At 60.7% G+C, this 57,671-nt stretch carries 50 protein-coding genes (1 of these 50 running past the window's edge); 19 read left to right on the forward strand and 31 right to left on the reverse strand.

What is annotated here, in order from left to right:
- From waaC to G3N97_RS03380, 9 genes are all read right to left on the reverse strand, one after another.
- Nucleotides 1–702, reverse strand: a 702-nt coding sequence (gene waaC, locus G3N97_RS03340) for a lipopolysaccharide heptosyltransferase I (RefSeq protein WP_205991900.1), incomplete at its 3' end; no start/stop codon positions are given.
- Nucleotides 703–887: 185 nt separating this feature from the next.
- Nucleotides 888–1,841, reverse strand: coding sequence for a hypothetical protein (locus G3N97_RS03345; RefSeq protein ID WP_205991901.1), 954 nt, complete (start codon nt 1,839–1,841; stop codon nt 888–890).
- A gap of 121 nt (nt 1,842–1,962) precedes the next feature.
- Nucleotides 1,963–2,826, reverse strand: a complete 864-nt coding sequence (locus G3N97_RS03350) for a tetratricopeptide repeat protein (protein ID WP_205991902.1) — start codon at nt 2,824–2,826, stop codon at nt 1,963–1,965.
- Nucleotides 2,823–3,305: a hypothetical protein gene (locus tag G3N97_RS03355; RefSeq protein WP_205991903.1), complete on the reverse strand. Its 483-nt coding sequence runs from the start codon at nt 3,303–3,305 to the stop codon at nt 2,823–2,825. Before G3N97_RS03355 ends, G3N97_RS03350 begins: the two co-directional genes overlap by 4 nt.
- A 126-nt stretch (nt 3,306–3,431) precedes the next feature.
- Nucleotides 3,432–3,698, reverse strand: a complete 267-nt coding sequence (locus G3N97_RS03360) for a PAAR domain-containing protein (RefSeq protein WP_205991904.1) — start codon at nt 3,696–3,698, stop codon at nt 3,432–3,434.
- A 15-nt stretch (nt 3,699–3,713) separates the two neighbouring features.
- Entirely contained in the window at nt 3,714–5,531 is a 1,818-nt protein-coding gene (locus G3N97_RS03365) for a DUF2235 domain-containing protein (RefSeq protein ID WP_205991905.1), read from the reverse strand.
- Nucleotides 5,528–6,337 carry a DUF3304 domain-containing protein gene (locus G3N97_RS03370; RefSeq protein ID WP_205991906.1) on the reverse strand — a complete coding sequence of 270 codons (810 nt, stop codon included), beginning with the start codon at nt 6,335–6,337 and terminating at the stop codon, nt 5,528–5,530. Before G3N97_RS03370 ends, G3N97_RS03365 begins: the two co-directional genes overlap by 4 nt.
- Nucleotides 6,338–6,352: 15 nt before the next feature.
- A complete protein-coding gene (locus G3N97_RS03375) occupies nt 6,353–7,147 on the reverse strand; it encodes a DUF4123 domain-containing protein (protein WP_205991907.1) in 795 nt (264 codons plus the stop codon).
- 14 nt (nt 7,148–7,161) lie between these two features.
- Nucleotides 7,162–9,723, reverse strand: coding sequence for a type VI secretion system Vgr family protein (locus tag G3N97_RS03380; protein ID WP_205991908.1), 2,562 nt, complete (start codon nt 9,721–9,723; stop codon nt 7,162–7,164).
- Between the two features lie 179 nt (nt 9,724–9,902).
- On the opposite strand from G3N97_RS03380, the gene G3N97_RS03385 reads away from it, so the two are divergent.
- The gene (locus G3N97_RS03385; RefSeq protein ID WP_205991909.1) at nt 9,903–10,271 is read left to right on the forward strand and encodes a lysozyme inhibitor LprI family protein; all 369 of its coding nucleotides are present in this window, start codon (nt 9,903–9,905) and stop codon (nt 10,269–10,271) included.
- A 96-nt stretch (nt 10,272–10,367) separates the two neighbouring features.
- On the opposite strand, the gene G3N97_RS03390 is transcribed toward G3N97_RS03385, so the two are convergent.
- On the reverse strand, nt 10,368–11,762 hold the full coding sequence (locus G3N97_RS03390) for a phosphomannomutase/phosphoglucomutase (protein ID WP_205991910.1): 1,395 nt from the start codon (nt 11,760–11,762) through the stop codon (nt 10,368–10,370).
- 263 nt (nt 11,763–12,025) lie between these two features.
- On the opposite strand from G3N97_RS03390, the gene G3N97_RS03395 reads away from it, so the two are divergent.
- The 3 genes from G3N97_RS03395 (at nt 12,026) to G3N97_RS03405 (ending at nt 15,870) form a co-directional block, all read left to right on the forward strand.
- Nucleotides 12,026–13,285, forward strand: a complete 1,260-nt coding sequence (locus tag G3N97_RS03395; protein WP_074984629.1) for an oligosaccharide flippase family protein — start codon at nt 12,026–12,028, stop codon at nt 13,283–13,285.
- A 17-nt stretch (nt 13,286–13,302) separates the two neighbouring features.
- On the forward strand, nt 13,303–14,127 hold the full coding sequence (locus G3N97_RS03400; RefSeq protein ID WP_176082082.1) for a glycosyltransferase: 825 nt from the start codon (nt 13,303–13,305) through the stop codon (nt 14,125–14,127).
- A gap of 279 nt (nt 14,128–14,406) precedes the next feature.
- Entirely contained in the window at nt 14,407–15,870 is a 1,464-nt protein-coding gene (locus G3N97_RS03405) for a flippase (RefSeq protein WP_205991911.1), read from the forward strand.
- Nucleotides 15,871–16,035: 165 nt separating this feature from the next.
- On the opposite strand, the gene G3N97_RS03410 is transcribed toward G3N97_RS03405, so the two are convergent.
- The 5 genes from G3N97_RS03410 to G3N97_RS03435 all read right to left on the reverse strand — a co-directional run bounded on the left by G3N97_RS03410 (nt 16,036) and on the right by G3N97_RS03435 (nt 21,589).
- Complete coding sequence (locus G3N97_RS03410; RefSeq protein WP_176082080.1) at nt 16,036–16,827, reverse strand: glycosyltransferase family 25 protein; 792 nt, start codon at nt 16,825–16,827, stop codon at nt 16,036–16,038.
- Nucleotides 16,828–17,622: 795 nt separating this feature from the next.
- Nucleotides 17,623–18,162 (reverse strand): hypothetical protein, encoded by a 540-nt coding sequence (locus tag G3N97_RS03420; protein WP_205991913.1) that lies wholly within the window; start codon nt 18,160–18,162, stop codon nt 17,623–17,625.
- Between the two features lie 236 nt (nt 18,163–18,398).
- Nucleotides 18,399–19,118, reverse strand: a complete 720-nt coding sequence (locus tag G3N97_RS03425) for a hypothetical protein (RefSeq protein ID WP_205991914.1) — start codon at nt 19,116–19,118, stop codon at nt 18,399–18,401.
- Between the two features lie 137 nt (nt 19,119–19,255).
- Complete coding sequence (locus tag G3N97_RS03430; RefSeq protein WP_205991915.1) at nt 19,256–20,866, reverse strand: tetratricopeptide repeat protein; 1,611 nt, start codon at nt 20,864–20,866, stop codon at nt 19,256–19,258.
- Between the two features lie 363 nt (nt 20,867–21,229).
- A complete protein-coding gene (locus G3N97_RS03435; RefSeq protein ID WP_205991956.1) occupies nt 21,230–21,589 on the reverse strand; it encodes a helix-turn-helix transcriptional regulator in 360 nt (119 codons plus the stop codon).
- A 293-nt stretch (nt 21,590–21,882) separates the two neighbouring features.
- Between G3N97_RS03435 and G3N97_RS03440 the strand changes: the two genes are divergently transcribed.
- Together G3N97_RS03440 and G3N97_RS03445 are read left to right on the forward strand one after the other, a co-directional pair.
- Nucleotides 21,883–22,308: a hypothetical protein gene (locus tag G3N97_RS03440; protein WP_205991916.1), complete on the forward strand. Its 426-nt coding sequence runs from the start codon at nt 21,883–21,885 to the stop codon at nt 22,306–22,308.
- Nucleotides 22,309–22,337: 29 nt separating this feature from the next.
- Nucleotides 22,338–22,784 (forward strand): hypothetical protein, encoded by a 447-nt coding sequence (locus G3N97_RS03445; RefSeq protein WP_205991917.1) that lies wholly within the window; start codon nt 22,338–22,340, stop codon nt 22,782–22,784.
- A 52-nt stretch (nt 22,785–22,836) separates the two neighbouring features.
- Here the strand turns inward: G3N97_RS03445 and traI are convergent, their stop codons facing one another.
- Both traI and G3N97_RS03455 read right to left on the reverse strand, forming a co-directional pair.
- On the reverse strand, nt 22,837–24,705 hold the full coding sequence (gene traI, locus G3N97_RS03450) for a TraI/MobA(P) family conjugative relaxase (protein WP_205991918.1): 1,869 nt from the start codon (nt 24,703–24,705) through the stop codon (nt 22,837–22,839).
- Nucleotides 24,674–25,036, reverse strand: a complete 363-nt coding sequence (locus G3N97_RS03455; RefSeq protein ID WP_205991919.1) for a hypothetical protein — start codon at nt 25,034–25,036, stop codon at nt 24,674–24,676. The genes traI and G3N97_RS03455 overlap by 32 nt, the downstream gene beginning before the upstream one ends.
- An 803-nt stretch (nt 25,037–25,839) precedes the next feature.
- On the opposite strand from G3N97_RS03455, the gene G3N97_RS03460 reads away from it, so the two are divergent.
- Both G3N97_RS03460 and G3N97_RS03465 read left to right on the forward strand, forming a co-directional pair.
- A complete protein-coding gene (locus G3N97_RS03460; protein WP_205991920.1) occupies nt 25,840–26,637 on the forward strand; it encodes a cobalamin biosynthesis protein CobQ in 798 nt (265 codons plus the stop codon).
- Nucleotides 26,627–27,388: a hypothetical protein gene (locus G3N97_RS03465; RefSeq protein WP_205991921.1), complete on the forward strand. Its 762-nt coding sequence runs from the start codon at nt 26,627–26,629 to the stop codon at nt 27,386–27,388. Before G3N97_RS03460 ends, G3N97_RS03465 begins: the two co-directional genes overlap by 11 nt.
- Nucleotides 27,389–27,556: 168 nt before the next feature.
- Here the strand turns inward: G3N97_RS03465 and G3N97_RS03470 are convergent, their stop codons facing one another.
- Both G3N97_RS03470 and G3N97_RS03475 read right to left on the reverse strand, forming a co-directional pair.
- The gene (locus tag G3N97_RS03470; protein WP_346778011.1) at nt 27,557–28,300 is read right to left on the reverse strand and encodes an LrgB family protein; all 744 of its coding nucleotides are present in this window, start codon (nt 28,298–28,300) and stop codon (nt 27,557–27,559) included.
- On the reverse strand, nt 28,297–28,668 hold the full coding sequence (locus G3N97_RS03475; protein ID WP_205991922.1) for a CidA/LrgA family protein: 372 nt from the start codon (nt 28,666–28,668) through the stop codon (nt 28,297–28,299). The genes G3N97_RS03470 and G3N97_RS03475 overlap by 4 nt, the downstream gene beginning before the upstream one ends.
- Nucleotides 28,669–29,045: 377 nt before the next feature.
- Between G3N97_RS03475 and G3N97_RS03480 the strand changes: the two genes are divergently transcribed.
- The 3 genes from G3N97_RS03480 to cysC all read left to right on the forward strand — a co-directional run bounded on the left by G3N97_RS03480 (nt 29,046) and on the right by cysC (nt 31,968).
- Nucleotides 29,046–30,170 (forward strand): glycosyltransferase family 4 protein, encoded by a 1,125-nt coding sequence (locus G3N97_RS03480; protein ID WP_241030359.1) that lies wholly within the window; start codon nt 29,046–29,048, stop codon nt 30,168–30,170.
- Nucleotides 30,171–30,198: 28 nt separating this feature from the next.
- On the forward strand, nt 30,199–31,230 hold the full coding sequence (galE, locus tag G3N97_RS03485; RefSeq protein ID WP_205991924.1) for a UDP-glucose 4-epimerase GalE: 1,032 nt from the start codon (nt 30,199–30,201) through the stop codon (nt 31,228–31,230).
- A 162-nt stretch (nt 31,231–31,392) separates the two neighbouring features.
- Nucleotides 31,393–31,968: an adenylyl-sulfate kinase gene (cysC, locus tag G3N97_RS03490; RefSeq protein ID WP_346778012.1), complete on the forward strand. Its 576-nt coding sequence runs from the start codon at nt 31,393–31,395 to the stop codon at nt 31,966–31,968.
- A gap of 93 nt (nt 31,969–32,061) precedes the next feature.
- Here the strand turns inward: cysC and G3N97_RS03495 are convergent, their stop codons facing one another.
- From G3N97_RS03495 to G3N97_RS03505, 3 genes are read right to left on the reverse strand one after another with little or no spacing between them, the layout of a single operon-like run.
- Nucleotides 32,062–33,945: a nucleoside-diphosphate sugar epimerase/dehydratase gene (locus G3N97_RS03495; protein ID WP_205991925.1), complete on the reverse strand. Its 1,884-nt coding sequence runs from the start codon at nt 33,943–33,945 to the stop codon at nt 32,062–32,064.
- A gap of 12 nt (nt 33,946–33,957) precedes the next feature.
- Nucleotides 33,958–34,980: a glycosyltransferase family 4 protein gene (locus G3N97_RS03500; protein ID WP_205991926.1), complete on the reverse strand. Its 1,023-nt coding sequence runs from the start codon at nt 34,978–34,980 to the stop codon at nt 33,958–33,960.
- A gap of 4 nt (nt 34,981–34,984) precedes the next feature.
- Nucleotides 34,985–35,944, reverse strand: a complete 960-nt coding sequence (locus G3N97_RS03505; protein WP_205991927.1) for an NAD-dependent epimerase/dehydratase family protein — start codon at nt 35,942–35,944, stop codon at nt 34,985–34,987.
- A 547-nt stretch (nt 35,945–36,491) separates the two neighbouring features.
- Here G3N97_RS03505 and G3N97_RS03510 point away from each other — a divergent pair.
- Genes G3N97_RS03510 through G3N97_RS03545 form a run of 8 tightly spaced genes read left to right on the forward strand, consistent with a single transcriptional unit; the run spans nt 36,492 to nt 46,558 of the window.
- Complete coding sequence (locus tag G3N97_RS03510; protein ID WP_205991928.1) at nt 36,492–37,469, forward strand: glycosyltransferase; 978 nt, start codon at nt 36,492–36,494, stop codon at nt 37,467–37,469.
- Nucleotides 37,470–37,473: 4 nt separating this feature from the next.
- Complete coding sequence (locus tag G3N97_RS03515; protein WP_205991929.1) at nt 37,474–39,648, forward strand: glycosyltransferase family 2 protein; 2,175 nt, start codon at nt 37,474–37,476, stop codon at nt 39,646–39,648.
- 4 nt (nt 39,649–39,652) lie between these two features.
- The gene (locus G3N97_RS03520; RefSeq protein ID WP_205991930.1) at nt 39,653–41,974 is read left to right on the forward strand and encodes a glycosyltransferase family 4 protein; all 2,322 of its coding nucleotides are present in this window, start codon (nt 39,653–39,655) and stop codon (nt 41,972–41,974) included.
- The gene (locus G3N97_RS03525; protein WP_205991931.1) at nt 41,971–43,038 is read left to right on the forward strand and encodes a glycosyltransferase; all 1,068 of its coding nucleotides are present in this window, start codon (nt 41,971–41,973) and stop codon (nt 43,036–43,038) included. The genes G3N97_RS03520 and G3N97_RS03525 overlap by 4 nt, the downstream gene beginning before the upstream one ends.
- The gene (locus G3N97_RS03530; RefSeq protein ID WP_205991932.1) at nt 43,035–44,018 is read left to right on the forward strand and encodes a glycosyltransferase family 4 protein; all 984 of its coding nucleotides are present in this window, start codon (nt 43,035–43,037) and stop codon (nt 44,016–44,018) included. Before G3N97_RS03525 ends, G3N97_RS03530 begins: the two co-directional genes overlap by 4 nt.
- Before the next feature lies 1 nt (nt 44,019).
- Complete coding sequence (locus G3N97_RS03535) at nt 44,020–45,078, forward strand: glycosyltransferase (RefSeq protein WP_205991959.1); 1,059 nt, start codon at nt 44,020–44,022, stop codon at nt 45,076–45,078.
- An 11-nt stretch (nt 45,079–45,089) separates the two neighbouring features.
- On the forward strand, nt 45,090–45,683 hold the full coding sequence (locus G3N97_RS03540) for a histidine phosphatase family protein (RefSeq protein ID WP_205991933.1): 594 nt from the start codon (nt 45,090–45,092) through the stop codon (nt 45,681–45,683).
- Entirely contained in the window at nt 45,680–46,558 is an 879-nt protein-coding gene (locus G3N97_RS03545; RefSeq protein WP_205991934.1) for a hypothetical protein, read from the forward strand. Before G3N97_RS03540 ends, G3N97_RS03545 begins: the two co-directional genes overlap by 4 nt.
- Nucleotides 46,559–46,591: 33 nt before the next feature.
- Here the strand turns inward: G3N97_RS03545 and G3N97_RS03550 are convergent, their stop codons facing one another.
- From G3N97_RS03550 to G3N97_RS03590, 9 genes are all read right to left on the reverse strand, one after another.
- Complete coding sequence (locus G3N97_RS03550) at nt 46,592–47,455, reverse strand: hypothetical protein (protein ID WP_205991935.1); 864 nt, start codon at nt 47,453–47,455, stop codon at nt 46,592–46,594.
- Between the two features lie 40 nt (nt 47,456–47,495).
- The gene (locus tag G3N97_RS03555) at nt 47,496–47,885 is read right to left on the reverse strand and encodes a GtrA family protein (RefSeq protein WP_205991936.1); all 390 of its coding nucleotides are present in this window, start codon (nt 47,883–47,885) and stop codon (nt 47,496–47,498) included.
- Nucleotides 47,886–48,833: a glycosyltransferase family 2 protein gene (locus G3N97_RS03560; RefSeq protein ID WP_205991937.1), complete on the reverse strand. Its 948-nt coding sequence runs from the start codon at nt 48,831–48,833 to the stop codon at nt 47,886–47,888. It abuts the gene before it with no gap.
- Between the two features lie 87 nt (nt 48,834–48,920).
- Complete coding sequence (locus G3N97_RS03565) at nt 48,921–51,176, reverse strand: hypothetical protein (RefSeq protein ID WP_205991938.1); 2,256 nt, start codon at nt 51,174–51,176, stop codon at nt 48,921–48,923.
- A 258-nt stretch (nt 51,177–51,434) separates the two neighbouring features.
- Nucleotides 51,435–52,646, reverse strand: a complete 1,212-nt coding sequence (locus tag G3N97_RS03570) for a chondroitin 4-O-sulfotransferase (RefSeq protein ID WP_205991939.1) — start codon at nt 52,644–52,646, stop codon at nt 51,435–51,437.
- 269 nt (nt 52,647–52,915) lie between these two features.
- Entirely contained in the window at nt 52,916–54,043 is a 1,128-nt protein-coding gene (locus G3N97_RS03575) for a glycosyltransferase (protein WP_205991940.1), read from the reverse strand.
- On the reverse strand, nt 54,040–55,263 hold the full coding sequence (locus G3N97_RS03580; protein WP_241030356.1) for a glycosyltransferase: 1,224 nt from the start codon (nt 55,261–55,263) through the stop codon (nt 54,040–54,042). The genes G3N97_RS03575 and G3N97_RS03580 overlap by 4 nt, the downstream gene beginning before the upstream one ends.
- A 37-nt stretch (nt 55,264–55,300) precedes the next feature.
- The gene (gene wecB, locus G3N97_RS03585; RefSeq protein WP_205991942.1) at nt 55,301–56,422 is read right to left on the reverse strand and encodes a UDP-N-acetylglucosamine 2-epimerase (non-hydrolyzing); all 1,122 of its coding nucleotides are present in this window, start codon (nt 56,420–56,422) and stop codon (nt 55,301–55,303) included.
- Nucleotides 56,419–57,671, reverse strand: partial view of a polysaccharide deacetylase gene (locus G3N97_RS03590; RefSeq protein ID WP_205991943.1) — the 3' portion only. 325 nt of this gene lie beyond the right edge of the window; 1,253 of the gene's 1,578 nt are visible here — the last part of the coding sequence; its start codon lies beyond the right edge, outside the window — the gene reads right to left on this strand; its stop codon occupies nt 56,419–56,421. The genes wecB and G3N97_RS03590 overlap by 4 nt, the downstream gene beginning before the upstream one ends.

The raw sequence follows: 57,671 nt of genomic DNA on the forward strand, positions 1-57,671 counted from the left end.
CTCGGCGTCGCTGCCCCAGGGCAGCACGAGCGACGCGCCGCGGCGCACCAGCGCCTGACCGAGCTCGATCCAGTGGGCGTCGGGCCACTGCTTGTCGGCGCGCGAAGTTGCGTGCACGAACACCACGTAGGGCACCGGCAGATTCAGGCCGACGCCCGCGAGCGCCTGCGCGGCGCGGTAGGTATCGAGGCCGAAGTCGATCTCGTCGGTGGGCTGCGGCGCGGGCAGATCGAGCGCCGCCGCGACCAGTTGACGCGTGCGCTCAACGACGTGCGTGCGCGGTTCGATGCGGATCGAGCGGTCGTAGAAGAAGCGCACCGGCCATTCGTAGCCCGCGCCGTCCGTGCGGTTACCGAGCCCGACGAGCGGCCCGCGCGCCCAGCTCGCGACCCACGCGGTCTTGATGAGGCCCTGACAGTCGATCACGAGGTCGTACTTCTCGGCGGCGAGCGCGCGGCGGAACGCGCCGATCTCGCGCCAGTTGGCGCCCGACAGCAGGCGCTTGCGCCAGCGCCGCAGCGAAAACGGGATCGGCCGGCGCACGCCCTGCACGAGCTCGACGAGCGACCGGAAGCTTTCTTCGACGAGCCAGTCGATCTGCGCGTCGGGATACCGCCGCCGGATATCGGCGATGGCGGGCATGTTGTGGACGACGTCGCCAAGCGACGACACGCGCACGATGAGGATCTTTTGCACGCTCAAGGCAGGAAGGGCGGACTGGTTGAAAGGTCCGCAATTTTAGCGCGCCCGCGGGGTTGGGCGAGAGCTGGCGTGAATTGAGGGGGGAAAGTGCGTGTTTTCCGGGGCGCGCCGTGGGGTGGCGGGTTGTGGTGCCAGATCCGGTGGTGAGTGAGGCGCGGTGCTGTTTGGTCGCGCCTCGTGGGTGCTTAAGGTGCGATTTCGGACGTTTTCAGCCACGCATCGAGCGGTGGCTTGCCGGCGCGGGAAAAGCGGATCCGGGTCCAGTCGGTGCCTTCGGTTTCCAGCACGGCGACGAGGTCGCCCCGAATCAGATATCCGTGGCGGATGCTGCCCACGGATGGCCGTTCATACAGCCACGCCTGATCGACGCGAACGGTCCATGACGGCGCATTCTGATGCTGCGAGGAATCTGCCGCGGCGCTTCTGGGCGGTAACGGCGGCACTGTGGCGGCATGCACCCCGGGTTGCGCTTCGATTTGTGCGTAATACCGCGCGTTTGCGGCGTTGGGCGGGTCGCACGCTTTCAGGTTGTCGAGACCAAGCGCGGTGCGCAGGAACGGACTGATGTCTTGGCTGTGAGCGTTCGAGTATTGCGTCCAGACGTCGCGAGCTGTGGGCTTTGCAACCGACGTCATGGACTGCGAATCGGGACCGGCCGAATCCAATACGCTCTGCCAGATTTCCTGCTTCACATCCCAATGGCCGCCGCAGATCGCGCCGGTGTCGTTGCGTGTCACGCAACCCGTTTGCGTGTCGAGGATTGGGCAGAATTGACGGCTTTCTATTCGCGGCTTCTGGCTGTCGGCTTCAACGGTTCCGTTTCTGATTACATCGAGAACGAGGTATCGGCCTCCGGGTGACACCGCACTGTCCCGCGGCCTGGAAAAGATAACGCCGCCGTCTTGCGTGAGTGCCTCGTCGGATAGCAAAGGAATCGCATGACCGTCGGCTTGCTGGAAAGTCAGGCGCGTCCAACCTGAACCGAACTTTTTGGCAAGCGGCGAGGACACCGGCGCGGAAAAAATCAGGCGCGAATGATTTGAGAAATCAATGACCTGATTTTCGGCAGACGTTGCACTGAGCGAAAGACCGGTGGTCGCAACGAGCGCGATGCTGGAGACAAGTTTCTGAATTTTCATCCACAAGGTGAAGTGAATTCATGATTGCAGCGGACACGACAGCTTCTTTCAGCCGCTAGAACCTCTGCGCCCTCATGTGTCGGTGCAATTTTTCACATACGCCCTGCTCTACCGCTACCGATTAGTGCGAGCGCTCCAGGGCGCGAGTCGGGACCCGATCAGACTTTCCCAGCTTTTTCATCTGCGAGACATATTCGCTGTATTGAAGCTTCGCTGGCTCTTGTTGGTCAGTATTCCAAAGTGCGTCAGCAAGATTGAGCTTGGCGACGACTCGATCCGGATACTCCGAAACGATTTTTGCAAGAAGCGGTATCGCATCGTCTGGTCTCTTGGCCTGCACCAGAAAAAAACCTAGATCATTAGCCATTTGCACATCGATTTCCCCGACGAACCCTGCAATTTCCAGCGAATCATAAGATGTAATTCCGGCAAGATAAGCAGTCAGCTTCGCCTTGTCACTCTCCGCGCTTTTCAATTCTGCAAGTTTCTTATCGATGTCTTTCTTGACGTTTTCATTCGACTCATACGTGTAGGACATGTCGCTGCCTATTTTCGGGCAGTTCAAGATACGTGCGACTTCCATAGAACCAACGAAGTCGCCGGACGTCATATCCGGCTTTTCCCCCGAAATCTGGCGGACCATACACCAATCCTGCGCGCCAGCGTTCCACCCGAATATCTGTATGAAAACCTGGCCGCCTTGGCTCTGGCACGAACCGTCAACCGCGATCTGCGCAGTACCCGCGAGTCGATACATGCCCATCGCGCTGCATTCGTCGAACGGCTGCACACGATAGTTCAAGCGCTTGTGGGTGGCTGCACTCTCAAAAGTGATAGCGAGTCCTTTCCCTGCGGCTGAATACTCGAATGTGCCAATGTTCTCCACAACAATAGCTGTAGTCGAAGGACACGCATTCAATGCAAACAGAAAGCCTGCAATGCTCACCGCGATGCGCGGCCATCCGGGCAATGAGATTCGGCTCATTGCGCCTTCGATTCCTTCTCCTCGTCGCCCGGCCCCGGCTTCCGGTTCTTGAGGCAGAGCACACGCTGCTTGTCCGCCAGATCTGGATCGTCAGCAGATGCATCGCTCCTTTGCAGATCGACAACAGCACCGAACGCCATAATGGCGAAGTCGCCTGTCCGTGTGGTGAATTTATCGTCATACCGCCAGCCTGCCGGAGCATGGACGATCACGGCGACCGGCTTGAGAACGAGAACGCTCACACCGTGAGAATCCTTTCCCTTGAAGAACTCCTTCAGGATCTCTTCTGAAGGATAGTTCAGTTCAGCTTCGTCCCACTGTCCACCATCGCCCTTGAGATAGGCCACAAGCTGGCCACCATCTTTCCCGATCCGGAACAAAGGCTGCACGTCGCAGCGTCCCTGCAAATCGGCGCTGTAAAGGCCAATCCAATGGTCGTCGCTTTGAGCTGCACCGGCAGATGGCATAACGTTGAGCATGACGCTTCCGACAAAACATCCGCGCAGTGTGAAAGCTGCACAACGACGAAGAAAGCTTGAGGTCATATTTCCGTTCTCATATTTCAGTGCAAAGCAGCAAGAGATCCAGCTGTATGTCGTCCAGTTTCAATCTGGTGACAACGACGTAATCAGGCGGGCTCCGCATTCGGTCGGGTCGTTGTGGTGTGCAACCGGCTTCCCGTGATGACTACGCTGACTGTTTTCCGGGATGATTCTGAATTTTCCGTTGCATTTTGGACACCACGTCAAATCATCCTGCAAGGCAACGGGGACACCCATTGCCGTTATCTCATCGCATGCCGTGATCACTTCGCCGCCGTGCGAGGTCTTGTCGTGGAGACGAATCACACCACGACCGTGTTCGTCTTTCATTGGCGGATCTCCAGGTTATGCGTCAGCAATATTCGCCTCTTTGTTCGGAGCGGATTCAAGCATTGCAAGTCTGACGCCGTCCCCTGCGTAACGCGTCCGGTACCGCAAATAGCCACCGTCTTCCCACGGTGCATTGCGCGATAAAACATGGCCGGCCACCGATGTACCAAACGGTTTGAAGCCTGCATATGAGTCGTGGCAATAGGAGCTGAAAAAATTCAACTCGTTGTCACCGAGTTTGCGCTCAATCACCCGGTCAAAGACCTCGCGGCGCTCTTTCGGCATATTCGTCGCGGGCTTGGAGAGCGACTCGCCCGCAGGTTTAGCTCCACCTAAGAGTCGACTGGTGAGCGACTGCCTTCTAGTGCTGGCTTCGCTCAGTGCATTGCTCGCTTGAGCCGAGGCACTATCGCTTCCAGCTATGTCCTTCAGGAATACTTGATGCGCGCCGAGCAGGTCTTGCTTGTCGTCTCTTACAGCGCTTTGCACGAACTGCAGCGTTCCGTATACGTCCCGGTAAACGTATCGCCACGCGAGTATATCGATCAGACAATCGGTAATTGCGCGCACTCCGGTGCCGTTGGCCTGTATGAAGGCGCTGTAGTCCGCTCGAAGCTTTTCACCGACGACGAATGAGTCCCAGCCGTCGCGAGTCCTTGCGATTTCAGTATCGACCGGTACTTGAGCGGCTTGGGCCGCCTGATACATCATGCTGAGCGGTAAGCGAGCCAGTTTGTTCTCATCGTCGCCTCCGTTCTTGCCCTGCTCTCCCGGCAGATACCCACCACCAAGATCGGAGTGCATCCCCGGGAAGCGGAACTGACGGCAACGCGGGGGCATTTTATCGCCGGGTATTTGCACATCCTCTAGAGGGAACGACTCACGTTGCTCATGCATTGCAACGTAGTGCTCAGTATGTCTGACTCGCGATGAGATCCGCAGATTCTCTGTTTCACCCCAAGCTTCATGGCCATTGGTCCACCGGCTTGCAGCGGGTCCAAGACCAACCGCAGCAACGGTATCAAAAATACCAAGAAAGCGGATGTGCGTCTTGACCCCGGCAAGTGCGTCGCCCTCGAAGCACTCATCCAGCCAGTTACAGAACACGCGCGCCTGCGCCGAGCCGCGGCTGAAGCCAAATACGTCGATGAAGACCTCGACCAGCTTAGGATGTTGCGTCTCGCCGATCGTTTGTGCGAGCTTTGCGAACTGCTGCTTCAGAAAGGTCGTCCGGTTGGAGTAGCCATTGCGGGTGAGCAGTCCCCCCTCGTCCTTCATGCCCACTTTATCCAGTGCCCTCTGATCGGCCGGAGACAGGGAATTGAAACTTCCGCCTTCTGTATCAGATTGCATTGCTAGCCAGCCGTTGCTGCAAAGTGCCTTGACAGTTTGCTGTCCGATCAAAGGCACGCCACCATTGTTAATCGACTGGTGCATCGCGTTGAGAACATGCAAGAGTCCATAAACAATACGGGCATCCCCCCCCGCCCCGAAGCCCATACCCAATGAGCTTTCCCCTTCCTCACCGATTGCGGCAAACGGTGTGCCCACACCGGGAATGTAGGCTGGATAGTAACCGTTCAGGTCATCCGCCGGATACGCCCTGAACAGACGTGCGACGTTGCTGTCCTTTTTGAGTGCGAGTTGCGTTCCACTGCCCTTCCCCGACTCCTCCCAGTCCTGGTTATTGCCCGTGCCATCGAAGAACACCCCAACCTGGATTGCAAATTCGCACTTTTCCGGACGGCATCTCACGGTAGGCGCCGTCACTGTTACGCCTTCGGTATTGCCCGGATGTGCCGCGGCCTGTAACAGACTGATGTTGTTGCTCATTGGCCAGACGTTCCTGCGTCACGTTGAGGCACACTCTGTCTGGTAGCTGAGGATGCGCATTCCGGCAAACTCGGCGCCTCCTGGCAGCGTCGCGTAAAACGCGCGGCACGCATACTCTGGGCCGCGCTCCTTTTGCATTCTTCGTAAGCATATCCGGTCGTTACCGTTGCACATTGCGGCAGATAACGGCGCGCGTCTACGCGTTCGTCGTCGAGGATTTTTTCATTCGCCAGCTTTGTGCAGTTCGCCGGATCGGACGCGCTGGCACACTGCTGCTTGATGATCTGATCATCTAGCAACTGCTCATTCCAGTCACGCCGGTCAGCTCGCGACGGATACATATCCCATGGCTTCTTCCTTGGAATCGGATCGTGCGGACCAGCGTAACCGGCAGCACGGGGCCCAAGTTCGGAGACCACCACCCGCACCGTTCCGTTTGCAAGAAAGTGCACCCAAAGGTTGCCGCCGTCTTCCGAATAGGGATCGACCGCAACATCGGCTTGATGAGTGCTGCCCTTATCGTGCTGCCAGTCCCTGACGTCCCACACCACATGCACCGTGAGCCCGGGATGCCACTTGACTGGTAGAGGCGGTGCCGGCATACCTGCATTGCCGTTGCCGGCTTGCTGCCCAGCCGCGCCGTTGACCCAGAAGTCGGTGACGCTCAGGTTGTCCGCCAGGTGGTCAATTCCGCCCATGGAATAGCCAAACGTCTCTTCCTTGGCAAATGACTGGCTGGCTGCTAACGCAGTAAGCAACACAACGCCGAGCGCGGCAAACCATGTGCGGTATATCCGAAAGTCCATAGCTCTGCATCCAGTTCAGTTTTTCGAAGCCACGAGCCAATTCATAAGCTCGCTCCACTGCCCCAACGCTCGTGACTGCTTGACTTGCGCCAGAAGTCGCGAGTCCGTCAATACCGCTCCATCGGTTTCGATTGCAGCCGTTGTGATATGCCGCTGCACATCGAGCGGTTCGATACCGTGCATAAGAACAAAAACGGCGGCGGCCTCGACATGGGGATATTGCTCGGCAGATAACGAGGGATAAGCCGGGTCGCCTCTTCCTGCGCTCAATTCGTCGGCGAGCGCGGCGGCGAGTTGCTGCTCCAGTAACCGGACGCTCTGCTTCCCGGACAGCACGATCACCGGGTGGCGTCGCGAGTCCGCGGGAATGCCCGTTCCAAACTCCCTGCTTTCTCCAAAGCGGTCCATATAGCGCCAATGCCTGACCGGACCCTTTAGCTGCTGCGCCTGATCGGGCGACAACACGCGCGCCAAAGTGTCGAGCGCCCGCGTGTCTGCATAGCGGAGGTAGTAACGGTCGCCCTCCTCCATCTCGATGCTGCGTTGCGATTCCAGGTGCATGGCCAGACTCGCGAGACTCACGTCAGTCAAGAGACGGCTGACACCATATCTCCATGGCATTTCATTCATCTCGTCGCCGCTGAAGCAAGACGCGAATGCCTCAGCCTCCAGAAGCCACGGTCCAAACCGACTGGCATTCGACGACGGTAGGTCCGCATATAGCGGGACCGCATTTGCAGTACGCACAAGCGCATCAAACTGGGGAGCCTCTTGCCAGATAGCGGCATCAAGCAACATGAATTCGTTCATCGAGCGTGTTCCGCTTATTGAGGCACGATTGCGCTGCCTGAGCGCGCGGCCAACAGGAAGCAGCGCTCGCAAAAGTTATCGGGAAGCCCAGGGAATACGGCCGGCACACTCCGCGGGCCTACGGTCTGGTGATCCGCTGCATGCATGATGCTCGCGCCGGGCGTAAAGCCCTTAATGCCTTCCTCGCTGATAACCAGTTGACTGGTGCCGGCTGTCAGCCGGATGCCTTGCTTCGCGGTCAAGGTGATCCAGTCAGTCGTGCTCATGAGCGCGAGCACCTTCTTTGCAACGAGATCGATCGCGTCGCTTTGCGCCTGAATCTCGATTTTTCCCTGACCAGCGAACAGCTTCATCCCGGCGTTTCGCACGAACAGACTCAGCTTCTGTCCAATACTCGCAACAAGCGATTTGCCCGTGGCGATCTGCATGCTCTCGCCGCTGACGAAATTGAGCTGCTGCTCGGCAGCAATATGTGTGGATTGTTGCGTCGAAAGCGCGATACCCGACGGGCTCGCCATCAGCATCACCGGATCGGTGAATGCGTTCGCGCTCCCCGTGCCCCCGCCAGCGGTGTTGCCTCCACTACCGCTCGCACCCTGTGTCTTCGATTGCGTGGCGCTCACGAATGTCCGCAGCGATTGGGTGCCATCCTGCAACGATTCGGCCTGGTGCGTTTCGCTCGCTTGCGAGAGCGTGTCGATCGTCTGTTGCGCACTCGTCAGTTGCGCATGGGCTTCGGTGACGTCCAGTTGCTGACTCGTGGCGGTCTTTGCGTGGGTACTCACATACAGGCCCTCGCCCGCATTGATCGCGCCGAACGCATCCGATTTCAGATCGAAACCGCTGCCCAGATACGCGCCGCGCGAATTTGCACTTTGCGCGACCAGATAACCCAGATGCAGTTGCGAATTCGCGCTCGTGCTGTAAAGCTGCATGCGATTCTGGCCGGTGGCATCGTCCATCACCATCTGGTTGTAGCCGCTGCCACCATACTCCTTCGACTTGTAGCCGGAGAGAATGCCGTTCGAATGCCAGTTCGGCGTAGTCGCGCCGTTATAGACGCGCGCTGTGACGATCGGCCGATCGCAATCGCGGTCAAGCCAGTTCACGATCACTTCTTCGCCCACACGTGGCACATGCACGCCGCCGTAACTGCTGCCCGAATCGGACATCGCCACGCGTATCCAGCACGACGCGTTTTCATCGCCCGCATTCAGGCGATCCCAGTGAAAGCGCACCTTGATGCGATTAAGCGAATCGGTATATACCTCTTCGTTGGACGGGCCGACGACGAGCGCCGTCTGCATGCTCATTTCCGGCTTGTGATGTTCAAGCGGACTGCGATACGGCACCGCCTTGCGCTGCGCCTCGATTTTCACGAGCAGAAAGCCTTCGCTGCCGTCCGAGGCTTTCACCACCAGCGCGTCGCTGTCGCCCTGATTCGCGCTCTTGATCGCGGCCAGTTCGCCTTGCAGACTGTGCGGAAACGATTGCGTCTGCGTGGTCGTTGCGGGCAGATTGTTTTCGATAAACCAGCGCGCGTCGATCACCGCAAACTGGCGATCCTGCTGGCTGTCCGCGTCGTGCACCGGATGGCCGTCGAGTTCGAACCAGCGCCCGGCGTCGAGATTGCGCACGGCGCCCGCGCCTTCGAAGCGTTTCGCGCGCGACTCCCACTCCTGCATGCGGATTTCGCTGAGCGTGTCGCCGCGCGACTGCTCGCCGTACGTGTACGCGCCCGTGTATTCGTAGACTTCGGCCTGCTGCGGCAGATTGCCCTGCGTGGCCAGCGTCGGCACCGACGTGCCTTTGGGATTCACCGACGTGGACGGCGATTTGTAGTCGAATGTGCGCGTGGCCAGCGTCACACTTTGCAGCGTGCGCGTACCGCTCCATTGCACCAGCGCATTGGTTTCACTATTCACGCCAGATCGGTAAAAATTAACCGATTGCGGATTTAAAGCGGGCAATGCGCCGATATTGTCGGTAATTACGACCGTGTGCGATTTTCCATCAGCAGCCTGTTCGAAATAGCTGAACAGGCCTTCGGATTCCATAATCCGCTGGCAGAAATTCCAGTCGCTCTCGTATTGCACGCAAAACGAGCGCGAAGGCAATGCATTTTGAATAACAAAGCGGAATGCGCCCTGCGCTTGCGGATGCGCATTGAAGACGTCGGTGAGAATGGCGTCGGCGGTTTTGTCCTGCCAGATGCGCGCATCCGAGCGGAACTTGAGGAAGTGCTGCCACGAGGCGAATTCCAGCTGATAGCTCGTCAAACTGCCGTCCGCGCCCAGCCGGCGGGCAGTGTGGACGTAGCCGTGATACGGCAGATAGGTCTGGTCGGCCTGCTGCAGCCATAGCGTGACGGGCTGCGCGATCAGCGTTTTAAGCTCGACGTTCTCGTTCGTGGAAACGACATCAAGCGTGAAGCCGTAATCGCGGCCGATACGCGCATGACCTACCGCACGCTGCGGCAGCAACACATTATCGCCGAGCGGCGTATCGAGTTTGATCAGCCGGTCAGTTTGTACGAGGCCCCCGGTAATGGCCGCAATCAGATCCTGCGCCCCCACTTTCTATTCCTTTATCATCGAGCCATGATTTGCGGCGATATTCTACAGACCTTACTGGCCGATTGAAATTTGAACATCGACGTAACGACCCATCACGCATATCAAATCACAGTGAATAAACAAGTGAACAAAGTGGCGAGTGACGCTTACATCTCAAACGGAAAGCCCATAAACGCGCAATGAATCTAAAGCAATTCGCATTAGTGTCGTCGTATGCAATATCGCTAAACGCATTTGCACTCGACTGCAACAACCCACCGGGAGGCATCGGCCCAGAGGCCGCGCAATCGAATCTGCAATGCGCTGAACAGGAGCGCGCTGCCGCCGATCATGCGCTCAACGACGCATACAAAAAACTGCTCGCGAACCTCAAAAACGATCCGGAGCTGCAGCGCTTGTCGAAAACCCAGATTGTGGCCGCACAGCGTGCGTGGGTCGTGTTCAGAGACGCAGAGTGCGAGTTTGAGCGGTTCGGCACCGCAATGGGTGCCGGTCAACCGCACGCAGTGCCTGACGGAACTGACAACGGCTCGCGTCAAGGTGCTTGAAGAATATTTCGACGAGGCGCAATCGCAATAGCCGCACGCGCCCCGAACATCCATCCGTTGCGGCGTAACCCACCGCAACGGACCTCAACCCAAAACTCAGAACGGCAACTTCGCATCCGGCTTCTCAGCCAGAATCACGCGCTTGAAATCCGCCTGAATACGCGCGAGCGCGGCATCGTTGTCGGCTTCGAAACGCATCACGACGACCGGCGTCGTATTCGACGAACGCGCGAGCCCGAACCCATCCGGATACTCCACACGCAGACCGTCGATCTTGATCACCTCATCGGCGCCCGTGAACGTCGCGTTCTCCTGCAGCTTAGCGATCAGCGCGAAATTCTCGCCTTCCTCGAGCTTCAGTTGCAGTTCCGGCGTGGCGTGCGAGTTCGGCAGATCGTTGAGCAGCTTGCTCGGATCGGCCACGCGTGCAAGGATTTCAAGCAGACGCGCGCCCGTATACAAACCGTCGTCGAAACCATACCAGCGGTCCTTGAAGAACACGTGGCCGCTCATTTCGCCCGCCAGCGGCGCACCGGTTTCACGCAGCTTCGCCTTCACGAGCGAGTGGCCCGTCTTCCACATCAGCGGCTCGCCGCCCTTTTCCTTCACCCACTTCGCCAGGTTGCGCGTGCACTTGACGTCGTAAATGATCTGCTTGCCCGGATTGCGCGACAGCACTTCCTCGGCGAACAGCATGAGCTGACGATCCGGATAGATGATCTCGCCGTCCTTCGTGACCACGCCCAGCCGGTCGCCGTCGCCGTCGAACGCGAAGCCCACTTCGGCGTCGGTTTCCTTGAGCGCGCGGATCACGTCCTGGAGGTTTTCCGGGTGCGCCGGATCCGGATGGTGATTCGGGAAGGTGCCGTCGACTTCGGTGAACAGTTCGACCAGTTCGCAGCCGAGCGCCTTGAACAGACGCGGCGCGAGACCGCCCGCCACGCCGTTGCCGGTATCGACGACGATCTTCAGCGGACGCGCCAGCTTGATGTCGCCGACGATGCGGTCGATATATTCATCGCGAATATCGTAGTCGGCATAGGTGCCCGCGCCGCTTTCGAAACGCTGGTCGACGATGCGCTGATAGAGCGCCTGGATCTGGTCGCCGTAAATGGCCTTGCCGCGCAGGACCATCTTGAAGCCGTTGTAGTCGGGCGGATTGTGGCTACCCGTCACGACGATGCACGAGTCGATGCTGCGTTCGCCCGTGGCGAGCTTGAGCGGCACGCTCGCCGCGAAATAGCCGACCGGCGTGGGCACCATGCCCACGTTGACGACGTCGACGCCCGCCGAGCGCAGGCCGTCGGCGAGCGCGGCGGACAGGTCGGGGCCCGAGAGGCGGCCGTCGCGCGCGATCACCACCGCGTCGCCGCCCTGCGCACGCACCTCGCTGCCGAAGGCCTGGCCGATGGCGCGTGCCGTGTCGGTATCGAGCGTCTTGCCGATCACGCCGCGAATGTCATAGGCCTTGAAAATCGATTGAGAAATCATGATGAGGCTCACCGTGCGATGGAAAGTCGGGGGGATTATTCGTAACACGTTTCGGCGGGCTGCCGCGACCCCGCGTTACGAAAAGTCGGAACCGTTACAAACTATAATTGCCGTTTTTCGGCGTCCGCCGAAGGTTATGCACCCATTTTAATGCCTCGCCGTTTCCTCCTGACGACAAAATCCGCGCCGGGTCTGGCGCCTCGCGCCAGCAAGCGCCATGCCCATGCGTGCCCGATGCGTCCGCGTCGTCAGGACGGTCCGGCATGCTGAGCCTCAAGCGCCCCGCCAACCCCGACGTCACGCGCGCGTTCACGAACATCGTGTGGCTCGGCCTCGAACGCGTCACGCAGATCGCCGTCGCCATCGCCATCAGCGGCGTGCTGGCGCGCTATTTCGGTCCCGACGTGTTTGGCAAATGGCAGTACGCCAACACGCTGCTGCTCGTGCTCTCGCCCATCACCTGGGTGTGCGGCGCCGAAATTCTCGTGCCGACAATCGTCAACAAACCGCGCGAGGCCGTCGGCACGGTGCTCGGCAGCGCGTTCGCGCTGCGCATCGGCGTGTCGGCGGCGGCGCTCGTCGTCACGTGGATCGGCATCGGGCTCGGCGCGACCGATCCGATGGTCGGCGCGATGCTCGCCGGGCTCGCCGTCACCATGCTGTTTCGCGAGCCGTTCGTCGGCGTGATCAACGCGTGGCTGCAAAGCATGACGTACAGCAAGCCACAGCTTATCGCGAGTATGAGCACGGCGATCGTCAAGGCGCTGCTCGTGTTTCTGCTCGCGCGCGCGGCGTTCGCGCCCGCCACCTTCGGCTGGCTGTGGGCGCTCGAATCGGCGGCGATCGGCGCGGCGCTGGTGCTCTATTTCCGCAAGCGTCACGGCGGCAAGCTCGGCTGGCACGTCGACCGCGCGCTCTTCAAGCATTTCGCGACGGCCGGCACGGTGTTCTGGCTCGGCCTGATCTGCATGTATCTCTTTCTGAAGCTCGACCGGCTGATGCTCGAACGCACCATTTCGTTCGCCGATCTCGGCCGCTATTCGGCCGCGCAGCAGCTCAACGAAAACTGGATCACGCTCGCGCTGATGCTCTCGCAGACCATCGCGCCCGCCTTCGTCTATCGCGTGCAGCAGGCCGCGCAGTTGCGCCGCAACCTCGTGCGTCTGTTCGCGATGACGGGCGTCATCATGATCGCGGGCGCGCTGGTGCTCGACGCGCTCGCGGGCTTCATCATCCATCGCGTGTTCGGCCCGGACTACGCGGGCGCCGTGAATATTTTCCGCTGGGCCGTGTGGCTCTCGGTGCCCGCGGGCATCGAGGCGATCGGCAATCTCGTGGTGCTCAAATATCAGGCGAAGTTCGTCCTGCTCGCCAAGTGGCTGCTCGCGCTCGCGGTGGCGTTCGCCGTGAATCTCGTGGCGATTCCGCGCCTCGGCGCGTACGGCGCGCTCGTCGGGCTGGCGTGCGGCTACCTCGCGGCGGCCTGCGTGAACTTCTATTACATCCGCTTCAAACTGACCTGAACCTCGCTGCCCGCCTCATGACGCCATCCCCCGCCGCCGCGCGCGCTCGAACCGGCGCTCTCGCCGATGTCGCCCTGCTCATGCCCGCCTACAACGGTCAGGCCGACGTCGAGCGCACGCTCGCCTCGTTCGCGGAAGACGCGCCGATCTACGCGCTCGTCATCGACGACGGCAGCACGCCGCCCATCGTCGCGCCGAGCGTGCCCGGCATGGAAATCGAAGTATTGCGCATGCCAAAAAACGGCGGCATCGAACGCGCCTTGCAGGCCGGTATCGAGGCGCTGGCCGCGCGCGATTTCCGCTACGCGGCGCGCATCGACGCGGGCGATCTGGCCGTGCCGCACCGCCTCGCGAAGCAGCGCGCGCGCATGGAAGCCGAGCCTGAACTCGCCGCGCTCGGCACGTGGACGCAGGTCGTCAATCGCGCGGGCGAGCCGCTCTTCATGCTGCGCCCACCCGCCGACGCGCGCGCGCTGCGCCGCACGCGCATGCTGCGCTCGCCGCTCGTGCATCCTTCGGTGATGCTGCGCGTCGACGCGGTGCTCGCCGTCGGCAACTATCGCGTGCAGTATCCGGCTGCCGAAGACCTCGATCTGTTCCTGCGTCTGATGGAGCGTTACGACTGCGCGAATCTGCCCGAACTCGGGCTCTATTACGAGCTCAACGAAGGCGGCATCAGCGCGACCAAACGGCGTCGGCAGATCGTCTCGACCCTGCGTTTGCAGGCGCGTTATCTGAACGTGCTGAACTGGCGCGACTGGGCCGGGCTCGCCAAGAACACGCTGCATCTCGTCACGCCTTACAAGCTGCTTCACCGGCTGAAAACGCGGCTCGGCGGATAACGCACAGTCCGGGTTCCCGCGGTCCCTGAAAGCGCCGGTCCGGCCCCACATGCGGTCCCACATCCGCTCCGCGTGCAACCGTGCGCCGACGCACAAACTGCCATCCGTCTCCCGGCGCAGAATAGGCCGTTCGCATTCGGACGCAGCCGGATGACGCTTCGCGCGTCGATGCAGAGGCGCAGTCATAGCGCCGCGCAGGTCCGCGCGCGTCACGAGTCCGTCACGGCGCGCTGCGGCGCGGCCAAAGTGGCGCATCGAATGCACGCACCGGACCACACCATGACCGCCAAACCCAGTCTGAAACGCAGTGCCCTGTTCAACCTGATCGGCAGCCTCCTGCCAATGATCATTGCGTTAGTGACCACCCCGATCTATCTGCACTACATCGGGACGGCGCGATACGGCGTGCTGGCCATCGTCTGGATGATTCAGGGCTATTTCGGCTTTCTCGACATGGGGCTGTCGACCGCGACGGCCAATCGCATCGCCAAGCTCGCGGACGCCACGCATCAGGAGCGCGAATCCGTGCTGTGGACGGCGCTGATCCTCAATGTCGGGCTCGGCGTGGCGAGCGGCGCGGTGCTGTTCGTGGCGATGCATCTGCTGCTGCCGTACTTCAATCTCGGCACGGCGCTGCGCGCCGAGTTGCAGCCCGCACTACCCTTCGTGGCGTGTCTGATGCCGCTCGCGAACCTGAACGGCGTGCTCAGCGGCTCGCTGTCCGCGCGCGAGCGCTTCGGCATCCTCACGCTGGTGCAGATTCCCGTCACGCTGATGTATCAGCTCACGCCGCTGATCGTCGCGTACGTGATGGGCCCGCGCCTGAACTACATCGTGTACGGCTCGCTGTGCTCGGGCATCGGCACGCTCTGCATCTACGCGATCGTGGTGTGGCGCGTCTTTCCGCTGCGCTTTTGCGCGGGTCCGCGCCGCGCGCTGATTCCCAAACTGTTTTCGTTCGGCGCGTGGATGAGCGTGCAGAACCTGACCTCCGCGCTCCACGAAACCGCCGATCGCATCATGATCGGCCACATCCTCGGGCCGCAGGCCGTCGCGTACTACCAGGTGCCGTTCAACCTCGCCGTGCGCGTGCGATTCCTGCCCAACGTGATCGCGCGCACGCTGTTTCCGCGTCTGTCGTCGCTCGAAATCAAGAACGCCACGGCGCTTTCCGCGACCACGCTGCGCGGCTTCCTGGCCGCACTCACGCCGATGATCGTGTTCGGCATGTTCCTCATGCATCCGTTTCTTTCGCTGTGGGTCGGACAGGATTTCGCCGCGCGCTCGGATTCCGTCGGCGAAACGATTCTCGTGGGCGCCTGGTTCAACTGCCTCGCGCTGATCGCGGGCTGCCATCTGCAGGCGACGGGCCGCCCCGGCATCGTCGCGCGCCTCCTGATCTACGAACTCGTGCCGTTCTTCGCGTTTCTCTGGTGGGCGATGCAGACCTTCGGCGTGCTCGGCGCGGCGCTCGCGTGGAGCGCGCGCTGCGTGATCGACGGCTTCCTGCTATATCACGCGGCGCGCCTCGAAATCCGCCCGCTGCGCATGCTCGCCGCGCCGACGCTGATCATCGGCATCGCCTATGTCGGCACGCTGGTCCTCGCGCCGCTGAGCCTGCCGTCGATCACGATGTGGATCGCGACGACCGGCGTCGCGCTCGCGTGGAGCGCTCGCGCGCAACCGGCGCTGTTCGCGCGCGTGCTCGGCGTGTTCGCGTCGATGCGAAGCCGCTGGGCGTGATGACGCCTCGGAAGTGAGATTGCGCGGCGCGAACGGCGAGTCGGCCGACCAGGAAAACGTCCTGCAACAGAACGCAAAGCAGAACGCGAAGCACAACGCAAAACGGCGGCAGGCCGGGCACATTAAAGCCCGGCGCCTGCCGCCGCACAAACCGCTATTCCGCCACTACTCGTTCGGCAAACTTCCGGCGTCGATCGCCCGAAGCTGATTAGCGATTTTCCGCTTCGCGCGCAGCGTGAGGTCGATCTCGCGCCAGATCTGCCGCGCGAGGCCCGGACGCTTCGGACGCGTCACCATCGTCGTGCGCTCGCTCTGGATGCTTGAAGCGCTCAAATCGGTCGGATGCTTAACGATGCTGGAAAAATAAAAATCGCCGACCTGAACGTGATTGCGGACGTGCGAAAAATCGTCGATCACGAAGATGTCGCGCTCCATCAGGCTCAGGACTTCCTTCGCGAACGACGCCGAAATCACATAGCCGACAGTGCGATAAAGATGGCCGAGATCGCCGTCGTGAACCCGGAACACCGGCGGAATCTCGCAGCAGATCGTCCCGCCCACGCGCTCGAAACTGCGCAGCAGGCCGTCCATGCCGCCCAGATGCAGATAGCCGTCGAACTGGCCCATCTTTTCCATGATCTGGCGAATGCTCACGCACGCGTCGGCGTCGAGAATCACGTCGTCTTCGAGAATCAGCGCGTGCGATTCGCCCGTGCGCAAGAGCGCTTCGTAGGCTTTTTTATGGCTCAGCGCGCAGCCCAGTTCCGAAGGCGTGATGAGCCGGTTGCGAAAGCTCAGGTAATGCTGGATCGCCGAAAAATAATCCTTAGCATTCAGTTCCGGACCATACACCGCGTCGATCACGCTCACCGTGAAGCGCTCGTTTTCGAGCATCGACGCGAGTTTCCGGTTGCTCTCAGACTGACTTCCTTTTAATGAAATGACAAAAACCTGCATGGGCGGCTCCTGGCTGCAAAACCATTCCGGACAGAAATTCGCGGACACGGAATTTTTGCAGTTTGCAGGAAGAACTCCAATCAAAAGGGCGTCGTGGATGCGGGGTTAACCTCATAACGCGCCGCACAAGACGCCCCCCAATCCGGCGGGCGCCACTGTCAGCCTGCCTGCTGGCTCAGCTTTTTCCCGCCAGACGTTCGTATGCAAAGATGCGCTGCGCAATCGCGCTCACCCGGAGATTCTGGCCTGCCAGACGACAGACAGGCGTGCGTAAGCAGCGCCTGGATGCGCCTGGCAAGACGAGACCTCGTCCGAGGCTGATGCGCATCGGGGTGATCTGCCAAGGACGCCGGACTGCCACTTAATACGCTGATCAGACCATCAGGAATCCATATCCGGTATCAGCAGGGTGCGCCCGGCACAGCCCTGCTGGCGGCAAAGGGAGTCAGGACCGGGTAGCGTGTGCCTGCTCGGCTCGATCTGGCGCGCGGTAGTGCGCCGGGTCGGAGAGCCAGTCGATTACATCGGCTGAGCGCCAGAGGGTACAGCGCGCCCCGAAGCGCACCGCAGAGGGAAATCGCCCTGCACGCTCCAATTCGAGGATGGTCTGCCGCGACAGGCGAACGTGCGGGCGAAGATCAACGAAACGTAGCAGGTATCCGGGAACGAGTGGCGCGACCGGCCACGGGATGGTCATTTGGCGGGCCATGAACTGCCTCCGAAGAGCTGGCGACCTCTTGTGAGCGGACGGGGACGCGGCGAGCGCGGCAAGAGGCGGGACAATCCGCACAACGCTCACGCGTGCCCGAATTGCGGAGGCAACAGACAGCGTGCGACCAGATTGGGATCGACCAGCCCCAGCCGAAGCCGCAAACGCGCGCGCACGCGAGCATGAATCAGCGGCACCAGGCCAAGCAGGATCCAGACGAGTCGCTCCAGAAGACGCCGCGCTGAAAGGATGAAGCGGCTCAGCATCGACGCCCACGCATTCATGCGCCCTGCTCTGTGCAGCTCTGCGACTCGGATGCGCTCGCCGTGCATTTGCGCGCAGTATCCATAGAAAATCACGAGCCAGACGATCATGTCAGCGAAGGCGTCAAATGCGATCACGCGCTGGCGCAGCAGCCCACCAAGCATGACCATGAGCACGAACCCAACGAACACCGCAATGGCGACGGCCGTCGCCCACCGCCTCGGGCGCGTTAGGCACTGCAGCGCCTGCCGAAAGCCATCGCAGCACAGGTAGACGACCTGTGCCGGCAAGGTGCCCGCGTCGCTCGCGCAACAGCGAAGTCGCAGGGCAGCAGGTGTAAAAGCGCCGATATCCATGGTCATACGAAGTTAAGCTTATCCCCGTCGAAGATCAAGACGGATCCTCGCTGAACGCACAGTTGATATCCGGGCGCTGAGGCCAGCACGAAGTGGATTTCGGGGCCAGATAAAAACCAATGGCCCACTCCGGTTCGAGGACAGGGAACGCAGAGGCTCTGGCGGCGTTTTCAACGGGACCGGCGACCACATCAAGACAGCAAAGCGGGATTGCGACCCTCGCACCGCTCCGTCCAGACAGTTCAGCCTGCGGGTATAGCGAGTCGATCCCGCAATGCCAGACTGTATTCCAGTAGCGCAATCGTACGGTCCATTTCCTCCACGATCTCGTAGTCAAAGAACGTCAAGACATAGAACGCCGGGATCACGAAGATGATCGTGTGAAGCCAGCTGTTGTTCACGGACCAGACCTTGATGGCAATAATTGCGAAAGCCGCCAGGGCCGGAAAGAGGCCGATTTTCTCAAGCGGGCCAGCGATCAGCGCATGCCGGGTTTCAAACGCCCGCCGGCGATGCCGATAGTGGATCAGCACATATTCCGTGGCGTTGCGCTCGCATTCCAGCAGCTGCTGCACGGCTGGCAAATCGAGTGCGATGGCCTCGCTCATGGACGCGAGCACCGTGGCAAACGGCTCTTTGCGACGCCGGTTCAGAAATGGGACCGCACCGCCAATGACAAGCAGGTTCGCTGCCATGACGAGAACGCCTGCAATGCCAGCGACCGCGAGCGCCACCCTGCCAAGCGTTTCACTGCGAAACAGCAGGCTCAAGCCAGCGAGGACTGCAAGCGTGACGGCACTGAACACGGCATGGTCGCGCACCGTTCGCGCCATCTTTTCCAGACGAACCTGAAGTGCAGTTTTCTCCGGCTCCTTGCGCTTGCGGGTAGTGATCTGTCCGACGATCTTTTCGACCTGGGCGATTTTTTCCTGCCCAATCGACAGATTTACAGGCTGATCCATGCAGAGGTCCAGTTTGTAATCTTCATACAGACCCTATCGGCTCTGCTGGCGGGCACTTTATATCGATCGATGAGATACACCTTTTCAGATCCGGCAATACTTCTCCCCCTGACACCGAGAATCATTTTTTCCGGGGCCTATGCGACGTCCAGACAAAGCGTGACCGTCCGGTCGTCCCACTGCACCTGGATCTCGTGCTCACGAACACGTGTGAACCACACGGGAAATACTCTTTGATAGCCGATGTCGAGAAGCGCCGTTGTGCGGTCAGGACCGAGTCCCCTGAGGTTTGGAGCACATGCCCGAAGGAGCAGGCCCGCACCAGCGTCATCACCCTGCTCCAGCTTCGAGATTCCAAGCCCTTGCAAGGCAAGCGCATTAGAAGGACATTGCCGCAATGTCCGCTCAAAAAGCGGTGTCGACTGATCGAGCCTGCCGTAATAGCGATGAATCTCGGCTAGCTGGCACAACGCTTCTGGCATGTTCGGTTCGAGAAGCAGCGCCTTCTCCAGTGCGAATTGAGCCTCATCGAATCGGGCTACCTGAAACAGCGCAACACCGAGATTCAGACACGACGGAGCGAAGGTTGGCGGCTCTCCTGCGGCCCTCAGGAAGTAGTCAATCGCCTCATCGAGACGTCGCTGCAGCAGGCAGACATACCCGATGTTATGCAGTAATCGGGAATCGGTGTCGTCTATGTCTTCTGCCGCACGCAGAAAACCCAGTGCATCATCAAGGCGCCCGTCTTCACCCGCAACGGTTCCGAGAATACAAAGCGCCGCAAACGAGCGGCCATTCAGCTTTATTGCCTTGTTCGCGTACTGAATGGCTTGATCAGCATGACCAAGCAGCTCACTGAGCGCGGCACACCGGACGAGCAACCATTCTGAATCATCGAGCAGCAGAGAAAGCGGCCTGTATATTTCCAGTGCCTTTTCAATTTCCCCCTGCTTTTCAAACGCACTGGCGAGCCGCACCTGGCTCTGGAATCGGGCAATGATCTCGCTGCCATGCGCGAATATTCCCTGAACAAAATCCTCGACCGAATCCAGCGAGCGTTTGACCATGTGCGCCGCCGGCGAATTACCTTCCAAGGGCGCCACGTGTCGGTGCAAAAGATCCAGAAGTCGCGCTCGCCGGAGAAACCTTCGCCCCGCCCTCGCCGTTGACAGCAGCCCGAGCATTTCAGTAATGCAGCTTTCCTCATCCAGAAACATCTGCCGCCCGCGTCCCCAGGCCGCGATCGCGGCCTTGACCAGTTCAGGCAAGGCATCTTCCGGAAGGACAGAAAACTCCGCACGCAGAAGCTGTCGTTTTACAGTCCTCAGGCCATGGTTCCCGAGCAGGTGTTCAAAATCGCGCTCAACAGCCGCGTACGCATCACCGCAAGCGGATGCGTGAGCCTGGTGATCCCGATATTCCCTGAGGCGCCTGAAGAAACTACGGAACGCTGGCGTGCACGACGAGGTGATCACTGTGCGTCGTGGCACAGGGGAAGTAGCAGGGAGATCAGACGAGAGGATTGTCTTGAGCAGACGGGCCGTCATCTGTTCGTCCTTGCTCTGAACCCGAATTTCCTCTGCCCCCAGTGAGACTACGAAGTCGTCCCAGGTCTCGACGCCGATACCAGAAAATCCCGGATCGTCGATGTGTTGCAGGAGGACCAGGAGTGCACACATGTCCTGATAGACAAACCCTGTCGAGGCACTCGCCCCGCCGGTGCGCTGCCGATCAAAATAACTTTCCATCGAGAATCAGGTCGTTGGGTTGAGTTCTGGAACAGCGCTCAACGCCGCTCACAGCCTGGCACGGCTATCCGGCGACGAACCCGAAGGCACTACGCGAGCAGCCACAGGCACGTGACGCGCAGCGATCGCGCAGAAGCAGACCGCACCGTGCGGACAAAGCCGCGGGAATCACTGGTAAGCCCGCTTCTTTCTCGGGCCGTCGTATGCCTTACGACCCGGAGCAGGTCCGGAGAGAGCGCACGGAATGCGCCGGACGATTTTACTGGCTCGGCCATGACCGCATTGCCAGAATTTATACGCACCTACCATTCGCCTGCGACATCGCAGTCGCCCCCCCGAAAGAACGCGATGCTATGCCCGAGCTCACTGGCGTGGTTCGGCCTCAGCATCGCCTTCGTCATCCGAAGTGCCGATGATTGCTGCGACCAGAGCCAGCACGCCCCTCTGTTCGCGGGCTTTCAATTCACGGAACCCGGCGAGCAGTCGCTCTTCATCGGGCTCCAGCGCAAGCGTGGCGGGATCTGACGCACGCCCGGTCAGAAGATACAGGACGTCAACGCCCGCTTCCGCGATGCCTGCAAGATAGCTGGCATCCGGATATCTCAGCCCTTTCTCATAATTTGACTGCGCCTGTTTCAGTACACCACCTGCGCTTCCAAAATCCGACTGGTTCATCCCGAGGCGGCGTCGCTCAAGCTTTAGTCTGATGCAAAATGAACTCATACGTGGATTTATTGTTGACAAGAGTGTTTTCGTTTACTATCTTTGACTCTACACAGCTGCTCGATGACGACTTGCCGTCAGAGCCACGGTCTATATTTCGCGCATCGTCACCGCCAAGCCCAGCAGAGTTCTTGCTGCCACTGGCGTAGTCGGCGCATCGGCTGTCCTCCACGATCTCAGTTGAGGACGGCGCGCACCTATTTAGTTGATCGTTGATGGTACATCGACGGTCGCGGTGTATGCCCGCTGAAGATTGAGCAAATCAGCTTCTGGCTTACAAAAAGGAGAGAACCATGACTTTCAACTACGAAATCCGCGGTGCCCTGCCGGTACGTTCTGGTTTCAAGCATGCTCACGCGCAGCGGCTAGCGGAGAGCCTCGCCAAACCAGCCGAGGTCTATTTCGCGACCGACACCGTAACTCCTTCACTCGTTATCCGCGTGAGAGGCGGCCTCTCACCGGACGAACAGCAATCAGTCGAAGATACGCTTGCCCGGTTTTCACACGAATGGGCGGCTGCGGGAGCGGTCTTTATCCGACAACGCTACGGCGAGCCGTCATTTGTGGCGCTAGGGCCCGCTCCCAGTGCCCACTTGCTCGACGAACTCGCTGACCTTCGCCTGCAACTGGATAGTTTGCTGCAACGGCAGTTCTTCATTCTCAGGCAATTCGGCGTGGCTGGCACCGAGCCCCTGATGGAATTGCTTGCCGACAACTAACATCGCGTCAACACGCAAGGATCGCTGACATGGACAAGGGAATGTACGTCCTATCGGGCTCGATGCCCGTGCACGATGACCTGGAGACGGAGCAGATCAAACGGGTCAGGCAACACCTCGGTGGATTCGCTACGGTATATCTGGCGCATGATCACACCGCGAATTCCGTATCGCTTCATATTTCTGGCCTGATGCTTCGGGACGACGCCCGAAGCATCGAGAAGCGGATCGAAAAATTCGCGGAAGAGAACGGCACAGCCGGCGCCATCTTGCTGAGCGAGTGGAATGGCTTCTCTGACTGGTTTATGGTCGGGTTGAACTGGCACGTGCAATGTCTCATCAAGCTGGAGGCGGTACAGGAGCATTTCACCAGGCTTATAGAACGCGATCTGGATTTCCTCGTGCGACTTGAACGGTCGGAGTGCGATTCTGCCAACCTGACGCCGTCCATGCTACGCGTCTGTGTGGACAATTAAGCTCACGGAGGCTGCAGGGGCCGAGCTCATGCCTGCCAGACACGCCAGCACTTCAACGCTCCGGGGCCGTCGTATGACCATGTTCTGGATCGAGGTCCGCGCCGCCCCCGGGTACCTGGCTCGCAACGCGCTGCGACTGCGGCCTCGAATCGCCAGTCTGCCCGACGCTGCCCGGCTCACGATCCAGCCAATCGCGCTCCCGTTTCTCACGCATCCACCTCTCGCGCTCGTCCCGCTCATTCACCAGTACCTGTCGTCGTGCCTCTAACCTGGGATCACCAAATCTGACATCAACATGATATAGCGCAGCAAGCATCGCGGTACGCTCGAGAAAATGCTCGTTGCCGCCGACGTCGATATGCCGACCGAACTTCTGGCGCGCCAGCAATAAACCGGCAAGCATCACATCCAGCTGCGCATCGTGCGAACCGAAAGCGATACGGTATCCCTCATCCGTGAACTGCCGCTCCCCCCGACGCTCATAATCCACGTTACCAGTTGTCGTGTCCACCCTCCAGATCCAGTTCTGCATAACCTGCGCTTTAGCTGGCGGAAGAGGATCGATATCTTGCGCCCCCACTGAAGCAAACCAGTTGCGCGGCTGCGGCTGCACAGTACGACCGCGCGGGTGACGTCTCGCCCATGCACACAATTGGAGGATTGCCGCCTCATCTCCGCGCGCGGCCAGCATTTCGACCCATTCGCGCCAGGACTGCGGTTTGCCCAGCGCCGCGCGCTCCCCAATCTGACGCTCGAACAGCAACTCAAGCTCACGTGCGCGCGTAAATGCCGCCACGGACGACGCTGCCTTGCGCTCGGCCCCCGGCAATGCGCTCGCGCGGATGCGCTCACGCACCTCTCGGTGTCGCTTCAGCATCGCCTGATGCTCGGCCTTGTGGTGTCTGCGCAAGTTTGTTTGCGCAGTCTCCAGCGCACTACGCGCCTGCGCGCTTTCGATGTTATATCGCACGCGTAGTTGAGCCCGCATCTGTGCATGCTCTTCCCCCAAGTCAGAAGGCAACTCGCCGACTTCTCGCTCAATATAGCGGCGTCTGGCATCCAAGACACGGATGATCCGCGAGGGTTCGACCCATGCGCCGAGCGCCGTCTCGAGACGGCCATGTGCCAGACGTGGATGCACACTACTCGCCTTGACAGGTGTCAGTCCCACATCGTCCTTTACGCAAACAGCCAGCCCTCGCCCCTTGAGTCGCAACTCCAGACCATGACGCGCGAGTGCCTCGTGCACGTCCTGCCACATTGCGCCAGGCGCGTCGAGTGCGGCCAGCGCATCGCGCAACGGCGCCCCACGCGCATACGTAAGCACGCTCTCCATGCCACCAAACACCTCCAGGTCGCGAGCCCGGGCCGGCATCCTGTGCTGCTGTGGCCCGCGCACGAGACTGCGCTCGACAACCGGCTGCCCCTCACGCTCGACGACAACATAGGGGCCACGATCGCGCTGCCAGCCCTGAGCCAGCTCCAGTCCACGCATGCAACGATCCAGTTTGAGATGGCTCAGTCCTGGATGCACTGCGCGCCCGGTAACCAGACTCACACGATTGACAACAACATGGAGGTGGACATTGTCCGTATCGCGATGAATGGCGATAACGTACTGATGCTGCTCTGGCGGCATGCCCAGCGCGTCGAGTGCGGCGCGCCCCGCCTCGAGCGCCTGCCGGGTTTCAGGCTGCTCCCCTTCCCGCCAGGAGATAACGATGTGCAATGCCGGACCACGCACGAGCGCACTTCGGTGCGCCACTGCGAGCATCTCAGCGTGAGCGGTATCAAGTGACAGGCAGTTCGTGAGCGATTCGACTTCGGGCTCGCGCTCGGCTTCCGCGCGTGTGACGTAATCGATCAGCACGCGAAAGGCGTTGCGCCTGTCATGCTTTTTTCGCCAGACCCGGGCCAGCATCGTCAAGCCTGCGAATGATGTCGATGACGGCGCACTGTGCCGCTGTGACCTCCGCGAGCAGTATGGCCCGCTCACTCGCAGGGAGTCGCCCAAAGTCCTGTTCGAGCAACTCGCCGATCCTTCGCTGCTCGTAACCAAGCGTGACCAGCGCATCCAGTACGCGGCTCGTGCTGACATTGCGCGTTTTTCTGCCGAGTGCGCAAGCCCGCACATAGGCCGCGAGCGTGAGGCCACAGTCCCCCGCCTTCTGGACGACAGCCGCGTGCTGCTCGCAGGTCAGGCTAAAGCCAACCGCGACAGTGCGCTGCCTGCGTTCTGCCCGCTCACTCATGGTGCTGCCTCCTGTAACGGATTCGCGCTCGCATGACGTGTCCTCGCGCAGGATCAGTGTGGCCGCTGCGAGCCAACGCTCAAAGCACACATTGGTAAGCGCAAATTTCGGCTCTGGGCAACGGCGAACAACGCCGTTGCAAGATGTGCGAAATCGTAACGGAAGCCGCCTGCACCCGTTACAGGCAGACCGCGGTTACCCGTGTACGGTGAAGGTATGCCCGCATGGGTACAACGCGCGGAGGACAGTACGATGAGCGCCAAGGGCCAGCATCCATCGCCCGACCAGTGGGCGAAACTCGACGCAGCGCTTGAGCGTCTGCATGAGCGGCCTGTGCCGGGCGCGATACCTTCACTGACGCACGAAGTCGCGCGACGGGCTGACGCCCTGCGTGCGGCGATGGCATCCGGTTGGCGTATTGGCGACCTCGCCGAATTTTTCCGGGAGTGTGCGGGTATCACGGTCTCGCCAGGCACCATCCGCACGGCACTGCGCAAGGCGCTCGACGACGCGACGTCGGGTTCACGGCGAAGCCGGGCAAAGCGCCCGCGCAAGAAGGTGTCAACCAGTAAGGGGGCAGCACCGAGCGCGCCCACATCCGGGCAAACAACGGCTCCCCCACCAATATCCGTCCCCCGCCCCAAAACCTCCACCTTTCAGCCGGTGCAGGCAGGCGTTCCGGCGGCAGCCTCGCCAGCATCCGGGATATCCGGCGCGCGCGATACCGTGTCGACGCCTCGCCACGATGACATTCCCATGCTGGGAACAGCACGGACGCAGGGAGCAACCAAGCGAGGACTGAGATGAAGCGCTTTGTGATGGTATGTGGAGATAAGGGTGGCACGGGCAAGAGCCTCATGGCCCGTGCGCTGGCCGATCGCCTGCGACGTGAGCAATGCGAGGCGCTGATGATCGACTGCGACGGAGAGATCGGGAGCCTCTTCCAGTTTCACGCGAAGCTTGACGCGCGAGGCGAGCCTCACGTGGACCAGGCATCGGGCGGCGTGATCCCGATACGCTTTACGGGCACCGAGCGCGAGCGCGACCAGTTGCTTGCGTGCGTTGACCACAACAACGCTCTGGTTCTCGCCGACATGCCAGCGGCATCGCTCACCCAGCTCAGGCAATTTGACCTCGACACGGGCTTTTTTTCGGAGCTCGCCTCGCGCGACTATCGGGCAACACTCGTCAATGTCCTCTCGCCCTTCAGTGCGAGCACCCGCACGGTACGCGAGATGATCGAACTCGCTGGCGAAGGCGCCGACTATGTCGTGGCCATCAATCAATGGTTCGGCGATCAGGAAGATTTTTTCATGTGGTACGGCAATGCGCACAACACGCCAAGTTCGGGGCTGACGATGCTGCATGAGGTTGGGGGAATCGAAATCGCGCTGCCCAGACTGCAGGCCGGGGTGCTCGTCGCCATTGACGACCTCATGCTCAGTTTCTCCGACGCACGTACGGATGCACGTCTGACGACACCGCAGCGCTCAAGACTGCACCGCTGGATGCAGGCGCTCGATGACGAGCTCGATGAGGCAGCGCAGCTGCTAGGTCTCGCGCTGCCTGCTCGGGCACAGGATGCTCACGATGAGCCTTGAGGCGTTCGATAGGCTACTCGCGCGGCTCGACGCTGGCGAGCGCGAACGCATCCACGCGATGGCCATCGCCTATGGACTGAATTTCGACGATCCGTCCTGGGTGCCGTTCGCGATCACCCAGATGACACTGGACACACTGAAGGCCCAGGTCGGACAGGCCGCGGACGAACTGGAGAAAACGGCAGACCGCGTCCTGAACCGCATCGGCAGTGAGGCACTGGCTGTCAGCGCACAGGTACAGACGATGACGGAGGCTCATTCCATCGCCTTCAAGAGTCACAGCAAGATCATGCAGGCGTATGAGCGCGAAGCCACTGCAAAGTACCAGACGCTGCTGGCTGAACTCTCTGGCAAGGAAATCAGGCGGCTGATCGAGCGCAGCGCAAGCGCCATAGCGCGGGACGTTGGGGAAGTCCTGACAGGCGAGCACGGCGCACTGGCCCATACCACGGCGCTCGACGAAGCGCGAGAGCGTTTCGAGAGGTCGATTGCTGCTGCTGTGATCAAGGTCGATCACGCCGCAGCGAAAGCCGCAGTCGCGACGCTACGCGGCGTGCGCTACACGGCATGGGTTGCAATGGCAAGCATCGTGCTCAGTGCACTGACGGTACTTGGCCTGACGGTTTTCTGGGGCGCCAATGTGCCTGTTCAGAACCCGCAGCAAGCCGATCCGGGCGCTCCGGCGCAGTGCTCACAGAGGCCACCGCCAAGCGATCTATCGAATGCCAGACCACGCATACCACGAAGATGAACGTCCCGCCGCGGCATTCGTATCTGCCCGCCAGAAACTACCGAAGCTACCGTGACTACCGTGACTACCGTGACTACTGCGGCTACTGCGGCTACTGCGGCTACTGCGGCTACTGCGGCTACTGCGACGATGGTAGCCCGGCCGGCGAATACGGCACGCCGCCCCGTGCTACAGCCAGCGAAGCATGACAGGCAGCATGACAGGAACAATGAACGCCGTGAACACACCATTGAGCCCCATGCCGAGACCAGCGAACGCGCCCATCTCCTCGCTGACCTGAAACGCCCGCGCGGTGCCGATGCCGTGCGACGCCACGCCGATCGCGAAACCGCGCACTTCGGTCTCGCGCACGCGCAGCAAGTTGAGGATCCAGCGCGCCGTCACCGCGCCGAACACGCCCGTCGAAATCACCAGCACGGCGGTGAGCGAGGGAATGCCGCCGACCTTGTCGGCGACCGCCATCGCAATGGGCGTGGTCGCCGACTTGGGCGCGATCGAGGCGAGCGTCTGATGCGTCGCGCCGAAGAGTTTCGCGATGCCGACCGCCGACACGATCGCGGTGAGCGAACCGGCCACGAGCCCGCCGATGAGCGGCAGCGCCGTGCGCCGCAGCTTGCTCCATTGACGATAGAGCGGCAGCGCGAGCGCGACCGTCGCCGGTCCGAGCAGGAAGTGCACGAACTGCGCGCCTTCGAAATAGGTGCGATACGGCGTGTCAGTGATCTTGAGCGCGACGACCACGATCGCCACCGCGATCAGCACCGGATTGGCGAGCGGGTTGTGCTTCGCGCGCGCGTAGACGTTCAGCGCGATCAGATACGCGACCAGTGTGAGCGTGAGTCCGAGCAGCGGCGAAGCGGCGAGATAGATCCAGATGGCGTCGAGTTTCGCGAACGGCAGAGTCGTATTCACGCTGCGCCCTCCTCGCCGATTTCGTGGCGTCGCTGGCGACGCAGCAGCGCGCGCGTGACGAGCGCGGTGACGGCGATGCCGAGCGTCGTGCTCACGACGAAGCTCGCAATCACGGCGAACGCCTCGCCGCGCACGGCCTGCGCCGACACCATGATGCCGACGCCCGCCGGAATGAAGAGCAGCGACAGGTGGCGCAACAATTCGAGCGCGGTCGGCTCGATGGCTTCGGCGGCGGCGGGCCGCATCATCGCGAAGGCGAACAGCAGGAGCATGCCGATCACGGGACCGGGCACGGGCAGCGAGAACACGTAGGAAACGCTCTCGCCGAGACACTGGAAGATCAGCAGAGCGGCTAGGGAACGGAGCATGGCGGAAGAAGCGGCGCGCTTGTTGGAATGGGTCTGAGTGAGTCTGGACCCGGCAAGGTCCGGCGCGCGGTGCGTGGCCGATACAAAGGCGATACAAGGCCGATGCAATGCGATGCCAGCCGACGCCCGCGCGCTGGCCTGGAGTGTAGCCCACGTGTAAGCCGCCTGCACCCTCGCGCCCATCGGTCGCGCCCTGGCTCCACCACAATCGCCGCGACATTCGCTCCTGCGCGCCCGAAGCGCCCGGCGGCCCACGCCGCCTCGGCTAAAATGTGGCCCCTTGCCGGGCTCGCGCCCGGCCCATCGACGCTCTCGACGATCCGGCCTTCGTGAATTCCACCGCTGCTCCCGCCGCCCAACCCTCGCCCGCCCGCCGCCTGCCGCTGCACGTGGTGCTCGTCTGCAATACGGCCTGGGCCATCTACACCTATCGACGAGGCCTGCTGCGCGCGCTCAACGAAGCCGGCGCGCAGGTCACGGTGATCGCGCCGCGCGACCGCACCTTCGAACCGCTGGAGCAGATGGGTTGCCGCTGCATCGACCTGCACGTGGCGTCGAAAGGCACCAATCCGCTCGACGATCTGCGCACACTGCTCGCGCTGCGCCGGCACTATCGCGCGCTCAAGCCCGACGTCGTGTTCCATTACACGATCAAGCCGAACATCTACGGCTCGGTGGCGGCCTGGCTCGCGCGCGTGCCGTCGGTGGCGGTGACGACGGGGCTCGGCTACGTCTTCATCCAGAAAAGCCGTGCGGCGCAGGTCGCCAAACGCCTCTATCGCTTCGCGTTCCGCTTCCCGCGCGAAGTCTGGTTCCTCAATCGCGATGACGAAACCGCCTTCCGCGAGCAGAATCTGCTGGCTTATCCCGAACGCGCGCGGCTGCTGCACGGCGAGGGCGTCGATCTCGACGACTTCGCGTTCACGCCGCTGCCCGAACGCAGCGAGTTTTCGTTCGTGCTGATTGGCCGCCTGCTCTGGGACAAGGGCGTCGGCGAATACGTCGAAGCCGCGCGCTCGCTGCGCGCGCGTTATCCGCAGGCGCGCTTCTGCCTGCTCGGCCCGGTCGGCGTCGACAACCCGAGCGCGATCACGCGCGACGAAGTGGCCGCGTGGGAACGCGAAGGCGTGATCGCTTATCTGGGCGAAACGGCGGACGTTCGCCCCTATATTGCCGACGCCGATTGTGTGGTGCTGCCCTCGTACCGCGAAGGCGTGCCGCGCACGCTGATGGAAGCGAGCGCGATGGGTCGACCGATCGTGGCCACCGACGCGCCCGGCTGCCGCGAAGTGGTCGCGGACGGCGAAAACGGCCTGCTCTGCGCCGCCCGCGACGCCGCTTCGCTCGCGCAGACGATGGCGCGCATGCTCGATATGTCCCCATCGGACAGAACAAAAATGGCCGAGCGCGGCCGGAAAAAAATTGCGAAAGAATTCGACGAACGCGTTGTGGTACAACGCTACCGGGAAACGATCCGGGAGTTGACCGGATCGACGTTTTGAACGCAGTCTGACGATACGGAACCAGAGCATGGCAGCGACGAACTCAAAAGGCACGATCCTCGTCACGGGCGGCGCGGGCTTTATCGGCTCGCACACTTGCGTCGAACTGCTCAACGGCGGCTACGACGTCGTCGCCGTCGACAATCTCGTCAACAGCCGTCAGGAATCGCTCAAGCGCGTCACGCAGATCACCGGCAAGCCGGTCGCCTTCTACGAGGCCGACGTGCGCGATGCGCAGGCGCTCGAGCGCATTTTCAAGGCGCATCCGATCACGGGCGTGATCCATTTCGCGGCGCTCAAGGCGGTCGGCGAATCGGTCGCGAAGCCGATCGAGTACTACCGCAACAACCTCGACGGCCTGCTCGTGGTGCTCGACGTGATGCGCCAGCACGGCGTGAAGGAGTTCGTGTTCAGCTCGTCGGCGACCGTCTACGGCGTGCCGGAGCGCTCGCCGATCGACGAAACGTTCCCGCTGTCGGCGACGAACCCGTACGGCCAGTCCAAGCTGATCGCCGAACAGATTCTGCGCGACGTCGCGATCTCCGATCCGTCGTGGCGCATCGCCGTGCTGCGTTATTTCAACCCGGTAGGCGCACACGAAAGCGGCCTGATCGGCGAAGATCCGGCCGGTATTCCGAACAATCTGATGCCGTATGTCGCGCAGGTGGCGGTGGGCAAGCTGGAGCGCCTGCGCGTGTTCGGCGGCGATTATCCAACGCCGGACGGCACGGGCGTGCGCGATTACATCCACGTGGTCGATCTGGCACAGGGGCATCTGAAGGCGCTCGACGCGCTGGCCGCGCGCGGCGAAGGCTTTGTCGTGAATCTCGGGACCGGCCAGGGGTATAGCGTGCTCGACGTGGTGAAGGCGTTCGAAAAGGCGTCGGGCCGACCGGTGCCGTATGAGATCGTCGCGCGCCGGCCGGGCGACATCGCCGAGTGCTATGCGAACCCGGCCACGGCGGAAAAGCTGATTGGCTGGAAAGCACAATTCGGCATCGAACGCATGTGCGTGGATCACTGGCGCTGGCAGGAAAATAATCCGCGCGGGTTTGAGTAAAGAAAAAATAAGGGGCGGCCTGCCAGGCCCCGCCGGAGCGCACTTAGGGTCGAAGTGACAAAAAATCCGCCCGCTGATTTTTTATTGCACTTTATTACGTCGACGTTACAGCGCCCGTAATGAAGTTAGAATATCCACTCAATTAAACCAATCTTTACTTGAGTGGGGCGCAAAGGGGTGGAAACAGCAACATCGACGGGTGCCGTCGTCTGGCTCACCGGCATGTCCGGGGCGGGCAAATCGACAATCGCGGGTGCGCTGGTCGAACGGCTCAAAGCGCTCGGCATTCGCTCTACCGTGCTCGACGGCGACGTGTTGCGCACCGGCCTCAACTCCGATCTGGGCTTCAGCGAAGCCGACCGCACCGAAAACCTCCGCCGCGTGGCTCACGTGGCGGATTTGTTTTGTCGGGAAGGTTTTGTCGCCATCACCGCGACGATCTCGCCGGAACCGGAACACCGCGACAATGCGCGACGCATCGTGGGCGACGCCCGGTTCGTGGAAGTGTTCATCGATACGCCGTTCGAGATCTGCGAAGAACGCGACCCGAAGGGGCTGTACAAGCGCGCACGGCGCGGTGAGATTCCGCAGTTCACGGGCATCGGCTCGCCGTATCATGCGCCGGCTCACCCCGATCTCACCTTGCGAACGCACAGCGCCTCGGTCGAACGTTGCGTCGACGACATCGTCGAGCATCTCGCGCGCAGGCATCACGTTGGCGCTGGCGTCATCGGCTAAAGGCTCGCGCGGCACGTTGCGTCCACGCTTCATGCGCTTGCTTCAGACGCCCAACAAAAAAGGCGAAACACACAGGTGTTTCGCCTTTTTCTTTTAGCTCGCCGCCCGCACAGAACTCGTGCCGACTGACTGAAGCTGAGGCGCAACCGCAGGCTGATACTCCGGCACCCACCGCCGCAAATCGCGCCGCACCTCGTCGTCGGAGGGCACGCGATGCTGCATGAGCCACGGCAACAGTTCATCGAGCAGGTTATTCGGTACCTCACGCGCCCGCGCGATACGCAGCTTCGGATGCGGCGTGCGCGTTGTGGCTTCGTCGTCGGCGAGTAGCTCTTCGTAGAGCTTCTCGCCCGGCCGCAGTCCCGTGAACACCACGCGAATCTGCTCCTCCGAGTAGCCATACAGACGAATCAGATCGCGCGCGAGATCGACGATCTTGACCGGTTTGCCCATGTCAAGAATGAAGATCTCACCGCCGTGCCCCATGCTCGACGCCTGCAGCACGAGCTGCGACGCTTCCGGAATCGTCATGAAAAAGCGCGTGATCTCGGGGTGCGTAACCGTCACCGGCCCGCCCTTCGCGATCTGCTGCTGGAACTTGGGAATCACGCTGCCCGCGCTGCCGAGCACGTTGCCGAAACGCACGGTTTCGAACTGCGTGCGCTCGCTAATCTGCTGCAAGGCCTGACACGACATTTCCGCGAGCCGCTTGCTCGCGCCCATCACGTTAGTGGGATTGACAGCCTTGTCGGTCGAAATGAGCACGAAGTGCCGAACCTGATGCTTGATCGCCGCACGCGCCACGCGATAGGTGCCGAGCACGTTATTGCGGATCGCCTGCCACGAATTCAGCTCCTCCATCAGCGGCACGTGCTTGTACGCCGCCGCATGGAAGACGATGTGCGGCGTGTAACGCGCCATCACCTGATCGAGCAGCAAGGAATCCTTGGCATCGCCGACGATCGGCACCACCGAGAGTTCGGGGAAGCGCTCGTGGATCTCCTCGGTCAGCTTGTACATCGCGAATTCGGAGAGATCGAGTGCGACGAGTTGCGCCGGCGCGAAGCGCAGAATCTGGCGGCAGAGTTCGGAGCCGATCGAGCCGCCCGCGCCCGTCACCATCACCACGCGGCCGCTCAGGAGCGCTTCGACGTGCGGCGTGTCGATCTTGACCGCGTCGCGGCCGAGCAGATCTTCGAGGTCGATGTTGCGGACCTGCGAGAGGAAGCCGCGCCCCGGCGTGAGTTCGGTCAGCGAAGGCAGCATCAGCGCCTTCACGCCCGTGCGCACGCATTGTGTGGCCGCACGCCGCTGCACTTCCGCCGACGCCGAGGGAATCGCGATGATCGCGAACTCGCAGCGCAGTTCTTCGGCCCAGCGCGAAATATCGCTGATCGGACCGAGCACCTTGTAGCCGTAGATTTCGCGGCCCTGCTTGGCCGGATCGTCGTCGAGCAGACCGACGAGACGCCATTCGGCCGAACGCGACAGTTCGCGCGCGAGGCTCGCGCCCGCGCCGCCCGCGCCCACCACGATCACGGGCTTGCCCTGCGCGACAAGGCCGCCGTACAGGTAGAACTCCTTGGTTGCGCGATAAAGCGCGCGAGCGCCCCCCATCACGAAGAACAGCAGCAGTGGCGAGACGATCAACACCGAGCGCGGGATGATCGGCATCGGCTGCAACATAACAGAGGCGATCATGACGATCAGCCCGGATGAGATGATGGCCTTCGAAATGCGCAGCAGGTCGGGCAAGCTCGCGAACACCCACATCCCGCGGTAAAGCCCGAAGATACGGAACATAATCGCGTAAATCGGCAGTACCCAGCCGAGCGCGTGTATTCCACTCGACCAGAACGCGTCGGGCACGGGGCCGTTGAAGCGAACGACGTATGCGCATAGCCAAGCTGCGGCGACCGCGCATAAATCGAAAGCGAACGCACTGAAGGAAAGCCAGCGAGCCTTGAATCTGTTCATTAGCGTAGAAACCTAGTTTTGCCCAGTCCGGCGACAATAACCGCGCCAGTGCATGTCGATCCATGCCCCAGCCAACGTCAAGACTATCATCCACGCAACGACGGCCAACCATTGGAGAACCGGGGGTAATTCCCTAGCTCCTAGAGCAAACATTATGCCCGCTAGCATAACCCCATACCAGATCCAGGCGGTCTGCGCGTGTCCGAGACCGGCCTGGACCATGCGCTGATAGTAATGCTCGCGATGGGCTTGCCAGATTTTCTCTCCGCGCAGCAGCCGCTTGAGCAAAGTCACCGACGCGTCGGCAATAAAGGGCATGAACAGCATGGCGGGTAGCCAGATCGGCCAAACCTCGCTCCGCCAGCCGAGATAACCCAATGCTCCGGCAAGGTAGCCCAGTGGGATGGAACCTGCGTCGCCGAGAAAAATCCGCGCGGGATGGAAGTTAAATACCAGGAAGCCCGCCGCGGCTCCGGCCACGATGGCGCTCGACAACGCGAGCGGCAAATCCGGCCTCACCGACGTTGCTGCAGCGATCGCATACCCGCCAAAGCCAAATAGGGCCATTCCGCCCGCCAGCCCGTCCGATCCATCCATGAAATTATAGAGATTAACGAGCCAGACCAGTAAAACTGCAAGGATCGTCAATATCCACCACGGAACCGATGCGGGATAGGTGACAACCAGCCAGGCAACCGCTACTACGTGTGCGCCGAAACGAACTCGAGCGGGCAGACCGCGACGATCGTCGATCTGCGATAACGCGGCAAGCAAGGCGCAGGCAACGGCAGGCAACCAGAGTGCGGGAGCGAGCCAGAGCATGAGGATCACGCCAACCGGCACGATGCCCCAGCCGCCCACACGCGGCGTCGGGCGGACATGTAGCGAACGCTCGTTCGGGACGTCTGTGGCCAGGCGCCACGCAAGGCCGGTCTTGATCAACATGTAGAGCACCAATGCACAGGCAGCGAAAGCCAATAGTGCGCTGGCGCATACGCCCGCGACCGGATCGGTCAGGAATGTCGATACGCTCATAAGGTCAATGCGTTGCGCGGAACCAGCTCGCGGTTTCGCGGAGGCCTTGTTCTGCTGTATAGGGTGCGCTCCAGCCGAGCACCGAACGAATCCGCCCGCTATCGACGCGCAGCTCCCCCACGAGACGCTCCACCTGCGCGGAACGCCCGGTCAGGCGTCCCGCCAGTCTGAGCATCTCCGGAGGAACGCGCACGAGACGCGCGGGCACGTGCAGATGTCGCGCAAGTATTCGGGCAAGTTCGCTCACCGAGAGATCTTGCCCGTCGGTCACATGAAACGTCTGGCCAGCCGCGCGCGGATCGGTCGCGCAATGAATCAGCGCATCCGCCAGCGTCTCTACATAGACGAGGCTGCGCTGAGCCTCGATTGCTCCCAAAGGCAACGGCACGCCTCGGGCAATGGCGTTCATGAGGCTGAAAAAGTTCGCGCGAACGCCCGGCCCATACACGAGCGGCGGACGCACGATGACGATTTCCATTCCCGATGCCGCGCCATAGGCGCACAGTTCGCGCTCGGCCTCGAGTTTCGAAATCCCGTAGGGATCACTGGGGCCGGCGGGAGTACGCTCCGTCAAGGGTTGCCCGTCGCTATGCTCCGCGATGGCCTTGATACTGCTGACGAATACAAATCGACGCGAGCCCGCCGCCCTTGCCGCGCGCGCGACGCGCAGCGTACCAGCGACATTGGTCTCGCGGTAGGCGGCCATTGGGTCTGCGGCCGTCTCTTTGAGTGTATGAACGCGCGCCGCGAGGTGTATGACAGCGTCGCAGCGCAGGTCAGCGGGCCATTCCTGCTCGACGTCAACGAAATCCTTCCCCGTGGACAACCAGGTTCGCCCCCCTTCCCCTGCGGAGCCAGGCTGGCGAACGATACCCGTTACGCGGTCACCACAGGCGAGCAATGCCCGAGACACCGCGCGGCCCACGAACCCGTTCGCGCCTGTTAGCAATACGTCCTGCGTCATCGATTCTTCTCGTGTGCGATGCCAAGCATCTAACTTGTTCTCCTTGACCTGGCATGGATATCGGCGTGCAGCGTTCGCGAAAACCCCGGCAATTGCCCCGCCGACGCGACCAATGCAAGATGCATGGATGCTCCACGCGCACCTGTGCCGGAGAAAACAACCCGCTAAAAAGATCAAGAACTCATTCCTGATATTGGGCGCCGGCCGAGATAATAATAAAATGCGGGCCTTGTTAGCCAGAATTCTTCGAGCCCCGCGTAACAAACATTGTCAAACACATAGCGGGACGCTGCGCCCGCCCAATGCTCACGTCTATCGTCCGCGACGACAGCCTGCCCCGAGATTCCGGCCAGGTAGGTAGCCTAACAGGTGCAGGTTGTGGCAACATTTTGTTACAAGTCACCCTGGACGCGCGTCCCGCACCCGAGATCGATGAGGCAAACTTGACGGTCTTGCCACGGGTGGCCCCAGACGGCATCCCGCCCGGGTACACCGGCACGTCCCGCGAAATAAGAACCGCACTCCACCTGAGCAGAGCAATCCAGATATGAAAGTGTTGTTTGCCACCTATCCGATGGCTTTCCACACGCCCGGCGGCGGCGAGATCCAGCTACTCGCGTACAAAAAGCATCTTCCGTCGCACGGCGTCGATGTAACGCTGTTCAACCCCTGGGAGCCGCGCTTCAAGGAACACGATGTCGTTCACTTCTTTTCATGCGTGGGCGGATCGGTTCACTTCTGCAACTTCGTCAAGCAACTGGGGCTTCCGCTCGTCGTCTCCTCGAGCCTCTGGGTTACAGAAGAAACCCGGCACCTGTATCCCATCGGAGAAATTGCGCATCAGTTCTCGCTGGCCGACCGCGTAATTGCCAACTCCGATATCGAATGCGAAACCCTGGCGAGCGTGCTCGGCCTGCCGCGCGAGAAGTTTGTCACGGTCTATAACGGTGTCGAGGAAGCGTTCTACAGTCCCGTCAGCGCTTCGCTGTTTCGAGATCACTTCGACATTCGCTACCCGTTCGTGCTGAACGTGGGCAATCTCGAACCGCGCAAGAACCAACTCGCGTTGATCCGCGCAATGAAAGCCATGCCGGAGCGCAAGCTCGTGCTAATCGGACATCAACGCGACCCGAATTATGCGCGCGCGTGCTTCGAGGAAGGCGGCGAGCAGTTGCAATACCTGGGTTCACTGCCGCACGAATCGCCGCTGCTTCGCTCCGCATACGCTGCGGCCGACGCTTTCTGCTTGCCCAGCACGCTGGAAACGCCCGGCTTGGCCGCCCTGGAAGCTCATGCGGCCGGATGCCCCGCCGCAGTGACCTCGGTGGGCTCGACGCGTGAATATTTTGGCGACGCGGTTGCCTATCTCGATCCGTCGAACGTAGACAGCATCACGGCGGCCGTACGGCGCGCAACGCAAAGCACGCCCAATAGCAGCACTGCGACGCGCAGTGCCCAGACACATCAATTCCAGTGGCAGAGTGTCCTCAGCCAGCTTGTCACGACTTATCGATCCCTCGCGTAAGAATATGAAATTTCAACTACGCCCCTTAAAGAACGTTCAAAAGGCGTCATCGGCTGCGTTCCAGTGGCACGCGCTCAACAATGACCCACAAATGTGGATCAAAGGCTGGAAGCGGATGGTCGGACGCAAGGTCCGCCTGTCGTTCCAGTTGCAAACCGACAAGCTACCGACGTCGCCTTGCGTGATTTACTACGACGTGGGGCGCGGGATGACCGAAGGCACCACGATCTATCTCGCGGTGGGATCAGACGGCACGGTCAATCAGGAACTGCTGTTGCCGTTCGACACAGTGGCCCTGCGCCTGGACCCGCTTGCCCAGCCGGGCCAGTTCTCGATCAATAATTTTTCTATCCAGCTACTGGCGCGCGAAGTCCCGTTCGTCATGCACCGGCCACGCCATATGGTGGCCGCTCAATCACGTCGAAGCGCGGCAGCCGTACCGTCTGCCGCCGACGTGCGTCGTGATTACGCAAAATGGATCAAGTCGCACGAGCCGGATCGCTCACACTACCCGGAGCTGCGCAAGCGCATCGCAAGCTGGGACCGTAACCCGCTCATCAGTATTCTGATGCCAACGTACAACACGCCCGAGCGCTGGCTGCGCAGGGCGATCGATTCGGTGCTGAACCAGCTATACGAGAATTGGGAAATCTGCATCGCCGACGACAATTCGTCCGATCCTTCGGTGCGCAAGACGATTGACGACTATGTGAGCAAAGATCCGCGCATCAAGGTCGCCTACCGCACCAACAACGGACGCATCAGTGTTGCGAGCAATAGCGCGCTCGAATTGGCAACGGGCGAATTCGTAGGGCTGCTCGACCACGACGACGAATTACACCCGCTCGCGCTGTATTGCTGCGCCGAGGCCATCCGCAACCATCCCGATGCGCGCCTCATCTACACTGACGAAGACAAGATTTCGATCGACGGAGTGCGCTCGGAGCCGTATTTCAAGCCCGACTTTAACTACGATCTGTTCCTCGGCCAAAACATGATCACGCACTTCGGTGTCTATCACACCGAAACCATGCGTGACGTCGGCGGCTTCCGCCAGGAATTCGACGGCTCCCAGGATTACGATCTGGCTCTGCGGTTTCTCGACCGGTGCGGCGAGGCTGCAATCCACCACGTTCCGCGCGTGCTATACCACTGGCGCATGCATCCGCAAAGCACGGCTGCAACGCCGGAGGCAAAGCCCTACGCGCAGATTGCCGCAATGCGCGCTTTGGACGACCACCTGAAGCGCAGAGGCGTCAACGCGCGCGTGGAAGAAGCGCCGAACGCGCATGGCTACAACAAGGTGAGCTACGCGCTGCCTGATCAACAGCCCTCCGTCGAGATTATCATCCCGACTCGCGACGCCGCCGATCTCGTCGCGCAATGCGTGGACTCGATTCGCAAGAAGACCACCTATAGCAACTATCGCATCACGATCATCGACAACGGGTCGGTGAAGTCCGAGACCTTCGCGCTCTTCGACCGCCTGAAGGAAGAGGGCGCCGCGCAGGTCATTCGCGACGACTCCCCTTTCAATTACTCGGCAATTAACAACCGCGTCGGCCTCGCTAGCACAGCTGATTACGTGTGTCTGATGAACAACGACATCGAGGTGATTACACCCGAGTGGTTGAGCGAAATGGTCTCGGTCGCGGTACAGCCCGGCGTCGGCTGCGTGGGCGCCAAGCTGCTTTATCCGAACAACACCATTCAGCACGCCGGCGTGATCATCGGCGTGGGCGGCGTCGCGGGCCACTCGCACAAATACAGCTCGCGGCCGGAACCAGGTTACTTCTCACGCGTGCTGCTGCGTAGTTCGATGTCAGCCGTCACGGCAGCCTGCCTGCTTGTCCGGCAGTCCATCTACAAGGAAGTCGACGGACTGGACGAGCAGCTTCAGGTCGCGTTCAACGACGTCGACTTTTGCCTGCGCGTGCGCAAGGCGGGCTACCGCAACGTTTGGACGCCCTACGCCGAGCTGTATCACCACGAGTCGGCAACACGCGGAGAAGAAGACGATCCGGTCAAGATCGCCCGTTTCAATCGAGAGATAGAGTATGTGCAGAAGCGCTGGGGCGAACAACTCAAACTCGACCCGTGCTATTCGCCGAACCTCACCCTGGAACACGAAGACTTTTCGTACGCGTGGCCTCCGCGCGTCGCAGATTTGCTGATTTAACACGATGACCTTAATCACTTCGTGGCTGGAACAGACGCGTCACCCGTCGGAAGACGAGTATTTCGCGCTCCCCAACGCCATTTATTTCCTGCTGAATTTCCGCAACGATCTTGAAGGCTTCAAAAGCCATGTCCTTGATGATCGGGTGGCGCTGTATCTCTGGTGGGAATCGGTTGCGAGCGTCGATTACCCGGATTTCGACTGGGAACTCCGCGACATCGATCTCGATTGGCTGGGACAGCTCGACAACGAGACACTCATTGCCGGCCATCCGCGCGCGATTGCCTATTGGCTGAAAGGCGTCGGCCCGAGTGTCTTCGACGGTCGTGGATTGACGCGTTCCATGCTGGCGTCCGCCGGCATCGGCGCAGGTAACGCCCTTGAACTGCCGGCGTTCTTTCTTTCGCTGCTCGCGAGCCGGATTGACCTGCATCGCGCATTCGATCTGAACACCATAGTCGGAAGACTGAGCTGCGTGAGCTGGTGGGAAGAGCGCGGCCAGATCGAATATCCGCGCATCGCATGGTCGCCGGCGAACATACTGAGCCCGCTTCTGAAGCCGGATTCAAGCGACTTTGTTGAGGGCGTGCCCTTGCCGCGTCTGCTGCGCCTGATCCACGACGAACGCGCCGACCTGAGCGCGGCTTTTAACATCGAAACCTTCACGGGGCGCATCGGATATCTCGACTGGTGGGGCAAGCACCGCAAGGAGCAATATTCGAGCGTTCGCTGGATGCTGCACACGCTGCCCCGGAGCCTGTTCGAAGTCGACCCGGCAGGCGGCGCAGAGGGCACGGCACTACCGCATTTTCTGCGCCTTATCTGGAACGACCGTCTCGATCTTCAGCGCGCATTCGATCTCAAGACGTTCACCAGCTGGATCGCCTACCTCTCATGGTGGGACGCGATCGGCCAGAAGAATTACCCGCTCATTCACTGGACTTCGGCCAATATTCTGGAAACGCTGCTTTCGGCGGCTGGGACGAGCAAGACAAATGCATCCGGAGTGCCCGACTTTCTGAAGTCAATCTGGCTCGGGCGCAAGGACCTGCAAGCCGCATTCGACATCAAGACGGCAGCAGGCGTCGATTCATTGGTCGAGTGGTGGGAACACGACGGCCGTAAGGAATATCGTCCGCTGCGCTCGATTTCGGTCACCAAAACGGCCGACAACGGGTACACCTCATCCGCGCAACGCATCTGGAAAAGCCGGCCTTTCGGCGTCAACATCGTGGGCTTTCCCCAGGGCGTGCTCGGACTCGGCGAAGACGCGCGGATGGCCGCTCATGCGCTGGGTCAGCGTGACATCGCGCGCGTGGTGTTGAACGCACCGATGGCCGGTCCGGCGAGGATCGAACACTCCGTCGACGATCTGCTGAGTGAAGACCTGTCGTACAGCGCCAGCCTGTTCTGCCTGCCGCCGCCCGAGATGCTGCGCCTTGCGCTCGAAGGCGGCCGTTCTCTGATCGAAACGGACACCTACCGCATCGGCGCATGGCCGTGGGAACTCCCGCAGTGGCCAGCGGCGTTTGGCCGGTTGCATCAGTTCGTAGACGAAATCTGGGCGCAGAGCCGCTACGTGCAGTCGGCACTCGCCCGGCAGAACGAAACCCCCGTTTACCAGATGCCCTTCGCCGTCGGCATTCCCGAGCCGGAGCGACCTGAACGCAAGCGCTTCGGCCTGCCCGAAAAGGACTTCCTGTTCTACCTGATGTTCGACGGCAACTCCTGGCTCACGCGCAAGAATCCGATGGCCGGCATTCATGCGTTCCAGCAGGCGTTCGACGCGAGCGTGGGCGGTGTCGGCCTCGTCATCAAGGCCATGAACGTCCATGATGCCGACCCAGTGTGGCGCTCGGTGATTAACATGGCCGCGCGCGATTCCCGCATCCGCATTGTTTCAGAGCGGTTGAACAGGCAGGACACGATCGACTTCATGGCAAGTTGCGACACTTATATCTCGCTGCATCGCAGCGAGGGATTCGGACGTGTGATCGCCGAAGCGATGCTGCTCGGTCAGCCGGTCGTCGTGACCAATTTTTCGGGCAACACCGATTTCTGCGACGCTGGCACCGCATTTCTGGTCGATGGAGAACTGGTGCCCTTGCGTCCCGGTGACTATCTTTTTCATGAGGCGCAATACTGGTGCGATCCGGATGTGGCAACCGCCGCGCAGCAGATACGCGCCGTGGTGGAGGACACCGTGCGCCGTGAGCAGATTGCAAAGGCAGGTCAGCAGCGCATTCAGCGAGACTATTCGATCGAGGCTGTCTCGCGTGCATTTGCGAGCCGGCTCAATGAGATCCACGGAAAACCGCAATCATGAGACTGCTGATCTGCGCCCCCGACATTTTTTCCGGCGATGCGGTTGGCAATCACTGCCGGGGCATCGCGCGCGCCGCGCGACGCCTGGGCATGACGGCGAATCTGTACGCCCAGCGCTACGACACGGGCGGCGCGCGGGTTCATGCGCTTGCGGAACTGTTCACCACCGTGCGGCCCGACGATATCGTGCTGCTGAGCTACTCGATTTTTGATCCCGATCTCGAACGAATCGCTCAACTGAACTGCCGGAAGATCTGCTACTTCCACGGGGTGACCACGCCCGACCTGCTCCGCGCGTTCGAGCCGCGCACCGCTCAACTCTGCGAGGATGCTCTGGGCCAGTTGCCGATGCTCGCGGGATTCGACGTGCTGATCGCCAACTCGCTCTTTTCCGCGCAGGCGCTCGCTCAGGTTGCCGATCCGGCGAGCATCGAGATCATCCCGCCAGTCGTTCCCGACATGTATCCGTTCCGCCGGGGCGGCGCGCCGCTCGCGAGCACGCACCCGGTACCCGAGCTGCTGGTCGTCGGCCGCGTGGTGCCTCACAAGCGGATCGAAGACGCCATCGAGATCGTTCACGCGCTGCGGGAGTCGGGCACGGCCGTCAGGCTTTCGATCGTCGGAAGCACCCCGAATTTCGACTACTCGAAGTTTCTGATCAACCACGCACGCAAGCTCGGCGTACTCGACGCGGTCGATTTCCGCGGAGTGCTCGATGATGCCGATCTGCTCGACCGCTTCGAGCGATGCGCGATGCTGCTGGTGACGAGCCGGCACGAAGGCTTCTGCGTGCCGGTGCTCGAGGCCATGCAGTTGGGCAAGCCCGTGCTCGTGCGCGGCGGAACGGCTGCCGAGGAACTTTGCCCGCGCGAAAACGTACTTGCTGCTGACGCGTCCATCAACACCTGGGCCGAAGCGGCTGCCCGGCTGCTCACACCGACGCAAGCGCAGCGCGACCAGTCGAGCGAACACTACCGGAACCATGCCGGCGCGATTCTCGCCCGCACGGCTGACGATGTCTGGCGAAGCATGGTGACCAGGCTCACGGCGGAGAACACGAAGTGACAGGACTGAAACTTCTGCTGACGACCTACAGCACCGCCTTCACGATCAGCGGCGGCGGAGAATCTGAACTTGTTCAGGTTGCCGAAATGCTGAAGGCGTCGGGCGTGCACGCGGATATTTACGGAATCGGTAGCCGCCCGCTCAGCTTTTACGACGGCGTCATCCATTTCTCGGTTCATGCTGACGGCGAAGCGATCCTGCGCGAAGCGACGCGCCGGTCCAAGCCGGTTTTCCTGTGGCCCAACGTCTGGTGGACCGAAGCGCCCAGCGACAACGAAATCGAGCGCATCGGCAGGATCACGCGCAACGCGCATCGGCTCGTCTTCAAATCGCAGGCGGAACTCGACAATTTCACCCGCTACATCGATGTGCCGGCTGAGAAGGTCCTGGTAGTTCCGACCTGCGTGTCGAACCGCTTCCTCGCGCCTGTGGATCTGGACCTGATGTCGACCATCTGCAGCGCGAACGATTTCGCGCTCTGCCTTGGTTTGATCGAGCCGATCAAAAACCAGCTCGAATTGATCCGCGCGCTCAACGAGCTTGGCATGGAAGGCGTGTTCGTCGGCGGAGCACGGGACGACGAGTACTACCGCCGTTGCGTCGAAGAAGCGCATCCCGGCATCACCTTCCTGCCGTTCGTGCAGCCATGCAGCGCCCTGCTACGCTCGATCATCGCAAACTGCTCAGTCATGGTGGAAGCAAGCATCGACCCTCCGGGCCGGTCGAGTCTCGAGGGTGCAATCATGCGCAAGCCGCTCGTCATCGCCGACGGCCCGTGGCAACGCGAACACTTCGACGATGGCGTGTGGTACGCCCCGACCGATTCGACGCATGGGCTCGCCAACGCGATTCGCCAGGCGATCACCTCGACCGAGCGCGAACAGCGGGTTCAGGAGACCTGGACGCGCATAACGGATCGCCATTCGGCCTCAACGATCGGGCCAGGATTTGCAGAGATGCTGGCACGTGAAAGTCTCTGATATGCCAAAAAAGCCCCGCGTACTTGTAGTACAACGCATCTCACTGTCACATGACCGACTCATGTCGCGGTCGATTGCTGCCCGTTTCGGCCCATTGCTGGGCTATATGGCCAATGAAGGCATGATTGAATGGGAGGAAATCGTCGAAGGCGAGATCACTGTCGGTCATCTGCGCCGGTTCGACGCGGTTCTCTTCAATAAGCACACGTCGCCTCGCGCGCTCGACGTGATGCGCATGGCCAATGACCTGGGGCTGCGTACGATCTATGATCTGGATGACTGGATAATTGACCTGCCGATGTACAGCGTCACGGATCTGAACGAAGACCTGCTGGCGAACATCACGTGGTTGCTGCGTAACGCGACGATCGCGACGGTGTCGAACGAAACCTTGCGCCACAAGCTTCAGCGCATCCGCCCGACGGTGTCGATCATTCCCAACGGCTTCGATCACCACGCGATCCCGTCGAGTCCCGAGCAATGGCACGAAGCGCAGCCGCCGAAGATCCTGTTTTCCAATACCGATGGCATCAAGCTCGTGCACTTTCGGAAGGCATTCTTCAACGTGCTGATGGATTTCATGGACCGTCACAAGGAGGTCTCGCTGGAGTTCTGGGGCGACGGCTTTCCAGAGATGTCGCGCATTCCGCGCCTCGTTTCGAAGGGCTTTCTCGAAAATTCGGCCTATAAGCGAGCCATCCGCGATGCCGGCTATTTGTACTCGATCGTGCCATTGGGCGGTCGCGAAGACCCCGAGGCCCTGTTCTTCAATAGCTGCAAATCCTGCATCAAGTACATCGACTACGGCAGCCTCGGCATTCCCGCGATTTACTCGCGCTCGCCCGTCTACGAAGAAGCCATCACGCACGGCGAGACGGGCTATCTCGTGAACAATACCGCCGACGAATGGGCGCAGGCGATGGAAACCATGTATCAAGACGCCGCGTTGCGTCAAAAGATGAAGCGCGAAGCCTTCGACGATGTGCATCGCCGCTACACGCTGGCTCAGCCCGCCGAAACGCTGATTTCGCTGCTAACCCACGATAACCCCAATCCGTAGACGCGTTTGCAATGGATCTCTTACTCATCAGACACGGTCAATCGACCGCAAACGAAAACGGACTGCTGATCTCGAACGATCAGGATCCGCTGACTGCGCTCGGTAGAACACAATCCGAACAACTCGCCGCTTCGCTTCAGCGCTTCGGCTATGCCCCTTCGCGCGTCTATTGCAGCCCGTGGCGCCGCGCCAATCAGACCGCGCATATCGTGTTCGGCGAAGACACGGCAATACATCTCGATTCACGGCTCGCGGAAACGCATCCGGGCAAGTTCGGCACGTGGAAAGAAGCGGATTTCAACGCGGCCTTTCCGGCCTTCCATCAGGACATCACCAACCGGTACGAGGGCGGCGAGTCTCACCTGGACATGACGGTCAGGGTACGCGAGTGGGTGGATCAAGAAGTGCTGCCGCTCGCAGGGCAACCTGGATTGATCGCCACGGTTGCGCATGGCGGGCCGATCAGCGTCATCCTTCAGCACATGCTGGGCATTCCCATCGAAGCGCGCTACCCGAGTTTTACCGTCCCCAACGCGTCGTTCTCTTACCTTAAATGGCGCCCGGATCTGAACCGGTACTGCGTCGAACGTGTAGGTCAGGTATGACCGCGGACGTTGGCATTTACGAGCCGCTTTATGCGCCAGGCCAGGAAATCGCGGACCCGGCCTTCATCGCATTGCAGCGTGGCGCGACCGCGCGCTCGGAGTGGCGTGAATTTGGCATTCTCGTCGATATGTATCGACAAGGCCTGCATCGGCAACATCGCCTAACAGGGCTGTTCTCGCCCAAATTCAACCTGAAGGCGAAGATTACCGGAGCGCAGTTTGTCGAGTTCGTAAAGGCAAATTCCGATGCGGACGCCTGTTTCATCAACCCGTTTCCGCAGATCGCATACTGGTCGTTCAACGTCTGGATGCAGGGCGAATATGCGCATCCCGGGCTGAAGTGCGCAGCGCAGTCGCTTTGCGACGCAAGCGGACTTGGGTGGCAGATTGAACGCACGCCGAGGCACGACCATCGTTTCCTCGCGTACAGCAACTTCTGGGTGGGCACGGAAGCTTTCTGGGAGCGCTACGTCGGCGGCGTGCTCGTTCCCATCGCGGAGCTTCTGGAGACGCAGCCCGCCAGCGCGGCAGCGCGTCTCGTGATGACGGATACAACGCACACTGACGCAGCGCCGTTCTTGCCGTTCATCATTGAGCGTTTGTTCAGCACGTTCATTTCGGCGCAGCCGGAATTGAACGTCGTCGCGCACCCACTGCCGTCCGAGCGCGCCGAGGATTACTGCAACAGTGATTTCGAACGCCTTCTGCTTTCGCGCATGCGCGAAAGCGTCGATGCTGCCGACTGTGGCCGAGCATATCCGGCAGAGCTAATCGAACGGATGGATCTGGCCTGCGCACTTTGGCAGCGACACTTCTTTGACTACTTCGAACAGCGGCCTCACCCGCACACAAACAAAACTGTTAGCCGAGACTGAGGGAACTGCGGGCAAGACCGGCGCAGCGACTGCTTAGTACGAATCGTCGACCGTCTTGCCCGAATGCGGATGTGTGTTGACCGCAAAGTGTTCACGCGCGTAGCGCACATACAGGCGGCAGAGCAAAGCCTGCGTCTCTACGAGGTCGGAGGGATAACGCCCTGCCGCCTCTGCCCTCTCGATAACCGGCTGCATTCCACTCACGAGTTCGCGCTCATAGTCCGTGAGGCAATAACTTTCAACGTCTGGGAGATCAAACGCCGCGACAGTCAACGAAGTATTGAGCGAGAGAAAGGTGCTGAACAGCCGCTCGACAATGAACGGCAAGAATGGTGCGGCATCTGTATGCCAGGTATCGCGCGTGGCGGCTATCACGCCGGGCGCTTGCGGATTGTTCTCAATATGAACCGCGATGCGGTTCAGCACGCCACCTACGTATGCTTCCCAGAAACGCTCACTCCCCACCCAGAAATTCGAGTAGCAGAGCATGTCTTTGCCATGCCGCGGCACGGCCGACAAATCCCAGCCCAGCCCGCATTCGTCGAGCAGCGCTTGCGCGGATTCCGTCAGCCCCGGGTGATTCGCCTCGCCCTGCATCCAGACGTTGTACGAATACATTGCGATCTGGGGAAATGGGTTGATTAGACACACGTCGGCATCTGCATGCGCAACGCAGAAATCGAGAAAGCGTTGCGCCGACACTCGGGTCTTCGCAGAAAATTTTGGTGAGAAAATACCGGTGTGCAGATTGCGGAAGGAGCCTTGCCGATAGAAGTCGACCAGTATCCTGAATTCACGCCAGTGCGCCCATGAATTGTCGGCCAGCACCAGCGGCGAAAAAAGCGGCTCGGTCAGCGTCTGTCCTGGTCGATAAAGTGGTTCAAAGATCTTGATCATTGCCGTCTTCGGCCTCTGTCTTCCGTATTACCACACCCGCTCACATCGTTCGAGCAAATACCCACCATTTTGCGAATGCGAAGTTCACGAACATACCCACGATCGAACCCGCGGCGACAGCCAGTAGCGGCGCGAAAGCGCCCGGCGGGAGCGTTTTCAAGGCGACGGCATAGGCACCGTAATTGCATATGCCACCCAACGACATCGCGGCCAGATAGCGAAGCCACTCTGTCATCCAAGCGTGCTGCTTGCTACCCCTGAATGTCGTGCGCCGATTGATCTGCCATGTCACGAACGCCGCGCACAGGAACGAGATCACCCGGCCTACATACGGGCCCGTACCACATTTCAGCGCGAGATAGAGAACACCGGCGTCGACCAGAAAGCCAATCGTACCCGCTATGGCGAATCGGAAAAACTGTGCGTACATCTATCGTGTCAACTTCGAGCGAATGCCCGGAACGGACAGATACGCAAAGCGCTTTGATTCGCGCCGGCCTCGTGTCACCGTATCCAGCACGAGCCCGCATACAAGCAGAATAGAGCCCAGCAACACCAGCGCGCTGCTCAGGATCGCTGTCGGTAAACGGGGAACGAGGCCGGTCTGGGCATACGTTTCCAAAAGAGGAATCGCGAGCACGATTGCCAGCATGAGACAAAGGACGAACCCCGTTGTAAAGAAGACAAACGGCCGCTCCGTCTTCACGAGCTTCATGATCATGATCGCGATACGGAACCCGTCACGATACGTGCTCAGCTTGCTTTCAGATCCCTCGGGACGCGAGAAGTACTGCGTCTGGATTTCTGCACTGGGCATGCGCATCCCGAGTGCATGAACCGTCAACTCAGTCTCCGTCTCAAAACCAGCGGACTCCGCCGGGAACGACTTGGCGAAACGACGGGAAAACACCCGATAACCCGAAAGCATGTCCTTGAACGTGCGGCCGAATATCGTTGCAACACATTGAGTCAGCATCACGTTGCCAAAGCGATGACCAGCGCGGTAGGCGGCTTCTTCGTCGCTAACACGCGAGCCGACAACCATGTCCAGATTGCCATCGACCAGTTGTTCGATCAGGGCCGGGGCAGCGCCCGCGTCGTACGTCGCATCGCCGTCGACCATCACGTAAACGTCCGCGTCGATATCGGCAAACATTCGCCTGACCACGTTTCCCTTGCCCTGCAGCAAGACTTTGACCACTTCGGCACCTGCTGCTTTAGCGCATTCTGCCGTGCCGTCCGTGGAGTTGTTGTCAAAGGCAATTATGCGAGCGTCAGGCAGCGCCAACCGGAAATCGGACACTACCTTGGCAATAGTCGTCGCCTCGTTGTAGCAAGGAACGAGCACGGCAATGGAGATCGGCAAATCGTTGACCATTTTATTAACAATACGAATTCGTAATTTTCACTGAGGTCGATCGGGGATCGATGACTCCAAACCGCGTTCCCATACCCGCGGCGACGCTTAGTTCGACAGTGCTCGCAAACCGACCGGTGACGATCGGCGCCCCCGTACTGCGGACGCGAACCACCCACACCAGCCCAGCGCAAAAAGCACCCAGCCCCAGATAATCCCAGGCGGCTGATACGCATACTCGATCTTCGATTTCCCTGCCGGGAGCGTTACCGCCTGGAAGATCGCGCTATCTTGCGTTACCGTGGCTTTCTGCCCGTTCACGCGTGCACTCCAGCCCGGCATGAACAATTCCAGCCGGATCAGGACACTCGGCTGTGCGCAGTCGGCATAGATCTGGTTGCGACTTGCCGCCCGCAGCGAGCAATTGCCCGCATCGACATAGGGGCGATAGCCGTCCAGTTCGTAGATCCGCATTGTACTATCCGCATAAGCTTCCCTGAACGCGACGGACTTTCCGTCGATGCTCGCCTCGGCCGGCAACGGCGCATCCGGCCAGGTGAGTACATAGCGCGTGCCAACAGCCAGAAAGTTTCGCAAATTCTTCAGCAATGCGACCTGCCCGGAGGGGCCAGTGGGGTCGTCGCGGTCCGCGCCCGTGAACGCGATCGGGTTGGCATTCTCATCGAGCCGGCTCACCAGGTAGTCCTTCCAGATGCGCGGCACCGGCAAGTCATTGTGATTGATGGATGCGATGCCAAAGTACGAGCCGTAGTTCGGCGCCACCGGCCCGAGCGTATAGAAGCGCTGCATGCCGATATGGCTCTGCAAAAAGGCAATGCCCGCCAGATCCGGTTGTCCCGACGTCGGATAGCGGAATGTCGGAATAGCAAAGTAAATAGCGGCCTCGACAGTCAACATCACGACAAAGCCAAGCGCCCGCTTCCTTGCACTGCAATTTGCGGCGATGAGCGCCGCAATCACAGCGACCACGACAATCGCTACAGCAACTCCGTACTCCTGATAGTGTCCATCCGGCGTCAACCCAGCACGACGCATTGTGGCAAATCCCGCAAGAATAAGCAGAATCGTGACTCCAAGCGCCATCCACTGTCGCCCGCTACGCACATCGGTCAGCAGATCGTTCAAACCCAGTGCGGCCAGTACGCATAGCGCAAACTCCCATGAAGGCGGGAAGTAACGGTAGAAAGCGATCAACTTGATGCCCGGGATGATGGACAGCAGCGGATGAATGTACGCGATACCGTACATCGCCCAAAACGTGCCAATGACCCAAGCCGCCAACATGATGCGCAGTGCACGCCCCTCTCGCCCCAGCAAGCTGTAAATCGCCAGAAAGACGAGCACGACGCCCGCATACCCGCCAATGTTTGACCAGAATACCGCTTGAGGTTGATTGTGCAGATTGCCGAAAATGCCGCCGAAAAGATACGGAATGAGCGTCGTGATCTGAAAGCCATCAGGCAACGCTCGTGCGAGCATGTCGGCACCTTCATGTCCACCTGTAAAGCCGAGGCGAAGGTAACCCAAAAACGCGATCAGGATCGGTGCCGAGATTGCAAGTCCCTGGATTCCGGCGACAGCGACGCTCGTCAGGAACCGCAGACGGCGCGATGCGGGAATCGACAGCGTGCGCACGCCAATCCAGCAAAGGATAAGCAAACCGTTGAGGTAGGCCACCTCGGGAAATCCGCTGTAAAGCGACAGACTCAGTCCAATGGCAACCCAGCCCGCGCCGCCCCGCTGACCAGCCGAAGCACGCTGCAATGCGGCTTCTACACCGAGCAAGGTCAGGGGCAGAAAAGGAATCGGATTGATAACCGCGTTCGCCAACCAGGCGAACGTACCGTTGAACTGAAACGCCAAGCCAGCACCGAGCGCCCCGATGTGACCGACCCTCATCCGGCGAAGCAATGCATACGTCGATACGCCTGCAATGATTTGCAGCGCAATGTGCATATACAACTGGCCATCCTTCAGGAATAGCAGCCAAGTCAGCGGGAAGAATGCCGCCGCCTGCATTTCGCCCGCGAGCGGCATGCCGACGCCCTCGTACGGATTCCACCATGGCAGGACACCATGGAGGAAATCTACGGCGGCTCGATGGCCAAGTGCGTGGCTCGTAAATGCGATGTTCGGATCGATCGTTGGAAAGGGCGCCGGAAATCCGCTGTATGGCCCGTGATGCATGCCCAGCGCCATATTCCCGTAATACAACAGCGGATCGGGGATAAAAGCGCCGAGCAACAACGGTGCCTTTACGAGCACCGGTGCGAGACAAAGAAGGACGATAATCTTTGCTGAAAGAGGTAGTAGATCTATTTTGTTACTTTCGGATTCGGACATAGGGATTGTCATTTATTCGACGTCGAAGCAGGTCGAATGTTGAAACTCACGCATAGTCCGATGCGACCATGCTCGCAGGCTTGCGGCGAAGCCAAATGGCTGCCCGTTGCACACCCTGTCGTTTGAAACGTATCTGGATGCCTCTTATTCATCACTCGATTCCGCAGGCGCGATACCACCAGCGTTGAATTTGATTCGCCGGTCTGCTGCAATCAATTTGCGAGTGATCGCCCCGCGGTATCACGTGTTGAACATGTGTCAGGCTCTATGCCAACCTTGGAACCAATGGCCTCCCCCACGAATATTTTCGTGAGAGCCAACTACGCGAATCACGAACTCGCTCCCGGCTTCTGGCGGCAACTCAATCCTGAAACCTGTGTTGGAACTCATGTATCCTGCTGCAGCTACGTCTGGGCGTGCGGCCCCGGTCCGACCAGTTGCGACAACGCGTCCGCCTGCGAGAATCTCCAGTTCAACAATGCTTTCCGGTCGAGCAAGATTGAGCGCCCAGCCCGAAACCACACCGTGCTCAACGCTATCCACCGTCCCATCGACAAAATCGCCTGTCTCCCGATATCGTGAACGCGCAGATGCCAGAAAATCATTGATCGCGGTCAGATCGGATTGCAATATGACCTCGCGGACTTCCGCGATATAGCCACCATCAAAACCACTTTCTGAAGAGGCATACCGGTAAGGATTTTCCAGTCGATTTATTACATCCTGGACTTTTCTGACTGCCTCAAGGGCTGCTAGGAAGCCCTCACCAAGCGACTTGATATCTTCCGCAAGCTGCGCTTTCGCGAAGTCGAAAAGTTTGTAGTCGAGTGCGTTGTCAGCCGCAAATTTATCCTTGGCCCACTGTGAGACGGGAACCCGCTTCTCACCGCCCGCTTTCGTCACATTGGTAGGAAAATAAAAGGGCAGATCGAACTTCGAGCGCGCACAGAGCAGCAACAAGAATTCACTGACGTCTGCGCAATCACCAACGGCAAGGAAACGGTGCTCGATATTCTCCTTCGCCAGACAGAACGCCTCGTCATCCGCGACAGCTCGACCGGATAGCATTTTGACGAAGATATTGCCACCGTCGTGCGAACCTGCAACCCAATCATCCAGCGTTATGCGCCCAGCGCGAACCAGGGCTTCAGCGTGCGATATGCTCGCAAAACCCTGCTCGATATCTCCGTTCTTTCCCGTGACGGCGTACCAGTAATGGGATATTTGTCTTTGGAGGGGATCGCGGAAAATCGTCACGTAATCAAGAGGCGTCTTGTTTAGCACGTGAAAACCGTAATTCTGGTGGCCGCCACCAACGCCGGTACGCCGCAACTCCTCCATCATGGCCGGCCAGCCCGGCTCGTCCCAAACAAACCGCGCAAAGCCCTCAGGACCGTTGTTGATGGCGAAGAACGACAGGACCGACGAGCCGCCACTTTTGGGAGGGTGAACAAAAAAAATCGGGTACATAGTTCGCGGATCGAAGATCCTCGGTATTGATCGAATGTGGGGGCTGAGCTCAACGGCGACGGCGCAAACGCACTGGCCGCACTTGATCTCGCCACGCGTGAATGGTCGGACCTTATGCTAACACGGGCAACAACCGGCCTTTTGCCCGAAAAGTCCGGCTACGGGGCATCTTCCCGAATCGATACGTCTCGCACCTCCATGAGGTCGAGACTAGACGCCCCCGACAGCGACGAACCGCGCGGACCCTTTGCCCAAGCGCCAGCCAGGCCTCACTTCAGCACTTCGCGATAAAGCCTGCTATAAGCCTCGCCAAGCGCCTCCCCAGAAAACAAAGCTTCGTAACGATTGCGCGCCGCAATGCCCATGCGCGCAGCAAGCTCCGCATCGCCCAGCAGCGCGTTGATTGCATCGGCCAGCGTGGCCGGCTGCTCGGGCGGCACGACGAAACCCGTCACACCATCCTCGTTTACATACGACGTGCCCGAGCCGATTTCGCAGCACACCATTGGCTTGCCAAACATTGCAGCTTCCACCAGCACCATGCCGAACGCCTCGGAGCGCACCTGCGACGGCAGCACCATTGCCCGGCAGCCGCACAGCAGCGCGACCTTCTCGTCATGCGTGACCTGCCCGGCAAAGATGACATTCGTGGCGCCCAGTTGCTTCGCCATTGCCTCAAGTCTCGTGCGTTCCGGCCCCGCCCCCGCGATGACGAGCTTCGCCTTGATCGAACGCGCCGCTTCAACGAGCGTATGCAGGCCCTTGTAATAGCGCAAAACGCCTAACGCCAAAAAATACGGCTCGTCGCCCAATCCCAGCCGTTCTGCCAGCACCCGATCGGCATCGTCGGGACGCGGAACATCGCGATAATCGATGATCCCCAGCGGAATCGTCTTCAGCCGCTCTGGCGCCACATGACTCATCAGCGACTCGCTCGTCTGCGCGTAGGCCGGTGACGTCGCGACCACGGCCGTCATGCTACGCAACGTGTGCCGCATCAATGGCCCGTACAGTGCGCCGAGCGACTGCTGCCGCACGATGTCCGAGTGATAGGTCATCACGGTCGGCTTACGTGTGCCACCAAGCAAATGCAGTACGTCGGCGAACGGCCAAGGGAAGTGAAAGTGCAGCACATCTGCGCGTTTTGCGAGCTCACGGTATTTCAGCAGCGACGATAGCCCCCCGAGATCGCATGACGCGGGCGCGGCCCAGGATCTGCAGCGGATCACCCGCCCTTCTGGCATGTCGATTTCCGCAGGCGATGGTTGCTGCGACAACGTAAAGATAGACGGATCAACGCCGCAATCACGGGTCGACAAGGCGATCTGGCGAATCGCCTCCTGCAAGCCTCCCGGGGGGTCCGGGAAATAGGTGCGATAGATATGGAGAACTTTCATCGCGCAGACTCCCCGCGATGCGACTCATCCGCAACGCGCACCATGCCTGCACGATCCTGCCCTGCCATGCCGAGGGCAATATTCAGCATCTTGTCGAGACGGCGGCCCCAGGTATTGTCACCCACGGCTGCGAGCGCCTCGGCGCGGGTCATCTTGCCGCGCGCGAGTTGACGCTCGATCGCCGCAACGAACGCCCCGCTCTCGCCTGCCACTTCGAGCTCCGGCTGCGGGTCCCTTGTGAAGTCCAAAGGCGTCGACACCACCGGCAGCCCCGCTGCGAGATATTCGTAGAATTTCATCGGAAACATGGAGCGCGTGTAGTCGTTCAACAGCGTCGGCAATACGCCGACATGCATGCCCCGCAAATAACGCGGCAAATCCTGATAGCTGCGGTATCCGAGCAGGTGCACGTTCGGCAAGCGCGCCAGTTCAGCCAGCAACTCGCTGCGCTGCCCCTCGCGCTGCTCCCCGATGATGATCCATTGCCATTCGGGCCGTGCGCGCGCCGCCTCCGCGAGAAGCTTGAAATCCACCTTGAAATCGGAAAGCACGCCGTGATAGACGAGCCTCGGCTCAGGGATGGATGCCAACTCGGGCGGCAACTCGCCTTCGTTCAACGCCTCGCCGAAGTGTTCCGCATCGACCACGTTGCCGAAGAACCATGTATTGCGGTTGTAGGGCAAGCATTGGTCCTTGAGCGCGGTCGCGGTCGTGAAAACCGCGTCGCATCGGGCAAGCAATGCACGTTGGGCTTCGTTGAACGCTTCGACGTCAACGCCGGGAATCGCGCCGATATCGTCGACGCAGTGGTAGACGAACGGTCCGCGATCCAACGAAGCAATCGCGTCGAGCATGTAGGGATGGTAGGTCCACACGACCGGCGCGCGATAGCGGTTCTTGCTCGCGAAGCGCGTCACCGACCACCGCAGCAACGCCTGATTGAGCGAGCGTACGAATGGCAAGTGATGCTTGGCCGGAATCATCAGCGGCGACAGCACCCAGATGTTAGGCGCACGCTTCGGCGGCCCCAGCACGAGAGATTGCAACCCGCGCCACAAGCGGCGCCAAAGACGCGACCAGTCGCGACCGCTACCGACCTTAGGGGAGCGAAATCCAACGCTTTCGACATACAGGACGCGCCAGCCCCTTTGCGCGAGCAAGCTAGCGGTGTGTTGCTTGTTGGTCCAATAGGGCTCATCCCAGTCGGCGGTCGAGAACAATACGCAGTCTCGTACGTTCGCATCAGGCTCGCGACGTTCAACCACTAAACACCTCGACCGCTCGCCCCTGCAGACTGTCCAGAATACGCTGCGACGCCAGACCGTCGCCGTAAGGGTTTGCGCGATTACGCAATGCGGCGCGCCTAGCCGGATCGTCTAGCCAGCCGATGACTGCTGCTTCGATGCGCCCGGCGTCCTGTCCCGCCAGCGTGGCAAACCCCGCGTCCACGCCTTCGCGCCGTTCGGTATGGTTGCGCATGACGACAACCGGGACGCCGAACGTGGGTGCCTCTTCCTGAATGCCACCTGAGTCGCTGACCACAAGCGCGCTTTCGCTGATCAGATGTAGGCTCGTCGGATAGTCGACGGGCTCCATCAGCACCAGGTTACGGATCCCGTCGAGTTCGCGAAGCACCGGTCCGCGCACGGCCGGATTCAGATGCACGGGAAACACCCATCGATAAGCGTCATAACGTCCGCACAAGTCACGCAGCATCCGGCAAATGCCTGCCAGCACGTCGCCGAAGTTCTCTCGGCGATGGCAAGTCACGAGGATGTGCTGTCGCATCCCACCGTCCCACGCAGGCAACGGACTCACAGGACGCGCCGACTCCCAGCTACGGCGCACGGCTGCGATTGCGTCGACGACCGTGTTGCCCGCCACGATAATCCGGCTCTCCGGCACACCTTCCGCGAGAAGCGCGCTGCGCGCGAGGGCTGTTGGCGTGAAATGCAGCGTGGCGATTCGCGCGAGCAAGCTCCGATTGGCCTCCTCAGGAAACGGGCTCGCCAGATCGCCAGTACGCAGACCGGCTTCGACATGTGCGACCGGAATGCCGCGATGAAACGCGGCCAGCGCGCTGCAAAACGCGGTGGTCGTATCGCCCTGAACCACAACCCAATCGGGACGCACCTGCTCCAGCGCAGCATCCATGCCGGCCAGCACGCGCGCGGAGAGCGAGTTGAGCGTCTGCCCCGGCGTCATCACATCAAGGTCGATATCCGGTTCGATGCCAAAAAACGCAAGGGCCTGTGCGAGCATCTCTTTGTGCTGGCCGCTCGAACAGACAATCGTTTCCACCTCAGTGCGCAACGCAGCCACCACCGGCGCGAGCTTGATGACTTCCGGGCGCGTGCCCATCACCACCATGACTTTCATTGCAAAAACTTCCCCGATTCGGCGAGCAGATGTTCGCCGCGATACTCAACACCCAGCTTGAACGGCGTCTCGCCGCCAGACGCCGTCTCGATGACAAACGCGCCGTCACGCTCAAAGACAACCGCCTTCGCCTTGAACGCCAGAAAGTCCATCGCGGCGTCTTCGGTCAGAAAGAGCGGTTTCGCCGCGCGGCGTTTCAGGTAGTCGATGAATGCTTCGTGTGCGCTGATGCGTGCGGCCTCATCCGTCCATCCATACTGATAGCGCGGCGAAAACGGATGATCGAGATAACCGAACAACGTCTTCGTTTCATAAGCGAGGTCGAACGCGCGCTTATACACCGCGAGCGGATCCCCGGACGTCAACATACAGTCGCCGTGCAGCATGCATTGCTGACTGTGTCCGATAAATCCCGACGGCGTGTCGGCAAGCTCGCCGCCTCGCGCCAGAAGGAATTCGGGATCGTTGCGAATAATGCCGCCGATGCAGCCCGAGTAGCCCGCGTCAGACAGGCCGCGCAGCGCGTACGACGGCGACTGGTGAAATGGCGACACCGCATAACGCACCGGCTGCCCTGTCAACCGTTGCAACAGTGCGGCGGAATGTTCGCCCTCGGCACGCGCGGATTCATAGGAGCCTCCCCAGTTCGGCGCATGCGTGGCGGTGTGCGAAAGCACAGCACCGTTGGACCGATTGGCGAGCAACTCCCGGAGAATGCCGTGGTTGTGCTCCTGATCGAGATTGCGGGTGTGCACTGCGAGGGAAAACGGGATGCCGAGGCGTCGATAGGCGTCCCAGAGAGGCCGCGCGGATTCAACGTCCTCGTCGCAATCGAGTCGCGACGTGATGGCCGCGTCGTACCCCCAGGGAATCTCGGAGAGCACGGGTTGACAGGGCAGAGCATCGGCGCGATAAGCCGACAGGAAATTTTCGACGATGCGCCATTCGAACGAATCGCACGGACCTGCGGCTCGGTTGAACCACAACACGCTCGTCGATCCCGTGTCCCACAGCGCGGCGTACGAAAAACTGCGTGCGCCGTCGATCGTCACTGCGGCCAGTTCCGCCTCAGCAGGCACCTGACACGCCTGTGAAAGCGCCCACATCGAGCCATCCGTACGAATCGCCCCAAAGCCGAGGTTGTTCCATTCGTCGGTGAAGTCGAAGCGTTCGAACGGACGCTGCCAGGCCTCAACGCCGAGTTTTTGGGCGAGCGCCGTATAGCCGATCTGAGCGCGGCTTTCGCGCG

Origin of the sequence: Paraburkholderia sp. Ac-20347, from assembly GCF_017104805.1 — a bacterium.
GTDB classification, from domain to species: Bacteria; Pseudomonadota; Gammaproteobacteria; order Burkholderiales; family Burkholderiaceae; genus Paraburkholderia; species Paraburkholderia tropica.

Coding starts and splice junctions, on each gene's coding strand:
- G3N97_RS03355 (WP_205991903.1), bottom strand. CDS start 3,305: ATGCTCAACGTTATGCCATCTGCCGGTGCAGCTCAAAGCGACGACCAT.
- G3N97_RS03565 (WP_205991938.1), bottom strand. CDS start 51,176: ATGTCCGAATCCGAAAGTAACAAAATAGATCTACTACCTCTTTCAGCA.
- galE (WP_205991924.1), top strand. CDS start 30,199: ATGGCAGCGACGAACTCAAAAGGCACGATCCTCGTCACGGGCGGCGCG.
- G3N97_RS03455 (WP_205991919.1), bottom strand. CDS start 25,036: ATGAGTGAGCGGGCAGAACGCAGGCAGCGCACTGTCGCGGTTGGCTTT.
- G3N97_RS03435 (WP_205991956.1), bottom strand. CDS start 21,589: ATGAGTTCATTTTGCATCAGACTAAAGCTTGAGCGACGCCGCCTCGGG.
- G3N97_RS03535 (WP_205991959.1), top strand. CDS start 44,020: ATGCCAAAAAAGCCCCGCGTACTTGTAGTACAACGCATCTCACTGTCA.
- G3N97_RS03375 (WP_205991907.1), bottom strand. CDS start 7,147: ATGAACGAATTCATGTTGCTTGATGCCGCTATCTGGCAAGAGGCTCCC.
- G3N97_RS03395 (WP_074984629.1), top strand. CDS start 12,026: ATGCTGAGCCTCAAGCGCCCCGCCAACCCCGACGTCACGCGCGCGTTC.
- G3N97_RS03460 (WP_205991920.1), top strand. CDS start 25,840: ATGAAGCGCTTTGTGATGGTATGTGGAGATAAGGGTGGCACGGGCAAG.
- G3N97_RS03505 (WP_205991927.1), bottom strand. CDS start 35,944: ATGACGCAGGACGTATTGCTAACAGGCGCGAACGGGTTCGTGGGCCGC.
- G3N97_RS03420 (WP_205991913.1), bottom strand. CDS start 18,162: ATGACCATGGATATCGGCGCTTTTACACCTGCTGCCCTGCGACTTCGC.
- G3N97_RS03515 (WP_205991929.1), top strand. CDS start 37,474: ATGAAATTTCAACTACGCCCCTTAAAGAACGTTCAAAAGGCGTCATCG.
- G3N97_RS03475 (WP_205991922.1), bottom strand. CDS start 28,668: ATGCTCCGTTCCCTAGCCGCTCTGCTGATCTTCCAGTGTCTCGGCGAG.
- G3N97_RS03545 (WP_205991934.1), top strand. CDS start 45,680: ATGACCGCGGACGTTGGCATTTACGAGCCGCTTTATGCGCCAGGCCAG.
- G3N97_RS03350 (WP_205991902.1), bottom strand. CDS start 2,826: ATGAGCCGAATCTCATTGCCCGGATGGCCGCGCATCGCGGTGAGCATT.
- G3N97_RS03520 (WP_205991930.1), top strand. CDS start 39,653: ATGACCTTAATCACTTCGTGGCTGGAACAGACGCGTCACCCGTCGGAA.
- G3N97_RS03540 (WP_205991933.1), top strand. CDS start 45,090: ATGGATCTCTTACTCATCAGACACGGTCAATCGACCGCAAACGAAAAC.
- G3N97_RS03575 (WP_205991940.1), bottom strand. CDS start 54,043: ATGAAAGTTCTCCATATCTATCGCACCTATTTCCCGGACCCCCCGGGA.
- G3N97_RS03390 (WP_205991910.1), bottom strand. CDS start 11,762: ATGATTTCTCAATCGATTTTCAAGGCCTATGACATTCGCGGCGTGATC.
- G3N97_RS03500 (WP_205991926.1), bottom strand. CDS start 34,980: ATGAGCGTATCGACATTCCTGACCGATCCGGTCGCGGGCGTATGCGCC.
- G3N97_RS03430 (WP_205991915.1), bottom strand. CDS start 20,866: ATGGAAAGTTATTTTGATCGGCAGCGCACCGGCGGGGCGAGTGCCTCG.
- G3N97_RS03465 (WP_205991921.1), top strand. CDS start 26,627: ATGAGCCTTGAGGCGTTCGATAGGCTACTCGCGCGGCTCGACGCTGGC.
- G3N97_RS03410 (WP_176082080.1), bottom strand. CDS start 16,827: ATGCAGGTTTTTGTCATTTCATTAAAAGGAAGTCAGTCTGAGAGCAAC.
- G3N97_RS03525 (WP_205991931.1), top strand. CDS start 41,971: ATGAGACTGCTGATCTGCGCCCCCGACATTTTTTCCGGCGATGCGGTT.
- G3N97_RS03360 (WP_205991904.1), bottom strand. CDS start 3,698: ATGAAAGACGAACACGGTCGTGGTGTGATTCGTCTCCACGACAAGACC.
- G3N97_RS03560 (WP_205991937.1), bottom strand. CDS start 48,833: ATGGTCAACGATTTGCCGATCTCCATTGCCGTGCTCGTTCCTTGCTAC.
- G3N97_RS03440 (WP_205991916.1), top strand. CDS start 21,883: ATGACTTTCAACTACGAAATCCGCGGTGCCCTGCCGGTACGTTCTGGT.
- G3N97_RS03445 (WP_205991917.1), top strand. CDS start 22,338: ATGGACAAGGGAATGTACGTCCTATCGGGCTCGATGCCCGTGCACGAT.
- G3N97_RS03510 (WP_205991928.1), top strand. CDS start 36,492: ATGAAAGTGTTGTTTGCCACCTATCCGATGGCTTTCCACACGCCCGGC.
- G3N97_RS03365 (WP_205991905.1), bottom strand. CDS start 5,531: ATGAGCAACAACATCAGTCTGTTACAGGCCGCGGCACATCCGGGCAAT.
- G3N97_RS03385 (WP_205991909.1), top strand. CDS start 9,903: ATGAATCTAAAGCAATTCGCATTAGTGTCGTCGTATGCAATATCGCTA.
- G3N97_RS03400 (WP_176082082.1), top strand. CDS start 13,303: ATGACGCCATCCCCCGCCGCCGCGCGCGCTCGAACCGGCGCTCTCGCC.
- wecB (WP_205991942.1), bottom strand. CDS start 56,422: ATGAAAGTCATGGTGGTGATGGGCACGCGCCCGGAAGTCATCAAGCTC.
- G3N97_RS03370 (WP_205991906.1), bottom strand. CDS start 6,337: ATGGACTTTCGGATATACCGCACATGGTTTGCCGCGCTCGGCGTTGTG.
- traI (WP_205991918.1), bottom strand. CDS start 24,705: ATGCTGGCCCGGGTCTGGCGAAAAAAGCATGACAGGCGCAACGCCTTT.
- G3N97_RS03425 (WP_205991914.1), bottom strand. CDS start 19,118: ATGGATCAGCCTGTAAATCTGTCGATTGGGCAGGAAAAAATCGCCCAG.
- G3N97_RS03495 (WP_205991925.1), bottom strand. CDS start 33,945: ATGAACAGATTCAAGGCTCGCTGGCTTTCCTTCAGTGCGTTCGCTTTC.
- G3N97_RS03550 (WP_205991935.1), bottom strand. CDS start 47,455: ATGATCAAGATCTTTGAACCACTTTATCGACCAGGACAGACGCTGACC.
- G3N97_RS03405 (WP_205991911.1), top strand. CDS start 14,407: ATGACCGCCAAACCCAGTCTGAAACGCAGTGCCCTGTTCAACCTGATC.
- G3N97_RS03345 (WP_205991901.1), bottom strand. CDS start 1,841: ATGAAAATTCAGAAACTTGTCTCCAGCATCGCGCTCGTTGCGACCACC.
- G3N97_RS03555 (WP_205991936.1), bottom strand. CDS start 47,885: ATGTACGCACAGTTTTTCCGATTCGCCATAGCGGGTACGATTGGCTTT.
- G3N97_RS03570 (WP_205991939.1), bottom strand. CDS start 52,646: ATGTACCCGATTTTTTTTGTTCACCCTCCCAAAAGTGGCGGCTCGTCG.